Source organism: Variovorax sp. S12S4, assembly GCF_023195515.1.
GTDB lineage: Bacteria > Pseudomonadota > Gammaproteobacteria > Burkholderiales > Burkholderiaceae_C > Variovorax.
Genome location: NZ_JALPKR020000002.1, coordinates 2,846,693 through 2,900,791 on the forward strand (window position 1 = coordinate 2,846,693; position 54,099 = coordinate 2,900,791).

Annotated in this window: 61 protein-coding genes, 9 tRNA genes and 2 pseudogenes (2 of these 72 only partly in view); 38 read left to right on the plus strand and 34 right to left on the minus strand. The window is 65.0% G+C overall.

From position 1 onward, the window contains the following. From M0765_RS13995 to M0765_RS14020, 6 genes are all read right to left on the minus strand, one after another. Positions 1-835: the 5' portion of an extracellular catalytic domain type 1 short-chain-length polyhydroxyalkanoate depolymerase gene (locus M0765_RS13995; protein ID WP_258504209.1), read on the minus strand. The gene continues 263 nt to the left of window position 1, outside the view; 835 of the gene's 1,098 nt are visible here — the first part of the coding sequence; it begins with the start codon at positions 833-835; its stop codon lies off the left edge, out of view. 30 nt (positions 836-865) lie between these two features. After that, positions 866-1,291 (minus strand): CopG family transcriptional regulator, encoded by a 426-nt coding sequence (locus M0765_RS14000; protein ID WP_258504210.1) that lies wholly within the window; start codon positions 1,289-1,291, stop codon positions 866-868. Between the two features lie 13 nt (positions 1,292-1,304). Then, entirely contained in the window at positions 1,305-1,703 is a 399-nt protein-coding gene (locus tag M0765_RS14005) for a hypothetical protein (RefSeq protein WP_258504211.1), read from the minus strand. A gap of 168 nt (positions 1,704-1,871) precedes the next feature. Beyond that, positions 1,872-2,120, minus strand: a complete 249-nt coding sequence (locus tag M0765_RS14010; RefSeq protein WP_258504212.1) for a GlsB/YeaQ/YmgE family stress response membrane protein — start codon at positions 2,118-2,120, stop codon at positions 1,872-1,874. Positions 2,121-2,154: 34 nt separating this feature from the next. Beyond that, positions 2,155-2,640: a hemerythrin domain-containing protein gene (locus M0765_RS14015; RefSeq protein WP_258504213.1), complete on the minus strand. Its 486-nt coding sequence runs from the start codon at positions 2,638-2,640 to the stop codon at positions 2,155-2,157. 218 nt (positions 2,641-2,858) lie between these two features. Next, a complete protein-coding gene (locus M0765_RS14020; protein WP_258504214.1) occupies positions 2,859-3,773 on the minus strand; it encodes a manganese catalase family protein in 915 nt (304 codons plus the stop codon). A gap of 310 nt (positions 3,774-4,083) precedes the next feature. On the opposite strand from M0765_RS14020, the gene M0765_RS14025 reads away from it, so the two are divergent. The 4 genes from M0765_RS14025 to M0765_RS14040 all read left to right on the plus strand — a co-directional run bounded on the left by M0765_RS14025 (position 4,084) and on the right by M0765_RS14040 (position 6,481). After that, the gene (locus tag M0765_RS14025; RefSeq protein ID WP_258504215.1) at positions 4,084-4,236 is read left to right on the plus strand and encodes a hypothetical protein; all 153 of its coding nucleotides are present in this window, start codon (positions 4,084-4,086) and stop codon (positions 4,234-4,236) included. 352 nt (positions 4,237-4,588) lie between these two features. Next, positions 4,589-4,807, plus strand: coding sequence for a hypothetical protein (locus M0765_RS14030; protein WP_258504216.1), 219 nt, complete (start codon positions 4,589-4,591; stop codon positions 4,805-4,807). Positions 4,808-4,913: 106 nt separating this feature from the next. Further along, positions 4,914-5,117, plus strand: coding sequence for an amidohydrolase family protein (locus M0765_RS14035; RefSeq protein ID WP_258504217.1), 204 nt, complete (start codon positions 4,914-4,916; stop codon positions 5,115-5,117). A 608-nt stretch (positions 5,118-5,725) separates the two neighbouring features. Then, complete coding sequence (locus M0765_RS14040; RefSeq protein ID WP_258504218.1) at positions 5,726-6,481, plus strand: DUF1266 domain-containing protein; 756 nt, start codon at positions 5,726-5,728, stop codon at positions 6,479-6,481. Positions 6,482-6,876: 395 nt separating this feature from the next. Here the strand turns inward: M0765_RS14040 and M0765_RS14045 are convergent, their stop codons facing one another. The 6 genes from M0765_RS14045 to M0765_RS14070 form a co-directional block, all read right to left on the minus strand. Further along, the gene (locus M0765_RS14045; protein ID WP_124961808.1) at positions 6,877-7,197 is read right to left on the minus strand and encodes a hypothetical protein; all 321 of its coding nucleotides are present in this window, start codon (positions 7,195-7,197) and stop codon (positions 6,877-6,879) included. After that, a complete protein-coding gene (locus M0765_RS14050; RefSeq protein ID WP_258504219.1) occupies positions 7,194-7,670 on the minus strand; it encodes a hypothetical protein in 477 nt (158 codons plus the stop codon). Before M0765_RS14050 ends, M0765_RS14045 begins: the two co-directional genes overlap by 4 nt. Then, positions 7,667-8,488, minus strand: a complete 822-nt coding sequence (locus M0765_RS14055; protein WP_258504220.1) for a metallophosphoesterase — start codon at positions 8,486-8,488, stop codon at positions 7,667-7,669. Before M0765_RS14055 ends, M0765_RS14050 begins: the two co-directional genes overlap by 4 nt. After that, entirely contained in the window at positions 8,485-8,937 is a 453-nt protein-coding gene (locus M0765_RS14060; protein ID WP_258504221.1) for an HAD domain-containing protein, read from the minus strand. The genes M0765_RS14055 and M0765_RS14060 overlap by 4 nt, the downstream gene beginning before the upstream one ends. Continuing rightward, positions 8,934-9,680 carry a metallophosphoesterase family protein gene (locus M0765_RS14065; RefSeq protein WP_258504222.1) on the minus strand — a complete coding sequence of 249 codons (747 nt, stop codon included), beginning with the start codon at positions 9,678-9,680 and terminating at the stop codon, positions 8,934-8,936. The genes M0765_RS14060 and M0765_RS14065 overlap by 4 nt, the downstream gene beginning before the upstream one ends. Positions 9,681-9,855: 175 nt before the next feature. After that, a complete protein-coding gene (locus M0765_RS14070) occupies positions 9,856-10,242 on the minus strand; it encodes a hypothetical protein (RefSeq protein WP_258504223.1) in 387 nt (128 codons plus the stop codon). Between the two features lie 237 nt (positions 10,243-10,479). On the opposite strand from M0765_RS14070, the gene M0765_RS14075 reads away from it, so the two are divergent. Together M0765_RS14075 and M0765_RS14080 are read left to right on the plus strand one after the other, a co-directional pair. After that, positions 10,480-10,725 (plus strand): helix-turn-helix domain-containing protein, encoded by a 246-nt coding sequence (locus M0765_RS14075; protein ID WP_258504224.1) that lies wholly within the window; start codon positions 10,480-10,482, stop codon positions 10,723-10,725. Between the two features lie 98 nt (positions 10,726-10,823). Further along, positions 10,824-10,952, plus strand: a pseudogene (locus tag M0765_RS14080) (IS3 family transposase); the annotation flags it as partial. Between the two features lie 184 nt (positions 10,953-11,136). On the opposite strand, the gene M0765_RS14085 reads toward M0765_RS14080, so the two are convergent. The 11 genes from M0765_RS14085 to M0765_RS14135 form a co-directional block, all read right to left on the minus strand. Continuing rightward, the gene (locus tag M0765_RS14085) at positions 11,137-11,622 is read right to left on the minus strand and encodes an HNH endonuclease (RefSeq protein WP_258504225.1); all 486 of its coding nucleotides are present in this window, start codon (positions 11,620-11,622) and stop codon (positions 11,137-11,139) included. Positions 11,623-11,681: 59 nt separating this feature from the next. Beyond that, a tRNA-Asn gene (locus tag M0765_RS14090) sits at positions 11,682-11,758 on the minus strand. Positions 11,759-11,804: 46 nt separating this feature from the next. Beyond that, the gene (locus M0765_RS14095; protein ID WP_258504226.1) at positions 11,805-12,005 is read right to left on the minus strand and encodes a short-chain dehydrogenase; all 201 of its coding nucleotides are present in this window, start codon (positions 12,003-12,005) and stop codon (positions 11,805-11,807) included. A 96-nt stretch (positions 12,006-12,101) separates the two neighbouring features. Next, a tRNA-Arg gene (locus M0765_RS14100) sits at positions 12,102-12,179 on the minus strand. Between the two features lie 56 nt (positions 12,180-12,235). Further along, a tRNA-Asp gene (locus M0765_RS14105) sits at positions 12,236-12,311 on the minus strand. A gap of 31 nt (positions 12,312-12,342) precedes the next feature. Then, positions 12,343-12,419 (minus strand) — tRNA-Ser (locus tag M0765_RS14110). Between the two features lie 93 nt (positions 12,420-12,512). Continuing rightward, positions 12,513-12,588, minus strand: a tRNA-Pro gene (locus tag M0765_RS14115). Positions 12,589-12,605: 17 nt separating this feature from the next. Continuing rightward, positions 12,606-12,683 (minus strand) — tRNA-Gln (locus M0765_RS14120). A 17-nt stretch (positions 12,684-12,700) separates the two neighbouring features. Then, a tRNA-Glu gene (locus tag M0765_RS14125) sits at positions 12,701-12,777 on the minus strand. Positions 12,778-12,865: 88 nt separating this feature from the next. Continuing rightward, positions 12,866-12,950, minus strand: a tRNA-Leu gene (locus M0765_RS14130). A 147-nt stretch (positions 12,951-13,097) separates the two neighbouring features. Beyond that, positions 13,098-13,174: transfer RNA gene (locus M0765_RS14135), tRNA-Gly, on the minus strand. A gap of 608 nt (positions 13,175-13,782) precedes the next feature. Here M0765_RS14135 and M0765_RS14140 point away from each other — a divergent pair. Next, on the plus strand, positions 13,783-14,169 hold the full coding sequence (locus M0765_RS14140; protein WP_258504227.1) for a hypothetical protein: 387 nt from the start codon (positions 13,783-13,785) through the stop codon (positions 14,167-14,169). Between the two features lie 29 nt (positions 14,170-14,198). Here M0765_RS14140 and paoC read toward each other — a convergent pair whose 3' ends face one another. The 4 genes from paoC to M0765_RS14160 all read right to left on the minus strand — a co-directional run bounded on the left by paoC (position 14,199) and on the right by M0765_RS14160 (position 19,244). Beyond that, a complete protein-coding gene (gene paoC, locus M0765_RS14145; RefSeq protein ID WP_258504228.1) occupies positions 14,199-16,412 on the minus strand; it encodes an aldehyde oxidoreductase molybdenum-binding subunit PaoC in 2,214 nt (737 codons plus the stop codon). Positions 16,413-16,417: 5 nt separating this feature from the next. After that, positions 16,418-17,368, minus strand: a complete 951-nt coding sequence (locus M0765_RS14150) for an FAD binding domain-containing protein (RefSeq protein WP_258504229.1) — start codon at positions 17,366-17,368, stop codon at positions 16,418-16,420. Then, positions 17,365-18,015, minus strand: coding sequence for an aldehyde dehydrogenase iron-sulfur subunit PaoA (gene paoA, locus M0765_RS14155; protein WP_258504230.1), 651 nt, complete (start codon positions 18,013-18,015; stop codon positions 17,365-17,367). Before paoA ends, M0765_RS14150 begins: the two co-directional genes overlap by 4 nt. Before the next feature lie 245 nt (positions 18,016-18,260). After that, positions 18,261-19,244 carry an AraC family transcriptional regulator gene (locus M0765_RS14160; protein WP_258504231.1) on the minus strand — a complete coding sequence of 328 codons (984 nt, stop codon included), beginning with the start codon at positions 19,242-19,244 and terminating at the stop codon, positions 18,261-18,263. Positions 19,245-19,443: 199 nt separating this feature from the next. Between M0765_RS14160 and M0765_RS14165 the strand changes: the two genes are divergently transcribed. Further along, entirely contained in the window at positions 19,444-20,304 is an 861-nt protein-coding gene (locus M0765_RS14165; RefSeq protein WP_258504232.1) for an alpha/beta fold hydrolase, read from the plus strand. 6 nt (positions 20,305-20,310) lie between these two features. On the opposite strand, the gene M0765_RS14170 is transcribed toward M0765_RS14165, so the two are convergent. Then, positions 20,311-21,216, minus strand: coding sequence for a beta-1,6-N-acetylglucosaminyltransferase (locus tag M0765_RS14170; RefSeq protein ID WP_258504233.1), 906 nt, complete (start codon positions 21,214-21,216; stop codon positions 20,311-20,313). Positions 21,217-21,289: 73 nt separating this feature from the next. Further along, positions 21,290-22,189 (minus strand): LysR substrate-binding domain-containing protein, encoded by a 900-nt coding sequence (locus tag M0765_RS14175; RefSeq protein WP_258504234.1) that lies wholly within the window; start codon positions 22,187-22,189, stop codon positions 21,290-21,292. 122 nt (positions 22,190-22,311) lie between these two features. On the opposite strand from M0765_RS14175, the gene M0765_RS14180 reads away from it, so the two are divergent. The 5 genes from M0765_RS14180 to M0765_RS14200 all read left to right on the plus strand — a co-directional run bounded on the left by M0765_RS14180 (position 22,312) and on the right by M0765_RS14200 (position 27,314). Then, complete coding sequence (locus tag M0765_RS14180; RefSeq protein WP_258504235.1) at positions 22,312-23,472, plus strand: CaiB/BaiF CoA transferase family protein; 1,161 nt, start codon at positions 22,312-22,314, stop codon at positions 23,470-23,472. Positions 23,473-23,524: 52 nt separating this feature from the next. Next, complete coding sequence (locus tag M0765_RS14185) at positions 23,525-24,451, plus strand: dioxygenase family protein (RefSeq protein WP_258504236.1); 927 nt, start codon at positions 23,525-23,527, stop codon at positions 24,449-24,451. 12 nt (positions 24,452-24,463) lie between these two features. Beyond that, positions 24,464-25,270 (plus strand): citryl-CoA lyase, encoded by an 807-nt coding sequence (locus tag M0765_RS14190; protein WP_258504237.1) that lies wholly within the window; start codon positions 24,464-24,466, stop codon positions 25,268-25,270. Continuing rightward, positions 25,267-26,232 (plus strand): Bug family tripartite tricarboxylate transporter substrate binding protein, encoded by a 966-nt coding sequence (locus tag M0765_RS14195; protein ID WP_258504238.1) that lies wholly within the window; start codon positions 25,267-25,269, stop codon positions 26,230-26,232. Before M0765_RS14190 ends, M0765_RS14195 begins: the two co-directional genes overlap by 4 nt. A gap of 101 nt (positions 26,233-26,333) precedes the next feature. Beyond that, on the plus strand, positions 26,334-27,314 hold the full coding sequence (locus M0765_RS14200; RefSeq protein ID WP_258504239.1) for a Bug family tripartite tricarboxylate transporter substrate binding protein: 981 nt from the start codon (positions 26,334-26,336) through the stop codon (positions 27,312-27,314). A gap of 22 nt (positions 27,315-27,336) precedes the next feature. Here M0765_RS14200 and M0765_RS14205 read toward each other — a convergent pair whose 3' ends face one another. Next, the gene (locus M0765_RS14205) at positions 27,337-28,749 is read right to left on the minus strand and encodes an aminotransferase-like domain-containing protein (RefSeq protein ID WP_258504240.1); all 1,413 of its coding nucleotides are present in this window, start codon (positions 28,747-28,749) and stop codon (positions 27,337-27,339) included. 162 nt (positions 28,750-28,911) lie between these two features. Here M0765_RS14205 and gabT point away from each other — a divergent pair, with 162 nt between their 5' ends. From gabT to M0765_RS14240, 7 genes are all read left to right on the plus strand, one after another. Then, positions 28,912-30,204: a 4-aminobutyrate--2-oxoglutarate transaminase gene (gabT, locus tag M0765_RS14210; RefSeq protein WP_258504241.1), complete on the plus strand. Its 1,293-nt coding sequence runs from the start codon at positions 28,912-28,914 to the stop codon at positions 30,202-30,204. A gap of 29 nt (positions 30,205-30,233) precedes the next feature. After that, the gene (locus tag M0765_RS14215; RefSeq protein ID WP_258504242.1) at positions 30,234-31,328 is read left to right on the plus strand and encodes an ABC transporter ATP-binding protein; all 1,095 of its coding nucleotides are present in this window, start codon (positions 30,234-30,236) and stop codon (positions 31,326-31,328) included. A gap of 85 nt (positions 31,329-31,413) precedes the next feature. Beyond that, positions 31,414-32,442, plus strand: a complete 1,029-nt coding sequence (locus M0765_RS14220) for an ABC transporter substrate-binding protein (protein WP_258504243.1) — start codon at positions 31,414-31,416, stop codon at positions 32,440-32,442. A gap of 27 nt (positions 32,443-32,469) precedes the next feature. Then, complete coding sequence (locus tag M0765_RS14225) at positions 32,470-33,726, plus strand: ABC transporter permease (RefSeq protein ID WP_258504244.1); 1,257 nt, start codon at positions 32,470-32,472, stop codon at positions 33,724-33,726. Positions 33,727-33,748: 22 nt separating this feature from the next. Continuing rightward, positions 33,749-34,567 (plus strand): ABC transporter permease, encoded by an 819-nt coding sequence (locus tag M0765_RS14230; protein ID WP_258504245.1) that lies wholly within the window; start codon positions 33,749-33,751, stop codon positions 34,565-34,567. Between the two features lie 11 nt (positions 34,568-34,578). Beyond that, on the plus strand, positions 34,579-35,535 hold the full coding sequence (speB, locus tag M0765_RS14235; RefSeq protein ID WP_258504246.1) for an agmatinase: 957 nt from the start codon (positions 34,579-34,581) through the stop codon (positions 35,533-35,535). Positions 35,536-35,897: 362 nt separating this feature from the next. After that, positions 35,898-37,376, plus strand: coding sequence for an NAD-dependent succinate-semialdehyde dehydrogenase (locus tag M0765_RS14240; protein WP_274708788.1), 1,479 nt, complete (start codon positions 35,898-35,900; stop codon positions 37,374-37,376). A gap of 65 nt (positions 37,377-37,441) precedes the next feature. Here the strand turns inward: M0765_RS14240 and loiP are convergent, their stop codons facing one another. Further along, the gene (gene loiP, locus M0765_RS14245; RefSeq protein ID WP_258504248.1) at positions 37,442-38,215 is read right to left on the minus strand and encodes a metalloprotease LoiP; all 774 of its coding nucleotides are present in this window, start codon (positions 38,213-38,215) and stop codon (positions 37,442-37,444) included. A 226-nt stretch (positions 38,216-38,441) separates the two neighbouring features. Here loiP and M0765_RS14250 point away from each other — a divergent pair, with 226 nt between their 5' ends. The 9 genes and pseudogenes from M0765_RS14250 (at position 38,442) to M0765_RS14290 (ending at position 44,705) form a co-directional block, all read left to right on the plus strand. Beyond that, positions 38,442-38,849 carry a hypothetical protein gene (locus M0765_RS14250; protein ID WP_258504249.1) on the plus strand — a complete coding sequence of 136 codons (408 nt, stop codon included), beginning with the start codon at positions 38,442-38,444 and terminating at the stop codon, positions 38,847-38,849. 142 nt (positions 38,850-38,991) lie between these two features. After that, positions 38,992-39,339, plus strand: coding sequence for a hypothetical protein (locus M0765_RS14255; protein WP_258504250.1), 348 nt, complete (start codon positions 38,992-38,994; stop codon positions 39,337-39,339). Next, a pseudogene (locus M0765_RS14260) lies at positions 39,336-40,759 on the plus strand (TolC family protein). The gene M0765_RS14255 and the pseudogene M0765_RS14260 overlap by 4 nt, the downstream one beginning before the upstream one ends. Before the next feature lie 30 nt (positions 40,760-40,789). Beyond that, positions 40,790-42,214 carry a multicopper oxidase family protein gene (locus M0765_RS14265; RefSeq protein ID WP_258504251.1) on the plus strand — a complete coding sequence of 475 codons (1,425 nt, stop codon included), beginning with the start codon at positions 40,790-40,792 and terminating at the stop codon, positions 42,212-42,214. Between the two features lie 21 nt (positions 42,215-42,235). Next, entirely contained in the window at positions 42,236-42,736 is a 501-nt protein-coding gene (locus M0765_RS14270) for a cupredoxin domain-containing protein (RefSeq protein WP_258504252.1), read from the plus strand. A gap of 20 nt (positions 42,737-42,756) precedes the next feature. Further along, positions 42,757-43,050, plus strand: a complete 294-nt coding sequence (locus tag M0765_RS14275; RefSeq protein ID WP_258504253.1) for a copper-binding protein — start codon at positions 42,757-42,759, stop codon at positions 43,048-43,050. 117 nt (positions 43,051-43,167) lie between these two features. Further along, positions 43,168-43,326 (plus strand): hypothetical protein, encoded by a 159-nt coding sequence (locus M0765_RS29465; protein WP_446751554.1) that lies wholly within the window; start codon positions 43,168-43,170, stop codon positions 43,324-43,326. Between the two features lie 288 nt (positions 43,327-43,614). Continuing rightward, on the plus strand, positions 43,615-43,860 hold the full coding sequence (locus M0765_RS14285) for a DUF378 domain-containing protein (RefSeq protein WP_258504255.1): 246 nt from the start codon (positions 43,615-43,617) through the stop codon (positions 43,858-43,860). Then, positions 43,857-44,705, plus strand: a complete 849-nt coding sequence (locus tag M0765_RS14290) for an alpha/beta fold hydrolase (RefSeq protein WP_258504256.1) — start codon at positions 43,857-43,859, stop codon at positions 44,703-44,705. Before M0765_RS14285 ends, M0765_RS14290 begins: the two co-directional genes overlap by 4 nt. A gap of 4 nt (positions 44,706-44,709) precedes the next feature. Here the strand turns inward: M0765_RS14290 and M0765_RS14295 are convergent, their stop codons facing one another. Continuing rightward, positions 44,710-45,261, minus strand: a complete 552-nt coding sequence (locus M0765_RS14295) for a DUF4142 domain-containing protein (RefSeq protein ID WP_258504257.1) — start codon at positions 45,259-45,261, stop codon at positions 44,710-44,712. 302 nt (positions 45,262-45,563) lie between these two features. On the opposite strand from M0765_RS14295, the gene M0765_RS14300 reads away from it, so the two are divergent. The 3 genes from M0765_RS14300 to M0765_RS14310 are packed head-to-tail and all read left to right on the plus strand — an operon-like array spanning position 45,564 to position 46,596. Beyond that, positions 45,564-45,845, plus strand: coding sequence for a hypothetical protein (locus M0765_RS14300; protein ID WP_258504258.1), 282 nt, complete (start codon positions 45,564-45,566; stop codon positions 45,843-45,845). After that, positions 45,842-46,057 (plus strand): hypothetical protein, encoded by a 216-nt coding sequence (locus M0765_RS14305; protein ID WP_258504259.1) that lies wholly within the window; start codon positions 45,842-45,844, stop codon positions 46,055-46,057. The genes M0765_RS14300 and M0765_RS14305 overlap by 4 nt, the downstream gene beginning before the upstream one ends. Beyond that, positions 46,054-46,596 (plus strand): alpha/beta hydrolase family protein, encoded by a 543-nt coding sequence (locus M0765_RS14310; RefSeq protein ID WP_258504260.1) that lies wholly within the window; start codon positions 46,054-46,056, stop codon positions 46,594-46,596. Before M0765_RS14305 ends, M0765_RS14310 begins: the two co-directional genes overlap by 4 nt. Positions 46,597-46,640: 44 nt before the next feature. Here the strand turns inward: M0765_RS14310 and M0765_RS14315 are convergent, their stop codons facing one another. Next, positions 46,641-46,847: a hypothetical protein gene (locus tag M0765_RS14315; protein ID WP_258504261.1), complete on the minus strand. Its 207-nt coding sequence runs from the start codon at positions 46,845-46,847 to the stop codon at positions 46,641-46,643. 227 nt (positions 46,848-47,074) lie between these two features. On the opposite strand from M0765_RS14315, the gene M0765_RS14320 reads away from it, so the two are divergent. The 6 genes from M0765_RS14320 (at position 47,075) to M0765_RS14345 (ending at position 53,354) form a co-directional block, all read left to right on the plus strand. Next, positions 47,075-49,105 (plus strand): S9 family peptidase, encoded by a 2,031-nt coding sequence (locus M0765_RS14320; protein ID WP_258504262.1) that lies wholly within the window; start codon positions 47,075-47,077, stop codon positions 49,103-49,105. After that, entirely contained in the window at positions 49,102-49,509 is a 408-nt protein-coding gene (locus tag M0765_RS14325) for a response regulator (RefSeq protein WP_258504263.1), read from the plus strand. The genes M0765_RS14320 and M0765_RS14325 overlap by 4 nt, the downstream gene beginning before the upstream one ends. A gap of 142 nt (positions 49,510-49,651) precedes the next feature. Further along, positions 49,652-50,569: a manganese catalase family protein gene (locus M0765_RS14330; RefSeq protein ID WP_258504264.1), complete on the plus strand. Its 918-nt coding sequence runs from the start codon at positions 49,652-49,654 to the stop codon at positions 50,567-50,569. Between the two features lie 38 nt (positions 50,570-50,607). Further along, on the plus strand, positions 50,608-51,534 hold the full coding sequence (locus M0765_RS14335) for an NAD(P)/FAD-dependent oxidoreductase (RefSeq protein ID WP_258504265.1): 927 nt from the start codon (positions 50,608-50,610) through the stop codon (positions 51,532-51,534). Positions 51,535-51,633: 99 nt separating this feature from the next. Continuing rightward, on the plus strand, positions 51,634-52,815 hold the full coding sequence (locus M0765_RS14340) for a zinc-dependent alcohol dehydrogenase (protein ID WP_258504266.1): 1,182 nt from the start codon (positions 51,634-51,636) through the stop codon (positions 52,813-52,815). Positions 52,816-52,832: 17 nt separating this feature from the next. Then, positions 52,833-53,354, plus strand: a complete 522-nt coding sequence (locus M0765_RS14345) for a hypothetical protein (protein WP_258504267.1) — start codon at positions 52,833-52,835, stop codon at positions 53,352-53,354. Positions 53,355-53,374: 20 nt separating this feature from the next. On the opposite strand, the gene M0765_RS14350 is transcribed toward M0765_RS14345, so the two are convergent. Continuing rightward, positions 53,375-54,099, minus strand: partial view of an ABC transporter ATP-binding protein gene (locus tag M0765_RS14350; protein ID WP_258504268.1) — the end only. It continues 1,159 nt past the right edge of the window; the window shows 725 of its 1,884 coding nt (coding positions 1,160-1,884); its start codon lies off the right edge, out of view; its stop codon occupies positions 53,375-53,377.

Genomic DNA, 54,099 nt, shown 5'->3' on the forward strand with positions numbered 1-54,099 from the left:
TGGCCAGCCCGTTGTCGGCATGGACAGTCGTGTCGGCGTCGCCATGAAAAACAATGGTCGGCGGCCGCTTTGCCGTCGCATCGGCGGAAGCCCGCGCCGGGCCTGCTCGCATTGCGCTCAACGCCGACGCCATGTCGTGTGCGGCGCCATGCGGAAGACCGGAATGAACGCCCACGGCGGCATAGACATCGGGATAGCAATGGCCCAGGACATCGGCCATCGCGCCCCCTGCGGACAGGCCAGCCACGTAGACCCGGCGACGGTCTGCGTGCTGCTGCAGCGTGATGTGTCGGGTCAGGGCAGTCAAGAGAGCCGGTTCGCCACGGTCGCGTTGCTGATGCTGGGACTTGAACCAGTTCCAGCATTTCTGGCCATTGGCCCTTTGCGCCTGCTCCGGATAAAGCACCATCGCGCCGCAGGCTCTTGCGTGCTCGTTCATGCGCGTGCCAGCGGCGAAATCGGCAGCGTTCTGAGTGCACCCGTGAAGCATCACCACCAGTGGCGGCGGCGCCTCGCGCTGCTCCGCGGCTGATGCCGGGACGAACAGCATGTAGTCGATGGTGCGGCCCTGATGTGCGAATGTGGCTCTGATCCATTGTTCGGTGCCCTCCGTCGCCCGGGGCGGCTGCCTCTGGCGCTCCACATCGATCACTCGGGCCTCCACCTCGATGACGTCTGAGTCGGCCTTGGGCGAGTTCGATCCGTCGGGCGCTGCCGCTCGCGGCTCTGCCTCGCTACGCAGTGCGCGCTGAATGGCCTCCGTGGCTTCGGCCAAGCGCCCGTGGCGGGTGAGATGGGCGGCCTTGTCCATCAGGCTCGCGAAATGTGGATTCATTGATTGGTCCGAGAAGTTGGGTAGGAAAAACTAGCGGATGCGTCCTGCCAACGCCGCCTTGACTGCGGGCGACGCGTGAAGCGCACCCAGCACAGTCAGCGAGTCGATGGCCGCGCTGGCGAGCGCGGGACTGACATTCGGATCAATGACAGCAAGGCCGAGTACTCGAATCTGGAGCTTCTCGCCAGCGTCTCGTGCGGCTTCGAGATCCGCGACCGAAAAATTCTGCAAACCCAGCACCAGCATCTTGCGTGTCGCGGCCTGGCGAAGCACGTCAGCATGCGACGCCAGATGGGTACGGATGGCGGTGCGAATGAAGTCCGTACGGTTCGAATAGAAGCCTTCCGCCACAAGCAAGTCGATGTGGCCCAGGTCGACGAAGCCCATGTTGATGGTGATCTTCTCGGACTCCGGTGTCTTGACGGTGTTTAGGGCAATTGCAGGCTTTGGTGGCATGTCAACCATCCTATCACCATCCACTTGGATGGTGGCACCTAAGTATCCGGGTTTCGGTTCCCTGCGGCGTTTCTCCGGTGCTGGCGCCGGGTCGCCTTGTCGACCGCAGCTGGAGCAGCTTCAGCCGATACACCACCCGGCTGATGTCTCCGGCCAATCCGAACTCTTTCGGAAAACTGCGATTGCGCGACGCGACCGCAGGCAGGCTCAACGCGGTCTCATCTGCATTCGTCGATTCGGCAAATCTGGCAATGCTTCCGGCGATACCCTGTGCTGCAGCCTCGAGCGACTCCATTGCCAGCGCAACGTCCGCATCCCACTTCGTCATCTGCTCCTTCACCGAAGTGCAAGAGCTCGCCTTCGCGAAATCGCTTCTATGCCGGGGGCTGCGCTCATACGTGCCTTTGCCCATTGATATTTTTCGATGAAGATGAGTCGCGCCAGCTGGCCAAATCCGGCGAGAGCTCAGTTCAGTAGGACACCCTAGGCAAATCGATCGCCACTGGCCCTGTGTCGGCGAACTTCCTCAAGCCGAGACGCGGCCGTCGATCGGATGCTGGAGCGGCGTAGTCGCTGCGCCTCAGCGGCGGCGTACGACCATCCCGTAAATGACAAGCACGACGATGGCTCCCACGACAGAAGCGATGAAGCCGGCGCCGGCACCGGCCGTGTACCAGCCCATTGCCTGACCGAGATAAGTGGCGATCAGCGAGCCGACGATGCCCAGTGCAGCCGTCAAGATGAATCCCATGGCTTGTTTGCCCGGCAGCAGTGCACGAGCCACGAGCCCGGCGATGAAGCCGATGAGGATGGTCCAGATGATTCCCATGGTGGTGTTTCCTTCTAATTGGAGAGGGCGGCAATCAGACCGCCGCGAGTTCACCCATGAGTTCTTCCTTGCGGGCCATGAGTGCGTCCCGCATACCGACGAGATCCAGCTTTCGCGCGGCGCGTGCCTTCACGAAGATCTCGTTGCGCTCTTCTTTCACGTGGTGGTCGATGTACTCGCCCAGGACGGTAACCTTGGCGTCGAACATGTCGTCCACGTCGGCCGCTTCCTGGATCTGTGCGATCAGGTCCTTGGCGCCCGCGTGTTCGACTTCGGCTTCGTCGAGCAGGTCCGTGTCCTTGATTGCTTCGCGCAGAGCCGGATAGAAGATTTCTTCTTCGATCTGGGCATGGACCGTCAACTCCATGCAGATCTGGTTCGCAAGGTCGCGCTTCTTCTGGGGTGCGCTTGCGGCGCGCGACTTCGTCAAAGCTTCGTAGTCCTTGAACATGGCTTTGACCTTGCGATGGTCAGCGTCGAGAAGGGTGCAGGCGTCTGCAGGGGTGCGGGTCGTGGGCATATCGGCTCCTGTGAGTGGGAGCCTTACGGTGACGTGTTTCCATGAAGAAGCCGTAGGACGCGATCAGCGGGCGCCGAAAGGTTTTGCAACCTGTAATTGAAGTGGCTGCGGCTTTGCAATAAGCGCCTGCATTCGTTTCTCTGGCCTGAGCCGGTGGAGAAGTCCATCAGCGCCCGATGACACGCCTTCCGCTCCACGGCGCATCGTGTCTGCAGGCGTCAGGACCCCTTCTTCGGCTGCGCATTCAATTCGTCCGAGCCCGCAGCCCCCGACATGCCGAGTTCGGCGCCCGTCTGCGGGTCGCCCAACGGGTCGGATGCAGTCCGGGTTGCCATGGCCGCCACCGCAGCCTCTTCTTCGGCAGAAAGCTGCACACTGGCCTCTCCATCGCCGCCATCCACGGCGATCTGGTCTTCCGGAACCTCGACGAACTCCCAAAGGGGGCCCTGATTCCATGGGCCGCGCACATCGCCACCTTTGGACATGTCGAAGTAGACACTCGCGAATTCCGGCATGCCCGGCAGCTTGCCCGGAGGAAAGTTCGGTTCGATCGCGTAGAGCGCTTTCTCGAAGGACTTCTGGTGCGCAATCTCGCGCGTCATCAGAAATCCGAGTGCCTCTTTCACGCCGGGATCATCCGTCAGGTTGATCAGCCGCTCGTAGACGATCTTGGCGCGCGCTTCGGCCGCGATGTTGGAGCGCAGGTCCGCCGTGGGTTCGCCGATGCTGTCGATGTAAGCGGCGGTCCAAGGTACGCCAGCCGAGTTCACCAGCGCAGGGCCGCCGCCGTAGAGCACCTGTGTCAGATGGCTGTCGTTGCCTGCGCCCGTGATGCGACGGTACGCTTCGGCTTCCGAGTCGGTGCCTTCAGCGAGCCGCCCCTTTGCGCCTTTGTTGAGCATGGCGACCATCGTGCCGATCACCTCCAGGTGACTGAGTTCTTCTGTCGCGATGTCGAAGAGCATGTCTTTCCGACCGGGATCGTCCTCTGCGATGGCCTGGGTGAAGTAGCGGCAGGCGGCGGCCAATTCGCCCTGCGGCCCGCCGAACTGCTCCAGCATCAGGTTGGCGAGGCCGGGATTGGTTTCGTTCACCCGCAGGGTGTATTGAAGGCGCTTGTTGTGTGCAAACATGGAAATTTCCTTTTGCGGGGCAAGCCCGCATATGACGCAGAAGATGAGACGACGTGCTCGCGTCCGTGTATCGGCAGCTGGCGCTTAATTGCGGATGAGCGCTTGCTACGTTCAAGATCCACACGATGCGCTGGTGTAGTCATTCAGCGCTTGGCGCGGTGCGCGCCAGCCTTGTGTCTTCCAGTCTTTAAGGCGCTTCCCTTCCGAGAATCCACGCGTCGTGATTGGCACACCGAGCGAGAAGTCGCTGCGTCTTTGGCGCTGTTGTCGGTGATTCATCCTGCGTGCCGGGGCGGAAAGCGGCCGCAGCATGCAGAATCTCGACGACCAATTGATTGGTCTGGAACTGACACAGGTGCCACATCTGCCTATTGCACCAGCGGCGCCGCCTGATGAGGCGACCAACAACTGGCTGCAGCCGATCAACGAGAACGTCGATATCGCTGCCGGGCCGGTGTCTTGAATATCTGCGCAAACTGGCGGTCGGCCACGGCGCGGGTGCGCTTGGCCAATGAGTAGTCTTCGGGCTCAGGGGCCGGAGACAAGCCTCGGAAGTAGGCGATGAACTTCTTGTTCAAGCTCGCCTCGGCATCGCGCGCAAGGCGTTCCAACTCTTTCCATAGCTGCAGCGAGGCCACAGATTCATACTCTCCAGTCGACATGGCTGATCCCGCAGCTTACAAGCCGGTTGAATGATGGAAGGGCGCTGCGCCTATGGTGCAGGAAGAGTCTGGCATGGTTGACGGAATAGTCCGACGATGCGTGTTACTTCGCATCATCCGAATCATTGTCCCGCGGCGAACTGGAGAGAAGCCATGCCAATGAATTTCCTGCGCCGCATTGAGCACGCCTCGTTCCCCTTGGCCATCCATGAAGAGGCAGACACTCAGTGCGCCGCTGTGCTGGCCGCGGCCGGGCTTGTGGAGGCGAACCTCCCCGATCCCAACAACATCGAGGACCGCGGGGGCGTGATCTTGCGCATCACCCCTGAGGGGCGCGCGGAGCTCAACCGGACGCGAGATGCGCAACTCTAAAAACTGTAATCGAGGGAGGTTTGCGCGATGCGCTTCTTTCCTTCCGCGTGCAGGCTTCATGAGTCTTTTCTTTGACCGAGCGCCGTTCGTCCCAGCCAGGTGATCCGTGCCACCTGGGCCTGCTGCATTGGTCGAACGCTTCGCGGATCATTGCGTCTGGGGGTCGGACTGGCCCCACCCCAATCACACTCACATTCCTGACGACGGTGTACTGATCGATGCCCTCAAGGAGATTGCGCCGAACGCCGAGCTGCTTGAAAAGCTACTTGTTCGAACCCCCAAAACGCTTTACAAATTTCTGGATGCTTAGGGCGGCCTTTCATTGCGTCGTGGAAGCGCTTACAAGAAAACGTCGTCGCTAGCACAGCCTCCGCTCCTCCAGCCACTCAATATTGCGGCCAGAAGCGAGCCTTCGAGTAGATCTTGCAGCAGCAAATCTGCGCAACTCCAATCTCAGTAGTCAAGGGACATCGCAATGTATCGTGTAGCTGTCCGCAATGACCACCCATATGAGCCCTCCCGAGTGCCGGTCGCGCTTGTTTACCGACCCGCGTCGGCCAGTGATCCGGTGATAAAGCTGCTGCACGCCGTTGTTCACGAACTCACGGGTTTAGCAGGCTGAACTGGACGCTGATATCAACGACTGTGCCGGGGCCGCGCGAGGCGTTGTGCCCAGCCTGCAATGAAGAGCGAAGCCAAGAAGCTCGACATCGAGCGACATGGCCACGAGCTTACGTTCAAGTAAGTTGGCATCTACAAGCTACGTACGGGTTGGCCGATCTCAAGCAACTGAAGTGCGCGTGTCAGTGCGAGCCGACAGTTCGGGCGACACCATCGCGGTTTAAGATCGTTTCCGCCGCTGGATCGACCAGCATCGATCCGGGGCAAATACCTTTAGAAAACCTGGGAGGGAAATCGATGGGCATCAGGGACACCCTCGGGCACGCGCTGCTCGACAACGAAAAGCTTAACTTCGGCAGCGAAGAATCACTCACCGCCGAAGAGCAGTGGCTGGTCACGCTGAGCGCACCTCTGTCGGCGTTTAACGGCGACCACGTAAATGCGCTCGCCACCGGTAAGGACAATGAGGCGCTGCGCGAGGGGATCTCGGAAGTCTGGAACGTGCACGACCGCGAGAGTTTCGAACAAATGGCCCGCTGGCTCGCAGAGGAGGGACAGCGTTCAAGCTACCTTTCCACATGGCAGGCCGTTGCCGCGATCGATGCAGCAACCCAAAGCACGCCGGCCATGCTGCGGCTGGTCATGGAGGCGTGCTTTCCGGCGTTCTTCCAGATCAAGGCGCGCAAGAGCCTGGACTACCGCGCACTCTCGGCGGAGAGTGGGCGACCAGTATCGGAACTTAGCCAATTGACGATGGGCAGCCAGAGCTGGGTCAATGCGCTGCGCAAGCACTTCAACGTTTCGCCGCCCCAGCTCTCGGACCTGGTCGCCTGGGATGCCGTGCGATTGGCCAGTCTGTCGCGATGGGCAGTGCAACTGGGCTTCATCGAACGCGGGGAATTCGCAGGCTTCGCAGGCGCACTGGCCTCACAAGTGCGCGAGGCCTATGCGGACTGGTCGCAAGTGAGTGCCGCCTACATTGCCGCGGGCCTAATTTGGCGCTATTCCGACGCGCGCGAGGAGCACCTTTGCGCACGAATCGCATGCTGTTGAGCGACTCCCGCAGCCCGTATCGCAGCGTTCCCTTCCGCTGAGCGGCGACAGGCACAAACGAAAACAGCACCTGGAGGTGCGGTGTCCGCCGGAGTCGTCCGCGATGGGGATGCAGCTCGCAGCCCTTACTCTCGGTTGCGGCGTGCCGCCATTGCTCATCATCATGTCGAGGCGATACGTCGTCGGGACGTTGACGCCTAACGCCTGCTCCGCAGCTTGCAGGTAGCGATCATCCAAATCGAACGGCTTCAAATCCCTTTCATTGAGAACTTGGATCTAAGGTTGGCTTCTCGCCGGACTGATACCGTTGATTCAGCTGGAACTTCGCGGTTCACGGCCGCTACGTGAGGTGGCCAGTCCGTCCAAGTGTCGCTGTATGCTACGGTGCAGCCGTTCTAGATTGGCGTGAGGCGCACCGTCGCGCCGACACCGCCGGGCTTGCCATAGAGCCGCTGGCGCACCACGCGCGCCGAGAACTTCGTGCCTGCGATCACGGCAACCACAGACCATGCCGGCGGGGCGTAGGGGCCGGTTTCATCTTCGAAAGCGACAACCTCTGGGTGCCGCAAGATCATGTCCGCAAAGGCTGCGCTGTCGAAGTCACAGGCCGTGATCGTGAGGACCTTGGCTTCGTGGTCGAAATGTTCTGCGAAGAGGAAGTCGGGCACTCTGCTGCCCGTGTGCTTGTAGCGTCTGGTCGCGTCGTCGATGGTCATGCTTTTTTGCGCTCCAGGCCTTGAGACGCGAAGGTGTCGGCTTTGGGAATATTGCGAAGCCGCCGGTTCAGCCGAATGGCCTGAACCGCCGGCGTGGCCGCCAGTTCGCGGATCTGTGCGGCCGTGGCCTCGACCACATAGGCGCCAGCGAGATCATTCCGACGAGCCAGGCCATCCAGACCGAGGCGTTTCAAGGCCTGCCCGATCTCCTCCATGGCCACCGGCGCGACACCGTCGCCCTCTGAAACACGCCGCTTGCGCAAGGCCACCGCGGGCGGAGGCAGCATCTCCCGCGGATATGTGATCGCTTTCTCTCCAGCACGCGAAGGGGCACTCACCGGGGGCCGTGCGGACTCGATGATGACCGACCGTGTCTCGCCGCCTCGGCTTTCGTGCAGGAAAGCGATGAGTCCGGCCCCGCTGATCGCGGCGATCGGGCTCTCACCCTTTGCAGAAGAGGTAGCGTCGCTCACAGGTCGACCACCATGCCAGGATCGAACGCCTGGTTCTCGATCTGGCCGCTCATGCGGCGCACGTACCCTCGCGGGTTGCACACCACCCGGCAGGCACGGGCCCGGTAGTCGAAGCTCTGGTGGGTGTGGCCATGCACCCAGAGCACGGGCACCTCGAAGAATGGATCCGGAAGCTCGCTCACGAACGCGCCCGATACCCAATCGTCGGCATACTGCGCCGAAAGCGAACCGCGGTGCGGCGCATGGTGCGTCACCACCACCGTTCGACCGTCGAACGGTTCAGCGAGCTTCGCCTGCAGCCATGCCCGCTGGATCTGATGGACCCGCAGCGTGTCGGCCGCCTGGAGCTTCCGGCCTTGTTGGCACCGCAAGCTGCCGGGTTCGGCCGTCTCGTCGAACGTATGGATCAGCGCGTAGTCGTTCAGCACGCTGTTCGCCTGCTTCATCGCCCATGGGACGTCGCTGACCCGCCCTTCGGGTGCCTCGATGGCGAGCGCGAAATCGGTCCACAAGGTCGCGCCCAGGAAGCGCACGCCGTCGATGACCAGTTCGTCGCCATCGAGCAGGTGCACATGGCTGCCTTCGGCCGCGCGGCGCGCCTCGGCCAGGGTCTTGTCCAGGTGGCCGTCGTAGTACTCGTGGTTGCCGGGGACATAGACGACCGGCTTGTCCGGGAAGCGCTCCATCGCCCACTGGATGGCGCTCTTCGCGGGAGAATCGATGTCGCCTGCAAGGATGGCGACATCGAACACCAGATCGGCCGCCGGCTCGAAGGGGGCGAACTCCAGGTGCAGGTCGGACAGGATCAGCAGCTTCACGAGCGGGTTCTCTCGAAGTGGACCCCCAAGGCGGCGCAGGCCTCGGCGTCGAAGCCGATGAAGGATCCGCAGACCACCAGCCGGGCCTTGTGCCGGTCGAATTGCCACTCGGCATCGTCAAGCGGCACCCAGGGTTCGTCGGCCCTGCCGCGGGCCCGCTGCCAGGCGAGGATCTCGCCTTCGCGGTGCGCGAACGAATGTGGAGCGCCGGATCCGCGCGGGGGCGTGACGCCAAGGATCCGGGCCCGGATGTCTTGGGAAAACGACGCCAGCAGGGACTCGAACGTCAGCTGCTCGCGCCAGCTCGAGCTGATGACGATGCGCACGTGCGCGAACTCGCGCAGCAGCGCTTCGAGGCTCGGCAGGAAGCAGAAGTCCGTACCGTCGTTGGGCAAGTGTCCTTCCCCTTCCAGGTGCAGCACGCCGTCGAAATCGAGGAATAGGATCACGAGGTCCCTCCTTCGCAGAGTGGCCAGGCGAGGTACGATCCCTTGTCGACGCCGAAGGCGCGGAATGGCGCGCTGGCATCCATCAGGCCCTGTTCGACATAGTCGATGTTCTCGTGGTGGTGACCGTGGACCAGCAACCGCGCACCGAGCATCTTCGCGAGATCGTCGATCGCCTGCCAGCCATGCGGGTGGGCCGCCGGTGCCTCGTGCGTCACCAGGATGTCGGCGGATTGGCGTCCGAATAGCTGTTGGTAGTCGTCCGGGAAGATGGAGGATCGGTGGCGCCGGGAGATGCCGTCGCGCCACCGCGCCTCGGGGCGCATGGATTGACGCATGGTCTCGCCCGACACGAACGCGGCCTCCTCGATCGGGCGCCGCGGGTCCCAGATCTTGCTGCGGAAGACGCCGCCCAGTCCGGCCACCCGGTAGCCTGCGATGGAAACGATGCGGCCATGCAGATTGCGGCCCGCGAGCTCCGATCCCCACAGGTGGTCGTAGTCGGCATCCGATTCGGTGTCGTGGTTGCCGTGGATAAACCAGACTCCAGTGCGATCCAAGATCGGCTGCAGCTCGATGTGCAGCGGCTGACGAGGCTGCAGATCGCCGAGCAGCACGATCGCCTCGGGCCGGTAGCGCTCGACCGCGGCGATCACCGGCTCGAAGTCGCCATGCGGGTCGCCGAAGAACATCAGCTTGGGAGCCGATGGCTTGGGCACCTGATCGCTACGTGCGGTGTGGTTCATAGGTGAACGATCAGCCCGAGGCTGCCCATCCCACAAAACCGGCCTAGTAGGACGCTAGGACCGAGTACGTCGGCGGCTCGCCCTTCACTCACCAAGCGTCGGGAGATCGAATTCGCCTGTCTCAATAAAGGAAGTGCACCTACTTGTAGCGCCAGGGCCGATGCGACCGCGAGCGTCATGTGGGGATTAGCGGCCAGATCTGATGTTGAAGGTTAAAAGGGGAGCGAACGCCGAAGTGTGTGAATAGCGCGCCGCTTTCGTCTTCAAGGACCAAGTGATTGGTTTGATCTGCATCGGCGCTGATGGCTGACCAGATTTTTCGGACGTCCCGAATCTGCCAGCGATCAGGATCGCTCTCAGTCGGCTCCAGATACTGAACGTGCCGCAGCGACTGCGGTCCCACGCTCTCGAAGAGATCGAGAAAATCGCTCTCATAGATCAATAGCGCACGCTCTGAGATCTCGAGGTCGTCCTCTCGCACCACCCAGGTCGGAAAAAAAGCAGGAATCGTCAAATTCAACTGGACTGCTCTCCAGCATTTCACACCGGGACCCGCCAGCATGGAAGAGATCCTCACCTCGTGTGAATCCATCGTCATAAACATAAGAATGAACCCTATCGGTTGCAGCCCAATGTGGAGCTTGGTCTCGGATGCCTTATCGACCGATGCTCAAGCAACTCAGCAAGCCATACAAACATTGCTCGTTGCGCCCCACGAAGTTGATGTTGCTACTCAAATGCATCCAATAGATATCTTAGCGCTGTCGATAAAAAATGCCAGACAGGGAATTCTTGGTGGATGGGACAACCTCAACCAAGAACGCAAAGTGCAAGGCAAAGGGTGGCCTTCCATCTACGGGTCATCCGCGCAGAACGCCGCATCTCCCAGGAACAGCTTGCGGAAGCTGCAGGGCTTCATAGGACCTTCGTGGGATCAGTCGAGAGAGAAGAGAGGAATATCTCCATCGACAACCTTGAGCGCCTTGCGTACGCCTTGGACGTTGACGTCTCGTTTCTGGTTTCGCCGGTGATCACTCGCTCGTAGCGATCTTCATTCCCTCGGTGATCGTGATACCGCCACAACCTCGCGAATAGGGACGGAGTTCCGCGCTCAAACGGTCGCACACATGCAGATCGGGGACTACCACGATCAAGCAGTTCATCAAAGAAGTTGATTTCTGCATCCACTGGTACAACGAGAAGCGGATCAAGATCTCCCTTGGCTCCCTTAGTCCCATCGAATATCGAGAAAGTCTTGGACTTGCGACATAAAACCAGTCCAAGTTTCTATCCGCACCCCTAGGGCCGCGAAATTCAACGTTTTGAGTGCACGCTCGATAACATGGCGTGTGAACGCACGGAGCGGATTGTGCAGGTCGCGTGAGCGCTCCGACCGCCGCAAAGAGTTAGGAACACCAGCTGACTCGCCTACCGAGGGAAAAAACCGTTCTAACCGTTAGGATGGGCCCAGAAGACTGGGGACGTACGGCAGGTAGACCAGCTTCATGCCGGCTTCCTCGGGCAGGCGGTCTGCTTTTTCCGAGTTGCAGGCGCGGCAGGCCGCGACCAGGTTCATCCAGTCCCAGCCGCCGCCGCGGCTGATGGGAAGAATGTGCTCGCACGTGAGGTCTTGTTCGCGAAAGTGCTGCGCGCAGTAGGCGCAGGTGAAACGGTCGCGCACGAAGAGCTTGCGCCGGCTGAAGGCCGGCGTCTGGTCGAACAGGTTCACCTTCGCGCAGCCCTTGAGCGCGATGATCGGCGAAATCTCGAGCCGCGACTCCACGCCGCGCGCCACGTTGAAGCCCCCACGCATCGTCGCCAGCGGACCAGCGCCGTCTTCCCATACAACGGAGTCCGTCGCATAGTGAGCAGCGGCGTGCTCAAGCGAGATCCAGGCCTGCGGCGTTCCCTGGATGTCGAGCTGAAGAACTTGGGGTTTCATGATGACGGCCTCCTTTCATGGCCGAGCTTTTTTGAGTGGGATCTCCTGTTTGTTGGTTGTGGCTCCTCGACCCGGGTTCGAACCAGGGACCTTCGCATTAACAGTGCGACGCTGCTACCAGCTGAGCTACCGAGGAAAAAAGAATGTGTTCGATCGAGTAGGCGGCGGCCATTGCCGCGGCTTTACCACTCGCCGATTTCGCGCACGCGCTGGTCGAAGTCGAGCTTCTCGAAGCGCTCGCGTGCGCGCTCGGCCTCCCGCTGGCGCTGCCCGGTCATCGCACCGAAGCTGCGGGTGACCGCCTGCACAAGCGCGTTGCGAGGCCTGGGCTCGGACACCAAGATGCTGTTCGCCGGCCGGCGGTGGCTGGTGGTGAGTCGCATGGATGTCCTCCTGTGGGTCGCGCTGGGCGGTGGTGAATGATCTGTATATCGGCGGGTGCCGTGAAATGTTGAGCGGCTGCTCGCACTCCAGGTGTATGGCCCCACGCACACGATTCGAACGTGCAACCCCCGGCTTCGTAGGCCGGTGCTCTGATCCAGTTGAGCTAACGCGGGAAGAAAAATGGATGGATGATGTCGCCCGACGCGAGGCGAGTCGAGCGCTGAGAAGATGGCGATCCGTAGGGGAGTCGAACCCCTGGCTTCCTCCTAGACAGGGAGGCACTCTGGCCACTGAGTTAACGAATCAAAGTAGTAATAAATGTGCTGGGCATGGACCTGGCGAGGGCTTCTTACGAGCCGCTTGCGTGGCCACGGCTTAGCAAGCCGCTGCCTTGGACCTCTCGGCCAATGCTCCAATGGTGTCCGGTTACGAGTTCCGGCGCCTCCCAATCGTTGAGGCCGGTTTCCACGAGAGGACGACGCGAATCGTCCGGTCTCGCTCTTGTGTGGTCGGGGCGGCAGAAATCGAATCTGCGACCTGATGCTCCCAAAGCAACCGCGCTGCCAACTGCGCTACGCCCCGAATTTCTGGTTGTGAATTGGCACGCCGTGGTCGATTCGAACGACCGATTGCCTGAGTCAAAGTCAGGTGCCTTGGTCCAGCTAGGCGAACGGCGCGTAAGGTTGTCGAACGATGGAGTCGTATGCGGGATTCGAACCCGCGTCTACAAGGATGAAAACCTTGTGTCCTAAGCCACTAGACGAATACGACGTGAATCTGCGAAGGAAGCCTGCACTCCGGATCGAACGAAGAAGCTCTCTTTAAAGGTGGGCTGATCTATGCGGGCGAACTGACTGGTTGGTGCCCCAAGAGAGCCTCGAACTCTCATGACTTTCGTCCCCGGCTTCTGAGGCCGGTGCGTCTTCCAATTCCGCCATCGGGGCATTCCATTTCGGTTGTGTCTTCACGCGATTCGAGCGCTTGCGCGCCCACGTCGGCATCGCTGCACATGGTTGGGTCCAGACCGTGCACATCCCTCCAGGCCGCCGGCGCGGTTGCCCTCTGGAGGTGCTGCAAAGGCACACCCGAAATGGAGCAGCAGGAGGGCTTCGATCCCTCGGCCTCAACGTTGGCGACGTTGCGCTCTACCTGGCTGAGCTACGGCTGCATGTTCTTGCGGATCGTCGGCCCACCAGTGAGGGGCGCGACCCGCGGCAAATTTTTAAAGAGCATTCGCCCGCGCAGTTCAGCGGGTGAGTTCACGGCAGCGCGATCACTGCAATGGCGGCGGGCAACGGGTGCCGTTCGCGGCTTGCGTTGCGAATCGGAGTCCGCAACATGAGGTGAGTAAAAAAACAAAAGGCCCGGATCCATTTCGGAATCCGGGCCTCTGATGAGAGAGCTTGGAAGGTATGCGCCTACGCGCTACCTCCACCCGGGTGCGGCTGATCCTCGTACTGCTGTCCGAGCCACAAGGTGGCCGGCGCTGCGGGACGGGAGTTCAGCTGCGAATGCACGTTGGGCGCCGCCAGACCGCGACCGCCGCGAAACGAGACGCGCACGAACGTCCGGCCCGATGCCGGTCGGTTGTTCAATGAGGTCATGTTTGCTTTCACGATGGTTTCCAGTGCTTGGCGAAGAAGTTCTCGATGATTCGAAGTTGGTTGTTGCGGATGAAACGGGGACGAAGCATTTCGTCGATGGGATGTACTGTAAACTCGGTTTACTAATTCGCGCAACACTTTTTTTGAGTGTTGTGTTTTTTTCTCACCAAGCATGTCTCTTCCAGCCATTCGCCGCAACAACGTCCTGCTTCTGTTCGGTGAGTTCGTTGCGGAGCATGCGGCCAACGGGGCGGAGCCACTCGGCCTGGCGGCCAGGTTTGCACAGAAGCTGCAAATCTCGGCGAGCATGTGGAGCCAGATCAAGAAGGGCCGGGTGATCTCCGACAAGCTGGCTCGGCAGATCGAGTCCCACTGCGGTAAGGCTCCACTCTGGCTTGATGCGCCGCAAGCCGCCGAGCCTTTGCCCGACCTGGGTGAAGAGCGGTTCGTGGAACTGGCGCGCCAGGCCTACAGGGCGCAGAACGCGCGTGGCAAGCGCGCACTGCGCACCATCTTGCTGGAGCATGCGAACCCACCACAAGCCCAAAGCCCGCGGTAGGTTGGCAGTAGGTAATAACCCCGCTTGGCTCAGGCCACCGGCGGCAAGCGGTCCAGCAGCTTGTCGAGCGTGATCGGGTAGTTGCGCACCCGGACGCCGGTCGCGTTGTAGACGGCATTGGCCACCGCGGCCGCCACGCCGCACATGCCGAGCTCGCCCACACCCTTGGCCTTCATCGGCGACGAGATCGGGTCCGTCTCATCGAGAAAGATCACTTCCTGGTGCGGAATGTCGGCGTGCACCGGCACCTCGTAGCCCGCCAGGTCGTGGTTGACGAAGAAGCCATGCCGCTTGTCGAGCGCCAGTTCTTCCATCAATGCGCCTCCAACGCCCATCGTCATGGCGCCGATCACCTGGCTGCGCGCCGATTTGGGATTGAGAATGCGGCCCGCCGCGCACACCGCGAGCATGCGCCTGACGCGTATCTCGCCCGTGGCTGCATCGACGCCCACCTCCACGAAATGCGCGCCGAAGGTGGACTGCTGGTATTTCTTGTCGAGGTCGCCGTACTCGATGCCGTCTTCGGCCACCAGGCCGTTCGCGCCTGCCGCTTCCGCGATGGGCACCACGCGCTCGCCGGACCGCACCATGCCGTCCGAAAATTCCACGCCCGCCGCAGCAGCAAAGCCCAGCTTGCTTGCGATGGCTTCGCGCAGCTTCATGCAGGCCGCGTAGACGCCGGACGTCGAGTTGTTGGCACCCCACTGGCCGCCGGAGCCGGCCGAGACGGGGTAGGCCGAGTCGCCCAGGCGCACCAGAACCTTGTCGAGCGGCACGCCCATGGTTTCCGCAGCGGTCTGCGCAATGATGGTGTACGAACCGGTGCCGATATCGGTCATGTCGGTTTCGACCGTGACCATGCCGCGGTTGTCCAGGCGCACACGCGCGGCCGACTTGGCCAGCAGGTTGTTGCGGAACGCCGCGGCAACGCCCATGCCGACGAGCCAACGCCCGTCGCGCTGGCGCCCGGGCGACGCGTTGCGCTTGCTCCAGCCGAAGCGCTCGGCGCCGGTGCGCATGCACTCGATCAGCTTGCGCTGGGAGTAGGGGCGTTCGGGCTTTTCAGGGTCGACCTGCGTGTCGTTGAGCACGCGAAACTCGATTGGATCAAGCCCGAGCTTCTCGGCCATTTCGTCCATGGCGATCTCCAGCGCCATCATGCCGGGCGCTTCGCCGGGCGCGCGCATGGCGTTGCCCTCGGGCAGGTCGAGCACCGCGAGCCGCGTGGTCGTCAGGCGGTTGGCGCCCGCATAGAGCAGCCGGGTCTGGTTAACCGCCGTCTCCGCCTGGCCGCCCGGCAGGTCGCCGGACCAGCCTTCATGCGCAATGGCCGTGATCTTGCCGTCCCTCGCGGCGCCGATGCGGATGCGCTGGATGGTCGCCGGCCGATGCGTGGTGTTGTTCATCATCAGCGGCCGCTGCAGGGCCACCTTCACGGGGCGCTTTGCCGCCCGCGCACCCAATGCGGCAAGCAATGCATCCGAGCGCACGAACAGCTTGCCGCCGAAGCCGCCGCCGATGAAGGGCGACACCAGGCGCACATTCGCTTTCGGAATGCCGAGCGTCTTGGCGACATCGCCGACGCCCCAGGCGATCATCTGGTTCGATGTCCAGATGGTGAGCTTGTCGCCCTTCCACTGCGCGATGGAAGCGTGCGGTTCCATCATGGCGTGCGACTCGTCGGGCGTGGTGTAGGTGGCATCGAGCTGCACGGGGGCTGCGGCAAACGCACCCGGGAAGTCCCCGGTCTTGGTTTCCGGCTGGCCCGAAAACGGATTGGGTTCGGGTAGCTGCGCCGCACCCATCTCGGCCGACAGGTCGAAGCGTCCCTGTGTTCGCGTGTACTCGATGCGCACCAGCTGCGCCGCGGCACGCGCCTGCTCGAAGGTGTTGGCCACAACCACCGCGACTGCCTGGTGGTAATGATCGATCTCGGGCCCGCCCAGGAGCTTGGCCGTATTGAAGTCGCCCTTGCCGAGCTTGCCTGCGTTGCGCGCCGTGACGATCGCCAGCACGCCCGGCGCCGCGCGTGCGGCGTTCAGGTCCATCGAGGCGATGCGGCCTTTTGCGATGCCGGCACCCACCACGTAGCCATAGGCGGCATTGGGTACTTCGGAGTTGCGTTCATAGGCATAGCGTGCGGAGCCCGTGGTCTTGACCGGGCCGTCGATCCGGTCGGTCGGCTTGCCGATGATCTTGAGCTGGTCGATCGGGTTGGTGGTGGCGGGTGTGTCGAATTTCATGATGGTCAGCTCCTCGCTTGCACCAGCGCCGCGGCCAGCGCGCGCTCGGCCAATGGCAACTTGAATGCGTTCTCGTGGGTCGGCTGCGCGCCGGCCAGCAGCTGTGCAGTCACGGCCTTGGCGCCCTGCGGCATGGCGGCCTCCGCGGCCTCAAGGCGCCACGGCTTGTGCGCCACGCCGCCCAGGGCCACGCGGCCGGAGCCGTCGCGCTGCACGATGGCCGCAACGGACACGAGCGCAAAGGCATAGGAGGCCCGGTCACGTACCTTGCGGTACACCTGCGTGCCGCCAATCGGCTTGGGCAGCGTGACGCTGGTGATCAGCTCGTCCTGCTCCAGCGCCGTTTCGATGTGCGGCGTGTCGCCGGGCAGGCGGTGAAAGTCGGCAATCGGAATCACGCGGGTGCGGCCATCGGGGCGCACCGTTTCCACGGTCGCGTCGAGCACGCGCATGGCCACCGCCATGTCGCTGGGGTGCGTCGCAATACAGGCCTTGCTGGTGCCGACCACCGCATGCTGGCGGGTAACGCCGCCGATGGCGCTGCAACCGCTCCCGGGCTGGCGCTTGTTGCACGGCTGGTCGGTGTCGTAGAAGTACGGGCAGCGCGTGCGCTGCAGCAGGTTGCCCGCCGTCGTTGCCTTGTTGCGCAACTGGCCGGAGGCACCGGCCAGCAGCGCACGCGACAGCACGCCGTAGTCGCGGCGCACGCGCTCGTCGGCCGCCAGGTCGGTGTTGCGCACCAGTGCGCCCACACGCAAGCCGCCGTCGGCCGTGGGTTCGATCTTGTCCAGTGCAAGGCCGTTCACGTCGACCAGGTGCGGCGGCGCTTCGATCTGCAGCTTCATCAGGTCCAGCAGGTTGGTGCCGCCCGCGATGAACTTTGCGCCCGGATTGCGGGCGATGGCTGCGGCAGCCTGTGCCGGCGACTGCGCCTTCTCGTAGGTGAACGGCTTCATGCTCTGCTCCCCGCCACTTCGGTGATGGCTTCGACGATGTTGGAATAGGCGCCGCAGCGGCAGATGTTGCCGCTCATGCGCTCGCGCAGTTCTTCGGCCGAAAGCATCGGGCGCGCAGTGAGGTCGGCGCTCACGTGGCTCGGCACGCCGCGCTTCACCTCGTCGATCACGCCGACCGCCGAGCAGATCTGGCCCGGCGTGCAGTAGCCGCACTGGTAGCCGTCGTGCTTCACGAATGCCGCCTGCAGCGGATGCATGTTCTGCGGAGTGCCCAATCCTTCGATGGTGGTGACCTGCCCGCCGTCGTGCATGACGGCGAGCGTCAGGCAGGAGTTGATGCGCCTTCCGTCGGCAATGACGGTGCAGGCGCCGCACTGGCCGTGGTCGCAGCCCTTCTTGGTGCCGGTCAGGTGCAGGTGTTCGCGCAATGCATCGAGCAGGGTCGTGCGCGTATCGAGATCGAGCGAGTGAGATTTGCCGTTGACGGTGAGCGACAGCTTCGCACGGGGCACCGCACCTGCCGCGGAAGCAGCGGGCGCAGCGGCAGCAGGGGCGGAAGACGAAACCGCGGCGGCAGTGGCCGCGGTCGCGGCACCGACGATGAGCGCGTCGCGTCGCGAGATCAAGTGGGTCGTGGGACTGTCCATATCAGCTCCTGTTGTTCGAGGTTCGTGGGTTCGTGGGCGATCACCGCTGATATCGCGAGCCATCAGCGATGGCAATAGGAGGCGGGCCCTTTGTTGCCGGATGAGTTCCCCGACAGCAAAAAGTCCTCAGCCCCCAAGGCAAGGCCGAATCACCATTTTTAGAAGACGCGCGCGGGATTGATAGAGCAATCCGCTTCATTTCTTGCCTGATCCTCTGTGCTCGGCATGTGCCGCGCCGCAAAGCGTCAATCGTTCAGGGCAGGGCGTCGTCGCACGAAGTCTTTTGCATGCGTTTGCACGTTGGCGCCGCGCGCGCCGTCCCGCAGCACCTCGATGTCTCGCTTGGGCGGTGCTCCGAACAGCCGGCTGTATTCGCGGCTGAACTGCGAGGGGCTTTCGTAGCCGACCTTGAAGGCGGCGCTCGCCGCGTCGGAGTGCTCGCTCAGCATCAACCGCTTCGCTTCGTTCAGCCGCAGCCACTTCTGGTACTGCAGCGGGCTCATGGCGGTGAGCTGGCGAAAGTGGTGATGGAACGTGGGCGTGCTCATCTGCACGCGCGCCGCGAGCTCGTCGACGCGCAGCGGCGAGGCGTAGTTCAGCTTCAGCCAATCGATGGCTCTCGCAATCCGGTAGCCCTGCCCGTCCACGGAGGCAATCTGCCGCAGCTTCGGCGCCTGGTCGCTCATCAGCAGCCGGTAGTGAATCTCGCGGTGGATCAGGGGCGCAAGAACAGGAATGGCCGCGGGCTCGTCGAGTAGCTCGAGCAGCCGGCCGAACGGCGCCAGCAGCGCGGGCGTGGCCGCGCCGATTCCCACGCCCACACCGGGCGAGCGATCGCGATGCGGCGGCAAGCCGCCCTGCGCGACCAGCTCGGCCAGCACCCGCACGTCCAGCTTCAGCACCAAGCCGAGGCAGGGCCGCTCAGGGCTTGCCGCCAGCACTTCGGAATTGGCGGGCACATCCAGCGAGGTGACCAGAAAGCGCGACGTGTCGTAGGGATAGGCGTCACCGCCCACCCACATCTGCTTTGCGCCTTGGGCGACAAGAACGATGCTCGGCTCCACCATGCACACGACAGGCGACGCCGGGGCGTCGCGCCTAAAGAAGGCCAGGCCGGCAATGGGCGTTTCGAAGTCGCCCGAACCCGACGTTCGCGCGCCGATGATGCGGACCATGGCCTCTTGCGGCGGAATGGGCTGGGCGGCCGTGTCGTGGGGTTTGGGTGCCATGTTGCTGGAGCCTCCGCGAAGCACTCTAATGCGCGGGCCGATCTTGATCCGCAAAATAGCGGCAACGCCAGAGGATCAGGCAAGAAATCGAGCGGAATGCGCAAACGATTGGTGGGGCGGCTCTCCAGAACGTGCACTTGCCCAGCTTGCCGCGGCGAGCGTACCCTTTGATTCAAGCTGATGAAAGGAGAGCCGCGAAATGAAAGCCGATCCAGCACGCCGCGAAAGCTTCGATATCGCAGGCTGCAAACTTTCCGCCGTGGTGGGCGGAAACCGGAACCACCCGGCTGTCTTGCTCCTGCATGGGTTCCCGAGTTCGTCGCGTACCTTCAGGAACGTCATTCCGCGCTTGTCTGAAGCATGCTTCGTGATCGCGCCTGATCTTCCAGGCTCGGGCGAGTCCGATCTCATTCCGAACGCGACCTTTGCCCGCTTCGCTGACTTGGTCGAAGGGCTGCTGCAAGAGCTTGGCATCGCCAAGGTCCATCTCTATCTGCATGATTTCGGCGCGCCTGTTGCCCTCGAGCTGGCAATGCGCGATCCGCGTCGTGTGCTGGGCCTGATCATCCAGAACGCGAATGCGCATCGCAGCGGTATGGGGCCGCAATGGCGCGGCACGATTGACTATTGGAACGCGCCCACAAAAGAAAATGAACGGGCCGCCACGGCGCATCTGACCTTCGAAGGTGTGCGCGCCGAATATGTCGGCGGCGTGCCGGACGACATTGCCTCGCGCATCTCCGCCGACAGCTGGATCGAAGACTGGCGCACGATGAGTCGGCCCGGCCATCTGGAACTTCAACGCGCCCTGGTGAAGGACTACGGAAACTACGTGGCCCGCTTCGACGACATCGCACGTTATCTGCGCGATCATCAGCCGCACGCACTCATGCTGTGGGGACGGCATGACAGCTACTTCGATTGCGCCGAAATCCTCTCCTGGCTGCAGGATCTGCCGCGCATGGAAGCGCATGTTCTGGACGGCCCCCACATGCTGCTCGAAACCCACGCCGAGTACTGCGCGGAACGGATTGCCGATTTCGTGCGGCGCCACGGCTGAGCCGCGCTACGCAGTCTTCCTGTCTTGCTCCGAGGCCAAGTCGTCGTCCATATCGTCCAGCATGTCGCACAGCTCGCCCGAGACGCCGCTCCCCACCTTGCGAACGAACCATCTGCCCGACGCGACGATCTCCTCGTAGTCCGCCGCGTGAAACCAGCGCGACAGCGAAGGGTCGATCAGGTGCAGGTTGGCCGCGTCCCACACGCCGGAGCCGGAGACGCGCTTCACGCTGTGCCGAAGCGGGGAGTGTGCGAGCAGGGTATGAAAGTAGATTTCGTCCGGCGCCTTGGAGAACCGCAGAAAGCGCTTCACGGGCTCTTCGAGCGGATGCGAAACGAGGTACTCCACCGCTTCGGGGTTGAGCGCCCACCATTGCGAGCCGAAGTGCCATTGCGGAAGAAGCGAAAGCGAGCGGCGGCCGAGCTTGCCGGCCAATTGCGAAAGGCCGCGCGCCAGGCGCACCAGCGTGAACTTGCGTCCATCGACCGGCAGGTCTTCGTAGAACCAGAAATGGCGAATGCGCTCATGCAGCTTGCGCGAGCTTGCCAGGGGAATCATCTTGATGAAGTTCATGCCGGCATGCGAGCGCGAGTAGGCACGGAACTCTTCCAACGACCGCACGGGGTAGCAGTTGCCGGAGAGCAGCACGAAATGGCTCACCTGCGACACCTCGCATCCTGCAAGCGCAGCCCGCATGAGCCTCAAAGTGGCGTCGACCTGAGAGATGGCGCCCCAGCGCACGTCGACCCGGTCTTGCACGTAGCTCACGCGCGGGTCTTCGATGCGGAACGCCGAGAGATCGGACTTCGCGTCGACATGAACAAAGCAGCGGCCTACGGAAACGAGCCGCTGCAGCAGCCGTTTGGCCTGCTGTGGATCCGTATGGACAAGCAATAGGAATACCGGGCTCATGTCGCGGCGTGCTCAGTGTTTGGGGTTCTTTCGATCATGCAAGAAGAATGCCCCGGAAACCAGCGCGACCCCGCTACTGGGTACCCTGCAGGCTGCTTCGCAGCGCCAGTTTGCGCACGATGGTCGAGAACGCGCGCGTGGCTGCCGCGTCGCGCGCCACGGGCGACCACAGCATGCCGGGCGTGCGCACCGGCGTGGGGCTTTCGAGCCGAACGACCACGAGGCCCGACTGAGCAGTAACGACATTGGCGGCCATGATGGAAGCCAGCTGCGTCTTGGCGACCAGGTCCATCATGGGCGCCAGCGTGTTGATCTCCGCCACCACGTGCGGCTGCGCACCGCAGGAGCGAAAGCATTCGTCCAGCATCTGGCGGGTGGCAAAGCTGCCCGGCAGCAGCACCATGGGCAGGCGATGCAGCTCCACCATGCGCACGCGCTTGCGCCGCGCAAGAGGGTGCTTCTTCGCCACCACCAGCACCATCTCCTCGTTGTAGAGCGGCTCGAACTGCAGCGGGCCGGGCGCATTCGGCCGATAGGCAATGCCCAGGTCGAGCGTGCCCTGCTGCAGCCGCGCGGCAATCTGGTCGGCCGAGAGTTCTTCGACCACCACCTTCACCTGCGGGTGCTTTCCGTGAAAGCTCGCAATGCAGTCGGGAATGAAGCCCAGGTTGAAGGTGTGCGTGGAGCCCACGCGCAATTCGCCCGCTATGTCGGAGCTGCTCTGGCGCAGCGCGCCCAGGCCCAGGTCGATCTCGTGCAGGGCCTTGGTGCAGTAGTGCAGAAACTCGTCACCGGCCTCGGTCAGGCTCACGCGCTTGCCGATGCGGTCGAACAGCGGCTGCCCGATTTCTTCTTCGAGTTGCTTGATCTGGTGCGACAGCGTCGACTGCGTCACGTGCAGGCGCTCGGCCGCACGGGTGAAGTTGAGCGAGCCTGAAAGGGCGATGAAGTAGCGCAGGTGCCGGAGTTCCATGGCGGTTTTGGGTGCCGATGATCGATGGCATCGATGCTAACGATGAAAAACAATCATTTTCAGGAACTGCCCGCCCCGCCTACAGTTTCTTCCAGTCCTTACAACTATCAGGAGACGCCTCGGTGCAAAAAGTCCTCAGCGGCATCAAGGTGCTGGAACAAGGCACGTTCATCACAGGGCCGGCCGCGGGCATGTTTCTCGCGGACCTGGGCGCCGAGGTGGTGAAGATCGAGCAGCCCGGCGCGGGCGACCCGTTCCGCGCCTTTCGCGGCGGGCTCTACAGCCCTCACTTCCAGACCTACAACCGCAACAAGCGCAGCATCACGCTCAACCCCAAGCTGCCCGAAGACGCGGCCGTGTTCGACGAGCTCGTCAAGGACGCGGACGTCTACATCCAGAATTTCCGTCCCGGCGCGGCCGACCGACTCGGGGCCGGCGAAGCCCGGTTGCGCGCGCTCAACTCGCGGCTGGTGTATTGCGCCATCAGCGGCTTCGGGCAAACGGGCCCCGCCGCCGGGCGGCCCGCCTACGACACTGTGGCGCAGGCCGCGAGTGCCTTCCTCAAGCTGCTGGTGAACCCCGCCAACCCACGCGTGGTGGGCCCCGCGCTGGCCGACGCCATGACCGGTTTCTACGCCGCGTACGGCGTGCTCGGCGCGCTGGTCGAACGGGGCCGCACCGGCGTTGGCCGCGCGGTGGAAGTGTCGATGCTGGAGGCCATGTGCCACTTCAACCTCGACGCATTCACGCACTACTTTTCAGAGAGCGAGGTCATGGGCCCGTTCAGCCGGCCGAGCGTGTCGCAGTCCTACGTGCTGGAGTGCGCGGACGGCCTGTGGATTGCGCTGCACATGTCGTCGCCCGAAAAGTTCTGGCAGGGCCTGGCCAATGCGATCGAGCGACCGCAGCTTTTTGCCGACCCGCGCTTTGCCTCGCGCGAGGCGCGCATTGCCCATCAGGAAGACCTGATCACGCTGCTCGGCGAGCTGTTCCGCCAGCAGCCGCGCGCCACCTGGTGCGCCCGGCTCGAGGCGGAAGACGTGCCGCACGCCCCCATGTACGACACCCGTGAGGCGATGGAAGACCCGCAGGCGCGGCACCTGCAATTGGAGGTGAGCGCGCCACATCCGGAGGGCGGCGAATGGCGCACCATCCGCTCGCCCGTGAGCTTCGACGGCGAGCGCGCGCTTGAAGTGACGGCGCCGCCCACGCTCGGCGCCGACAACGCATCCATCGTCGATCCGATCCGCAAGCGCCTGGGGCAGCCGCCGGGCGCAAGCTGAATCTCTCTCGACACAGCCCTTGAATCAAAACAGAGCCAGGAGACAAAAGAACATGACCCCATCGAACGAAAGCGAGCTGACGCAGGCCGTGCTGCAGCGGCTGGAAGGCGCCGGCGATGCGCGCTTTGCAGAGATCATGCAGTCGCTCATCACGCACCTGCATGCCTTCATCCGCGAGGTGGACCTGAAGCCCGATGAATGGATGAAAGGCATCGAGTTTCTGACCGCGGTGGGCCAGACCTGCACCGACAGGCGCCAGGAGTTCATCCTGCTGTCGGACACGCTGGGCGCGTCGATGATGGTGGTCATGCTCGATCAGCTGCGTGCCGCCGCCGGCAAGCGCAGCCGCGGGGGCAGCGGTGCGACCGAAGCCACAGAAGCCACGGAGCTGGGCGAGGCCACGCACGCCACGGTGCAGGGCCCCTTCTATTGGGAAGGCGCACCCGATCTGCCGCTGGGCGCCGACGTGGCGCAGGGCGCGCGCGGTGAGCCGACCTTCTACAGCGGCCGCGTGACCGACACCCACGGGCAGCCGCTGCAGGGTGCGCTGCTCGACATCTGGTCGGGCGACGGCGAAGGCGTGTACGACATGCAGATCGAAGGCGCCGCCATGGCCGCGCGCGGGCGCATTCGTACCGACCATGAAGGCCGCTACTGGTTCTGGTCGATTCGCCCGACCTTCTATCCGATTCCGGTCGATGGACCCGTGGGCCGCATGCTCGATGCGATGGGACGCCACCCGAACCGCCCCGGCCACATCCACATGATGGTTTCGGCGCCGGGCCATGTGCCGGTGACCACGCACCTGTTCGTGGCGGGCAGCCCGTACATCGAATCCGACGCGGTGTTCGGCGTGCGGCCCAGCCTGATCGTCGATTTCGAATCGCACCCCGCGGGCCGCGCGCCCGACGGCAAGACGCTGGAAACGCCGTATTGGTCCGCGCACTACGACTTCCGCCTCGAACCCCAACACGCCTGAAAGACGCTACCCATGAAGATCGGAAAGTCCACCGTCCCGAGCACCGCGATCTGCACCTCGGACGAACACACCATCGTCGTGCGCGGGCAGGACCTGTGCCAGGAGCTGATCGGGCACCTCTCGTTTGCCGACTATTTCTTCCTGCTGCTCACCGGGCGGCGCCCCGATGCGGCGTGCAGTGCCGTGCTCAATGCCACGCTGGTCGCCATCGCGGAGCACGGCCTGGTGCCGAGCGTGCAGGCCAGCCGCATGACCTTTGCGGCAGCGCCCGATGCGCTGCAGGGCGCGGTGGCGGCGGGCATCCTCGGCTGCGGTTCGGTGATCCTCGGCGCCTCTGAAACGGCCGGCCGCCTGTTCATGGACGTGGCGGCGCGCGTGGATGCGGGGGCCGCGCTGCCAGACGCCGCCACGGCAGCCATCACCGAGCTGAAGGCCGCGCGCGCGGCCATTCCGGGCTACGGCCATCCGCTGCACAAGGAGCGCGATCCGCGCGTCGACCGCCTGATCGAAGTGGCCACGCAGGCGGGTGCAGACCTGCGCTACGTGCGCATCGCGCAAGCGCTCGAAGAAGTGATTCCGGGCATCGTCGGCAAGGACCTGCGCATGAACGTGTCCGCTGCCATTCCGGCGGTGCTGCTGGGGGTGGGCTTTCCGGTGGCGTCGCTGCGCGGCGTGCCGATCCTCGCGCGCACGGCGGGGCTCATCGCGCACCTGGCGGAAGAAGCCGAAACGCCGAGCGGCTTTGCGCTGTCTTACCAGGCGACGCGCGAGCTTCAGTACAACGGCACCGTGCCTGCGGGCTTCGGAAAACCGGCATGAAGCGCCGCGCAGTCCTGGCCGCGGCGGCCCTGGCCGCCATGCTGCTTCCCCAGGCGGGCGCATGGGCGCAGGCCGGCGACAGCAGGCCCATCAAACTGGTCGTGCCCTTCGCCGCCGGCACCTCGACCGACATCGTGGGGCGCGTGCTGGGCGAAGCGCTGGCGCGCCAACTCTCGCAGCCGGTCATCGTCGACAACAGGCCCGGCGCGGGCGGCGCCATCGGCAGCGAGCTGGTGGCCCGTTCGGGTGCGGACGGGCACACCGTGCTGCTGGGCACCGTGGGCACGCACGCCATCAACGCTTCGCTCTACAAGCGGCTTTCCTACCAGCCGCAGCGCGACTTCGTGCCGCTGGGTTTCGTCGGAGCCACGCCCACGCTGCTGGTGGTGCCCGCCGCGGCACCGTGGAAGACGGTGGCGGACATGCGCCAGGCCAGCGGCAAGTCGGTGAGCTTTGCGTCCGCCGGCAACGGCACCTCGGGCCACCTTGCGGGCGAACTGCTCAACCTGCGGCTGGGCAAGGACTTCGTGCACGTGCCGTACCGCGACGGCGCGCAGGCGCTCACCGAGGTGATGGCGGGCAACGTGCAGTTCATGTTCTATCACCCTGCCGCGGTGCTGCCGCAGGTGCGCGCCGGCAAGCTGCGCGCCCTCGGCGCATCGAGCGCCCGGCGGAGCATGGCCGCACCCGATGTGCCCACGCTGGCCGAGCAGGGCATCGCCGAATTCGACCTGGTCGCCTGGTTCATGCTGTATGCCCCGGCCGACATGCCCACTGCCCAGCGCGATCGGCTGCGGGAAGCAACGCAGGCCGTACTGGCCCAACCCGCGGTGCGCGACAAGCTGGCCGCCCAAGGCATCGAGCCCATGGCCATGAAGGCCGCGGAAATGGCGGCCTTCGGCACAGCCGAGATCGCGAAATGGGGCGAGGCCGTGCGCCGTTCGGGCGCACAGGTCGACTGAAGAAAAAGACAACAACAAGAGCGGACGCCCGGCCGCACCGGGCGCGACAAGAAGCGGAATGACCAAAACACGGGCACGCAGCGGCCCAAGGAGACAAAGAAATGCGTTCGACAACTTTCAAGAAGATGCTCGGCCTGGTGCTGGGCATTGCCGGCAGCGTGGCCTCGGGCCTTGCAGGCGCCCAGACACCGGAATGGCCGAGCAAGCCGATCAAGATCGTGGTGGGCTTTGCCCCCGGCACGCCACCCGACATCTTTGCGCGCATGTACGGCGACTACGCGAGCCGCAAGCTCGGCGTGCCGGTGCTCATCGACAACAAGCCGGGCACGGCCGGCAACCTTGCCTCGGACACCGTAGCCAAGGCGCCGGCCGACGGCTACACCTTTCTCTACAACCTCTCGACCGCGTTCACGATCAACCCGTACATCTACAGCAAGCTGCCGTTCGATCCCGACAAGGACCTCGTGCCTGTTGCGACGACGATGCGCCAGGGCCTTGTGCTGATCGCCAACGCCAAGTTCCCGGCCAAGACCATCAAGGAGCTGGTGGCCGCGGCCAAGGAGAAGCCGGGCACCTACTCGCATGCCTCCTACGGCGCGGGGAGCCCGTCGCAGCTGATCGTCGAGTCGCTGAAAGACGAGGTGGGCATCAACATGCTGCACGTGCCCTATCGCGCGAGCCCCATCGCCGACCTTGTCGGCGGTCAGGTCGACACGCTGATGGAGCCGATTGCCACGGGGTATCCGCTCATCAGCAGCGGCCGTGTCCAGGCCCTGGCTTACTCGGGCTCCACGCGCCACCCGGCCTTGCCCGACGTACCTACGCTGTCAGAGGTGATGCCGGGCTTTTCGATGATGTCGTGGCACGGCATCTGGGCGCCTGCTGCAACGCCTGCCGCGGTGCTCAACCGCTTCAATGCGGTGTTCGTGGAGGCCAGCAAGGACCCGGACTTGGCCAAACGCATCAAGGACCTCAACAGCGAACCGCTGGGTGTCACGCGCGGCGAGATGAGCGCCATGGTGCGGCGCGACGCGGAAATCTACAGCAAGGTGGTGAAGGCCCGCAACATCAGGGTGGACTGAGGCAGGCAGACGCCGGCGCGCCTCAATCCACCTTGCGCTCTTCGATGCTGCGCGCCAGGAAGCGCCAGATTCGTTCGTCTTCGCTGAACGCCACGTTAAAGCGCAGCCAACCGGTGGGGCGCGGGTTCACCAGAAACAGCTGTCCCGGGCCGAGCATGATGCCTTCCGCTGCCGCCAGCCGGGACAGCTCGGCGGTGTCGGTCAGGTCGGGGTGGCGCGCCCACAGGTACAGGCCCGCCGCGGGCTCGTGAAAAAGCTCGAAGCCCTGGGCTTCCAGCCGCCTGGCCACGTTCGAATGCGCCTCGGCCAACCGCTCGCGCAGCGACTTCAGGTGCTTGCGCCAGCGCCCGTCGGTCACGGCGCCGAAGACCAGCCGCTCGGTAATGTCCGAAGAGGTGAGCCCCGAGACCATCTTCAGCTGGGCCAGGTCTTCCATCAGCTCGGGCTGCGCCACCGCGTAGCCGACCCGCAGGTTCGGCGAAATGGTCTTGGAAAAGCTGCCGACGTACACCACCTGGCGCAGCTGGCTCAGGCTGGCCAGCGAGGGCCTCGACGAGGCGTCCATGTCGGCGTAGATGTCGTTCTCGACCAGCGTGAACTGGTGCTCCTGCGCGAGCTGCAGCAGCCGCACGAGCTGCGGCATCGACGCCAGCGAGCAGGTGGGGCTTTGCAGCCGCGGCTGCGTGAAGAAGGCCTTGGGCCGGTGCAGCGCCAGCAGCGCCTCCAGCGCCGGCAGGTCGTAGCCGGTGGGCGTGCGCGGCACGCCGATGATGTTCACGCCCAGGAAGCGCAGCATGAACATCAGGTTGGGATATCCGGGGTCGTCCACCAGCACCTCGTCGCCCGGCTTCAGCAGCTGGCGCGCCACGAGGTCGAGCGCCTGGCTCGAGCCCTGGGTGAGCAGCACCTGGCCCGCCTCCACTGCAATCTGCCGCTCGCACAGCGAATCGGCCACCGCCATGCGCAGCGCCATGTGGCCGAACGGCAGGCCGTAGCCGCCGATGTCGGTGCCGCCGGCCGCAAGGCTGCGCAGGCTGCGGCGCATGCCGTCCTCGAACAGCCAGTCGTGCGGCAGCCATCCGCAGCCCGGCTTGAGCGGCAGGTTGCGGTTCTCGAAGATCTGCCGCAGGTACCAGCGCGCGTCGAAGCGCGGGTCGGGCTGGGCCGCGGTGGGCCCGCTGCCGGCGGGGTTGTCGTCGCTTCGCCGCTTGACGAAGAAGCCCGCGTTGGCGCGCGACACCAGGAGCCCCTGCGCCACCAGCCGGTCGTAGGCCTCCACCACCGTGAAAACACTGACGCCATGGGCCGCCGCAAAGGCGCGGATCGAAGGCAGCTTGCTGTCCGCCTTGAGTTTCTGGGCGCCGATCAGCCCGCGGAGCCCTTCCACGATCTGGCTCACCAGCGGAGTCGGCTGTTCGGGGTGAAGAATGAGCATCAAAAGGGGTCCCGGCAGGCCGAATCTGCACCATATTGAGGAAAGTATGTACAGGATACAAGACCAGCACAGTCCGCCGATCCACGGCTCGGGGTGTACATGGTCAGGCCCGGACGTGAAACCTAAAGTGCCAGCATCTTCTTTCAGGCACAGGTCGTATCCATGCAGCGCGAACCCCATCTCAGCAACGCCGCCCTCATGGCCCGCCGCGGCGCGGCCGTGGCCCGCGGCGTTGGCCAGGCCCATGAAATCTTCGTCAGCCGGGCCGCCAACGCCGAGGTCTGGGACGTCGAGGGGCGCCGCTACATCGACTTTGCCGGCGGCATCGCGGTGCTCAACACCGGCCACTGCCACCCCGAAATCAGCGCGGCGGTCAAGGCGCAGGTCGACCTGTATTCGCACACCTGCTTCCAGGTGCTGGCCTACGAACCCTATGTGGAGCTGGCCGAGCGGCTGAACGCGCTGGCACCGGGCAACTTTGCGAAGAAGTCGATCTTCCTGAGCACCGGCGCCGAGGCGGTCGAAAACGCGGTGAAGATCGCCCGCGCCTACACCCGGCGGCCGGGCGTCATCGCCTTTACCGGCGGCTACCACGGCCGCACCATGATGACGCTGGGACTCACCGGCAAGGTGGCGCCCTACAAGGTCGGCTTCGGCCCGTTTCCGGGCGAGGTGTTCCACGCGCTCTACCCCAATGCGCTGCACGGCGTGAGCGTGGACGACGCCCTGCACTCGGTCGAGCTGCTGTTCAAGAACGACATCGAGCCCGAGCGCGTGGCGGCCTTCATCCTGGAGCCGGTGCAGGGGGAGGGCGGCTTCTACGTCGCGCCCAACGACTTCGTCGAAGGCCTGCGCGCCCTGGCGGACCGCCACGGCATCCTGGTCATTGCCGACGAAGTGCAGACCGGCGCCGGCCGCACCGGCACCTGGTTTGCCAGCGAGCAGTGGCCCGTGGCGCCCGACCTGATCACCACCGCCAAGTCGATGGCGGGCGGCTTCCCGATCTCCGGCGTGGTGGGCCGCGCCGAGGTGATGGACGCCCCCGCGCCCGGTGGCCTGGGCGGCACCTATGCCGGCAGCCCCATCGGCTGCGCCGCGGCGCTGGCGGTGCTCAAGGTGTTCGACGACGAGCAGCTGCTGGCGCGCAGCAGGGCGCTGGGCGAACGGCTCACGGCCGGCCTGCGACGAATGGCGGCCGAGGTGCCGGCCATTGGCGACGTGCGGGGCCTTGGCGCCATGGTGGCGATCGAGCTGTTCGAAGAGGGCGATACGGCGCGCCCGGACGCGGCATTGACCCGCCGGGTGGTGGCCGAAGCGGCGCGGCGCGGGTTAATCCTGCTGTCATGCGGCACCTACGGCAATGTAATTCGCGTGCTGGTGCCGTTGACGGCATCCGACTTGCTTGTGGATGAAGGCCTGTCGCTTCTCGCGGACAGCTTCGCCGCACTGCGCTGACCGGTCCACTTTTTCTCTTGAACACCTCCATGACAGCAGAACCCCTGGTGCGTTTCCAGCGCGTTCAGAAAACCTACGACGGCGAGCACCTGGTGGTGCGCCAGCTCGACCTGGACATTCACCGCGGCGAGTTCCTGAGCCTGCTCGGTCCGTCGGGCTCGGGCAAGACCACCACGCTGATGATGCTGGCGGGCTTCGAGTCGCCGACCTCCGGGGAGATCTTGCTGAACGGCAAGCCGATCACCGGCACGCCGCCGCACAAGCGGCACTTCGGCATGGTGTTCCAGAACTACGCGCTGTTTCCGCACCTGAGCGTGGGGCAGAACGTGGCCTATCCGCTCACCGTGCGCAAGGTGCCTAAGGACGAGCAGCAGCGCCGCGTGCAGCGCGCGCTCGAGATGGTGCAGCTGCGCGGCATGACCGACCGGCTCCCGGGCCAGCTTTCGGGTGGCCAGCAGCAGCGCGTGGCGCTGGCGCGCGCGCTGGTGTTCGAACCCCAGCTGGTGCTGATGGACGAGCCGCTGGGCGCGCTCGACAAGCAGCTGCGTGAGCACATGCAGATCGAGCTGAAAGACCTGCACCGCCAACTGGGCGTGACCTTCGTCTACGTAACGCACGACCAGAGCGAGGCGCTCACCATGAGCGACCGCGTCGCGGTATTCAATGAAGGCGTGATCCAGCAGCTGGACACGGTCGACCGGCTGTACGAGAAGCCGTCGAACCGTTTCGTGGCCGGCTTCGTCGGCGACAACACCGTGCTCAAGGGGCAACTGAGCCGCGCCGGCGAACACGCCGAAATGACGCTGCCCGACGGCCGTGTGCTGAGCGGACTCAACGTCGGCGGTGCCGCCGCCGGCAGCGCCGTGGAGGCATGCATCCGTCCCGAGCGCGTGGTACTACACCGCGGCGCCGAGGCCCAGGGCCCCAACATGCTCCAGGCCGAAGTGGCGCGCGTCATCTACTTCGGCGACCACCTGCGGCTGCTCTGCAACGTGGGCGGCGGCCAGGCCGAAGCCACCGTGAAGCTGCCGCTCACCGGCCTGAACGGCGCCGCCGCACCGCAGGGCGGCGAATCGGTGTCGCTCGAATTTCCGGTTGCGCATGCACGCATGTATGCATCGTAACGCGCGCTCCGACATGCGCATTGAATCCCGTCCCGTTTCTCGCTCCCGTTCCCGCTTCCGTACATCACCCAGGACTACCACCACCATGAAAAAGACACTCCTCGCCTGCACCGTCGTTGCCAGCTTCGCGCTGCCGGCGCTTGCCCAGCAGCAGCTCACCGTCGTCAACTTCGGTGGCGCTAACGCCAACGCGCAGAAGAAGGCCTATTACGAGCCCTACGAGAAGACCGGCACCAAGATCATTCCGGTCGAATACAACGGCGAGCAGGCCAAGATCAAGGCCATGGTCGAAACCAAGAAGGTCACCTGGGACGTGGTCGAAGTCGAATCGCCCGACGCGGCGCGCGGCTGCGACGAAGGCCTGTTCGAGAAGCTCGACTATTCGAAGATCGGCAACAAGGCCGACTTCCTGCCGGCCGCAGTGACCGATTGCGGCGTGGGCCTTTTCGTGTGGTCGACCGTGATGGCCTACAACGGCGAAAAGCTCAAGACCGCGCCCACCAGCTGGGCAGACTTCTGGGACGTGAAGAAGATCCCGGGCAAGCGCGGCATGCGCAAGGGCGCGCGCTACAACCTGGAGTTCGCGCTCATGGCCGACGGCGTGAAGCCGGCCGACGTGTACAAGGTGCTGGCCACCAAGGATGGCGCCGAGCGCGCGTTCAAGAAGCTCACCGAACTCAAGCCGAACATCCAGTGGTGGGAAGCCGGCGCGCAGCCCCCGCAGTTCCTGGTGGCTGGCGACGTGGTGCTCACCACCGTGTACAACGGCCGCATCGACGCGGCCAACCGCGAAGGCCGCGACCTCAAGATCTACTGGCCGGGCGGCATCTACGACCTGGACTACCTGGTGATTCCGAAGGGCGCACCCAACAAGGAAGCCTCGCTGAAGTACATCCAGTTCGCGATGCAGCCGGCCAACCAGTCGGTCTACGCGCAGAACATTGCCTACGGCCCCACCAACACCAAGGCACTGGCTTCGCTCAGCCCCAAGGTGCTGGCCGACCTGCCGACCTCGGCGACCAACGCCAAGGATGCGCTGCAGTTCAACGTCGCCTTCTGGGCCGACCAGGGCGAGGCGCTCGAGAAGCGCTTCGCATCCTGGGCCACCCAGTAACCGGCGCGCGAACGAACGAAAGAGGCCATGCACGCGGCAACGACTGTTCCCCTGGTTCCGGCGGAGGCAGCCCCCGTTTCGCTGCGGCGTGCGCTGGCCCGCGCCGAAGCGCGCCGCAAGTGGCGGGCGTTTGCGCTCACGGCGCCGCTGCTGGTGTTTCTGTTGTTGACGCTGCTGGTGCCCATCGTCGCGCTGCTGCAGCGCGCGGTCGAGAACCCGGAGGTCGCCAACGCGCTGCCGCGCACCGTGCGCGCCCTCGACGACTGGAACCGCAAGGAGACGCCCGCACCCGCGGCCTACGCCGCCATGGCGGCCGACCTGGCGCAGCTGCCAGACAGCTCCGACGCGGGCGCCTTGGCGCGCCGCCTCAACACTGAAATTGCCGGCGCCCGTTCGCTGGTGATGAGCACCTTTCGGGCGCTTCCGATTGCCGGCACGCCCGAAGAGGTGAAGGCGCGCATGCTGGAACTCGACCCGCGCTGGGGCGAGGCGCCGTATTGGCAGGCCATTGCCAAGAACGGCTCGCGCTGGACGCCTGACTACCTGCTGGCTTCGCTCGACCTGCGCCGCAACGTGGCGGGAGAGGTGGAGCGCATGCCCGACGACCAGCGCGCCTTTGCGAACATCCTGTTGCGCACCTTCAACATCAGTGCCGTGGTCACCTTCTTTTGCCTGCTGCTGGCGTATCCGCTGGCGTGGTGGCTGTCGACCCTGCCCGCGCGCAAGGCCAACGTGCTGATGATCCTGGTGCTGGTGCCGTTCTGGACGTCCATCCTGGTGCGCGTGGCGGCGTGGATCGTGCTGCTGCAATCCGAAGGGCTGGTCAACCGCGGCCTCATGGGCATCGGGTTGATCGACCATCCGCTGGCGCTGCTGTTCAACCGCACCGGCGTGATCATCGCCATGGTGCACATCCTGCTGCCGTTCATGATCCTGCCGCTCTACAGCGTCATGAAGAGCGTTCCGCCCACCTACCTGCGCGCAGCCGTCTCGCTGGGCAGTTCTCCACTGGCCGCGTTCTTTCGCGTGTATGTGCCGCAGACCTACCCCGGCATCGGCGCGGGCGCGCTGCTGGTTTTCATCCTGGCCATCGGTTACTACGTAACGCCGGCGCTGCTCGGCGGGGCCGACGACCAGATGCTGAGCTACTACATCGCGCGTTACACGAATGTGGAAATCAACTGGGGCATGGCCTGTGCGCTGGGCGCCGTGCTGCTGGTCGCCACGCTGGTGCTGTATGCCGTGTACCGCCGCATCGGCAAGGCCGAGCTGAGCCTCGGCTGAGCGGCACGAAGGACACACACGCATGTTCAAGCTCCCTCAATTCCCGGCCTACGCCACCTTCGCCGACAAGCTCGGCTGGTGGCTGGTGCGCGCCGGCTGTGTCGCGGTGCTGGCCTTTCTGCTGGCGCCGATCCTGGTGGTGATTCCGCTGTCTTTCTCCGACAGCTCCTTTCTGGCCTACCCGATCCGGGGCTGGTCGCTGCAGTGGTACCGCCACCTGTTCGAATCGCCCGAGTGGGCACGCGCGGCGCGCAACAGCTTCATCGTCGCGCCGGCCGCCACGGCGCTGGCCACCGTGCTCGGCACCCTGGCGGCGGTGGGGTTGTCGCGCACCAACTTCGCGTTCAAGGGCCTGCTCATGAGCGTGCTGATCTCGCCGATGGTGGTGCCCATCGTGGTGGTGGGCGTGGCCGCGTACCTGTACTTCGCGCCGCTCGGCCTGGCCGACACTTACTTCGGGCTGATCGTGGTGCATGCGGCGCTTGGCGCGCCTTTTGTGCTGACCACCGTGCTTGCCACGCTGGCGGGCTTCAACCACAACCTGGTGCGTGCATCGCTGAGCCTGGGCGAGACACCGTTCAGGACTTTCATGCGCATCACGCTGCCGGTGATTGCGCCGGGCGTGATCTCGGGCGCGCTGTTCGCCTTTGCCACGTCGTTCGACGAGGTGGTGGTCACGCTGTTTCTCGCGGGGCCGGACCAGGTCACGCTGCCGCGGCAGATGTTCACGGGCATCCGCGAGAACATCTCGCCCACCATTGCCGCGGTGGCGACGCTGCTCATCATCTTCACCACCACGTTGCTGCTGGCGCTCGAGTGGCTGCGCGGCCGGCGGCGCTGAAACCGCACACCATGCCCACGACCACACCGAACCAGCCGCTGGGCGGCAACACGATGCCGCGCTTCGCCGGCCCTGGCACGATGATGCGGCTGCCGGCTGCAACGTCCGCGCAAGGGCTGGACGCGGCGTTCATCGGCGTGCCGCTGGACATCGGCACTTCCAACCGCCCGGGCGCACGCTTCGGGCCGCGCCAGATACGCGCCGAATCGGCGCTGCTGCGGCCCTACAACATGGCGACCGGCGCAGCGCCGTTCGACAAGCTGAACGTGGCCGACCTGGGCGATGTGCCCATCAACACCTATTCACTCGAAAAATCGGTCGACATCATCTCGACGTTCTACGACACGGTGCTGGCGGCCGGCTGCGCACCGCTCACGCTCGGCGGCGACCACACGATTGCGCTGCCCATCCTGCGTGCAGTGGCACGCAAGCACGGCCCGGTCGCGCTGGTGCATGTCGATGCGCATGCGGACGTGAACGACGACATGTTCGGCGAGCGCATCGCCCACGGCACGCCGTTCCGCCGCGCGGTGGAAGAGGGGCTGCTGGCATGCGACAAGGTCTGGCAAATTGGCCTGCGCGGCACCGGCTATGCGGCCGATGATTTCGACTGGCCCCGCGAGCAGGGCTTTACCGTGGTGCAGGCGCACGAGGTCTGGTACCAGTCGCTCGCCCCGCTGATGGCGCAGGTGCGCGAGCGCATCGGGCCGACGCATCCGGTCTACATCAGCTTCGACATCGACGGCATCGACCCTTCGTTTGCTGGCGGTACGGGCACGCCGGAGATCGGCGGCCTTACGGTGCCGCAGGCGCTGGAGATCGTGCGCGGTTGCCGTGGGCTGAACGTGGTGGGCGCCGATCTGGTGGAGGTGAGTCCGCCTTACGACGTCAGCGGTAACACCGCGCTGCTGGGTGCAAATCTTCTCTACGAAATGTTGTGCGTGCTTCCGGGCGTGCCTTTTCGCTGAGAGACTGGGTCGCGTGTTCTTTTTTGGGGCGATGCAGTTGTGTGTTGTTCAGGGCGCGTGCAAAGGCCACCGGGTACTCCCCTCCGCGAATGTCCCCCGCCTTCGGCTCCTCCTTTATTTCGCTGCGGGGAGCACCCGATGCCCTGTGCACATGGGCACGCTGCTGGTGTGCAGCCGATCAACGACCGGCGCGCATGACGCTCACGTCGATGGGGTGCCTTGCGCAGCGAAATAAAGGAGGAGGCCGCAGGCCGGGGGACATTCGCGGAGCAAGGTACCCCGTCGGCGGGTGCGCGCCCTGAATGGCAGCTAGAAGCGCCCGAGCAAGACCCCTCAACAGATCACAACAAACCCGAGACCCATTGACCATGAAAACCTCCCCCCTCGCACTGCTCAACGACCCGACCCTGCTCAAGACCGACGCGCTGATCGCCGGCGAATGGACAAAGGGCAAGAGTCGCTTCGACGTGAACGACCCGGCCACTGGTCAGAAGCTGGTCGACGTCGCCAACCTCACGCGCGCGGACGCCGTCCTCGCCATCGCCGCTGCGAATATGGCGCTCGCAGCCTGGCGCCGCAAGACCGGCAAGGAGCGCAGCATCGTGCTGCGCAAGTGGTTCGACCTGCTGATCGCCAACACCGAAGACCTGGGCCGCCTCATGACCGCCGAGCAGGGCAAGCCCTTTGCCGAAGCCAAGGGCGAGGTGGCCTACGGCGCGAGTTTTATCGAGTGGTTTGCCGAGGAAGCCAAGCGCGTCAACGGCGAGGTGCTGCCGCAGTTCGACAACAACCGGCGCTTGCTGGTCATGAAGCAGGCCATCGGCGTTTGCGCCGCCATCACGCCATGGAACTTTCCGCTGGCCATGATCACGCGCAAGGTGGCACCGGCGTTGGCCGCGGGCTGCACGGTCGTCATCAAGCCGGCGGAGCTCACGCCGCTTACTGCACTGGCCGCGGCCGAGCTGGCGGTGCGCGCGGGCATTCCGGCGGGTGTGCTCAACGTGCTTACGGCAGACAGCCAGAACAGCATCGCCGTCGGCAAGGAACTTTGCGAGAGCGACATCGTGCGGCACCTGAGCTTCACCGGCTCCACCGAAGTCGGCCGCATCCTCATGAGCCAGTGCGCGCCGACGGTCAAGAAGCTGTCGCTCGAGCTCGGCGGCAACGCGCCTTTCCTGGTGTTCGACGATGCCGATGTCGATTCGGCGGTCGAGGGTGCCATGGCCAGCAAGTACCGCAATGCCGGCCAGACCTGCGTGTGTGCGAACCGGCTGTATGTGCAAGACGGCATCTACGACAGCTTCGTCGAGAAGTTCGCGACCAAGGTCAAGGCGCTCAAGGTCGGCAACGGCTTTGAAGAGGGCGTGGTGCAGGGGCCGCTTATCGAGGATGCGGCCGTTGAAAAAGTGCAGCGACACGTCGACGACGCGGTGGCCAAGGGCGGCAAGCTGCTGGCGGGCGGCCACAAGATCGAGGGGCAGTTCTTCGAGCCGACGGTCATTGCCGAGGCCACGCCGGACATGCTGTGTGCGAAGGAAGAAACCTTTGGCCCCTTTGCGCCGGTGTTTCGCTTCAAGACCGAGCAGGACGCCATCGATGCCGCCAACAACACCGAGTTCGGCTTGGCGAGCTACTTCTATACGCGCGACGTGGGCCGCATCTTCCGAGTGGCGGAGGCGCTGGAGTACGGCATGGTCGGCATCAATGCCGGCGTGATCGCCACGGAGCACGTGCCCTTCGGCGGCGTGAAGCAGTCAGGCCTTGGGCGCGAAGGTTCGCACCATGGCATGGACGACTACGTCGAGATCAAGTATCTCTGCCTGGGCGACATCCAGAAATAAGAGAGAAGTAGGCCCAGGCGACCGGCTACGCGCGCAGGCGGCGCGTGCCGGTCGGGAGGCCGGCCTTACTTGGCCTTGGTGTCGAGGCGCTTCTGCATTGCTGCAGCGCGCTCGCTCGACGGCGGGTGCGAGCTCAGGATCGAGCTGCCCGAACTGCCGCTGCTCAGCGCGGCGAGTTTCTGGAAGCTGCTCACCAGGCCCTTGCGCTCCAGCTTGCGTTCCGTCAGCAGGTCGAACGAGTAGTTGTCGGCCGCGCTCTCTTGCGTTTGGGAGAACTGGGCGTTGATGAACTTCTCGCCGAGGTCGCCCGCTTGCGATTGCGACAGCTGGCCCACGACACCACCGGCGGCGCTGGCAAGGCCGCGGACAGCCGAGGCTGCGTACGCGGTTTGCATGCGCGACTTGGAATGGCCCAGTGCCACGTGGCCGATTTCATGGCCGATGACGCCGCGCAGCTCGTCGTCGTTCATCAGGTCCATCAGCCCGCTGTACACGCGGATGCAGCCGTTGGCCATGGCCCAGGCGTTCACGTCCTTGGTGAGATAGACCTTGTAGTTGGCCGTCTTGCCGTTCACGCTGGTGGGCATGGCGCGCACCACCTGGTTCAGCCGCGTGGTGTAGCGGCTGTTGGCGGGTGCGACTTCGTTCTTCTGGTCCATTGCGGCGCAAGACTGGTCGGACATCGTTGCAATGTCCGCGTCGGTCAGCGACATGGCCTTGTAGGCCGAGCCGCCGACTTGCGCGAGAGCGCCGGTGTCTGCGCCCTTCATGGCTCCACAGCCCGCGAGGGCGGCAGCCATGATGACGGAGACGGCGATAGGTAGTTTGAGATGGTGCATTGGAGCTCCCCTTCTTATGAATATTAAAAGTCAGTGCATCAAGCTGGCCGCGCTCCGACTTTGCATCGGTGCGCTGCGCGTCAGCGGGCGCCATCATAGGTGAGCAAAAGCGACTGGAGCCATTGCTTTTTAACTGCGTCGCTTCTTGTAATTCTTTCGTTGGACGGCTGTGGACTAATTCCCGCATCGGTCTTGTTGCTGTTCTCCCGGCCGATACAATTCCCGCATGTATCGGGTCCGCCTGTTCGTTCTTTGGGTCATGATGATCGCCGTGCCGTTCCAGGGGTACGCGGCGGTAGCCATGGCCTTTTGCACACCGGAGCACGGCGGTAGCCATGCGGCTGCAACGGCCTCGGCCGAACACTCGCACGGCGGCAATGGGCATGCGGACCATCACGCCAAGGCCCAAGACAAAGCAAAGCAATCCGCGGATGACAGCGCCGGCAACACCGCCAGCGCCGAGCCCGACGCAATGCACAAGTGCGGCACCTGCGGCGCATGCCACGGCACCGCCCTGATCAGCACGCCGCAATTCGCGGTACTCCACGGCCTGCCTCGCGCAGACCTGGTGGAGCCTCCCCTCGCGATGGCCACGCTCGAGCCTCGCGTTCTCGACAAACCTCCTCGCGCCTAACGCGTTCGCGTTTGTGCATGCGCGCCTGTGACCTGGTCACGGGCCGCCGCTGCCCTGCCGCGAACGCTCATGCATCGCTGCGCCGCGCCCGTTCCCGGGCCGCATTGGCGCACTCCGTTCATGAACACGTTGCGAGGACTCCATGTTCCATCCATTGCCGGCCCGTTGGCTGGCTGTATTTCCCGCCATGGCGGCGGTGGCTGCCATGGCGCAGCCCGCGCCGGGCGAAGCGCCGGCGGCTGCGCCCCCAGCCCTGACCTACAAGTCCGCGCTCGAGGACTACCGGCCTTTCACTGACGAAAAGCCCATTCCTTGGAAGGAGGCCAACGAGACCGTGCGCCAGCGCGGCGGTTGGCAGGCCTATGCCAAGGAGGCGGCGGGCGGCAATTCGGCAGGGGCCGAACAACCGGCCAAGGGCAAGACGGAAGACCCTGCCGCGCACCGGGGCCACACGATGCCCATGCCGCCCAAGAAGGAGCAGCAGCCATGAAGCCCGCCCTTCGCCTGGGCGCCGCTGCATTCGCGGCCACGCTGCTGGCAGGCTGCGCCTCGGTCGGTATCGACGACGCGCTGCAGGACACGAACACCAGTGCCCGGCAGTTCACAGGCGGCAAGCTCGAACTCAGCCGCACGCAAGAGCAGCGGGACCGCCGCTCGGCGCTCGCGCAGGAGCTGCTCTCAAGCCGCTGTCGCAGACCGATGCGGTGCAGCTCGCGCTGGCCAACAGCCCCTCGGTGCAGGCCCTGGTCGCGCAGAGCTGGGGCGACATTGCCGCGGCCAACCAGTCGAGCCGGTTGCCGAATCCGGTCTTCACCTTCGAGCGCATGCGCCTGAACAGCGAACTCGAGCTTGGCCGGCTGCTGTCGTTCGGGCTGGTGGATCTCATCCTGCTGCCGCAGCGCCTGTCCATCTCGCGAAGCCAGGCCAGCCAGGCCAAGGTGCAGCTCACCGGCGCCGTGGTCGACCAGGTCACGCAGGTGCGGCAGGCCTGGGTCCGCGCCGTGGCGGCGCAGCAGACGCTGAAGTACGCCGAGCAGGTCAACCGCTCGGCCCAGGCCAGCGCGGAACTCGCTCGGCGCATGCAGCAGATCGGCAACTTCAGCAAGCTGCAGCGCGCGCGCCAGCAGGTCTTCTATGCCGATGCGACCACGCAACTGGCTTCGGCGCAGCACGCCGCCACGGCCGCGCGCGAGGAACTGGTTCGCGCCTTGGGGCTCGACGACGCGCAGGCCGCCAGGCTGGCCTTGCCGGATCGGTTGCCCGACTTGCCCAAGACACCGCGCGAGCCGAAGGAAGTGGCCGCCACCGCGACCGAGCAGCGGCTCGACGTGCAGCTCGCACGTGCCCAGCTCGATGTGGCGGGCAAGTCGCAGGGCATCAACCTGCTGTCGACCTTCGTCGACGTGGAGGTCGGTGGCCGGCGCGACACGGTATTCGACAACGCCGAAGGCACGAAGAGCACGCGGCGCGGCTTCGAGCTCGACATCCGGCTGCCGTTGTTCGACTGGGGCTCGGCGCAACGCGATGCGCTGAACGCGCGATCGCTGGCCGCGGCCAACCGCTATGACGGCGCGGTGCGCGGTGCCTCGTCGCAGTTGCGCGATGGCTACTCGGCCTACCGCACAGCCTACGACATCGCGCGGCACTACCGCGACGAGATCGTTCCGCTGCGCCAGGCCATGGCCGACGAAAACGTGCTTCGCTACAACGGCATGCTGATCGGCGTGTTCGAGCTGCTGGCCGAAGCGCGCGACCAGATCGCGAGCGTGAGCAACGCCATCAACGCCCAGCAGCAGTTCTGGCTGGCCGACGCCGCCCTGGCGGCCTCGGTGATCGGAAAGCCGACAGCCACGGGCGCCCCCGTAGCCGGTTCGGGCGGCGAGGCCGCCACTGCAAGTGCCGCCCACTGAGCGCGCACGCCCACCAACGATTTGAACGACATGACCAACAGACGCAATTTTCTGGGCGGCGCGGGTGCCATCACCGGTGCCATCGCCGCCGCAAGCGTGAGCAAGGTGGCGATGGCCGCATTGCCCGAGCCCGTGACCCGCACCACGCCCGACACCATGCCGCCGCTCGCGCCTTCGAGCGGGCGGCCCTACAACCCCGTGGTCACGCTCAACGGCTGGACCCTGCCCTGGCGCATGAACAACGGCGTGAAGGAGTTTCACCTCGTGGCCGAGCCCGTGGTGCGCGAAATGGCGCCCGGCTTCAAGGCCAACCTGTGGGGCTACAACGGCCAGTCGCCCGGCCCGACCATCGAGGTGGTCGAAGGGGACAGGGTGCGGATCTTCGTGACCAACAAGCTGCCCGAGCACACCAGCGTGCACTGGCACGGCCAGCGCCTGCCCAACGGCATGGACGGCGTCTCCGGCCTGACGCAGCCGCCGATTCGCCCGGGCAAGACCTTCGTCTACGAGTTCGTCGCGCGCCGGCCCGGCACCTTCATGTACCACCCGCATGCGGACGAAATGACGCAGATGGCCATGGGCATGATGGGCTTCTGGGTCACGCACCCGAAGGCCGAGCACCCGCTGATCGAAAAGGTCGACCGCGACTTCGTGTTCTTGCTCAACGCCTACGACGTGGAGCCCGGCAGCGCGACGCCCAAGATCATGACGATGCTGGACTTCAACCTGTGGTCCTGGAACAGCCGCATCTTTCCGGGCATCGATTCGCTCAACGTGAGGCTGAACGACAAGGTGCGCATCCGCATCGGCAACCTGACGATGACCAACCACCCGATGCACCTGCACGGGCATGAGTTTCTCGTCACCGGCACTGACGGCGGCCCGACCCCCAAGAGCACGCGCCAGTACGAGGTGACCACCGACGTGGCGGTCGGCCAGATGCGCCAGATCGAGTTCCTGGCCGACGAGGAAGGCGATTGGGCCTTCCACTGCCACAAGAGCCACCACACCATGAACGCCATGGGCCACGACGTGCCCACGATGATCGGCCTGGACCACAAGGACGTGGCCAGGCAGATCACCAATCTTGTGCCCGACTACATGGTGATGGGCGAGCGCGGCATGGCCGACATGGCGGAAATGGAGATGCCGATTCCCGACAACACGGCGCCCATGATGACGGGCCAAGGTCCGTTTGGCTCCGTGGAGATGGGCGGCATGTTCAGCATGGTGAAGGTGCGCAAGAACCAGAAGCCGGGCGACTACAGCAACCCCGGCTGGTTCAAGCATCCCAAGGGCACGGTGGCCTACGAGCTGGACGGCCCGTCGCCCGAGCCCGCGCGCCAGCGCGGCGCAGGTGCGGCCGCCATGCCCGCGCGGAACATGCCCGCCAACAACATCGAAGTGCAGGTCCGCAAGCCGGGCAAGGCCACTTCCGGCCATGCCGGCCATTGATTTTTTATTGGAAGGAAAACCATGAAACACACGCTTCGCCATATCGCGTTCACCGCTTTCTCCGCCTTCGCCGCGCTGGTGGCCACAGGCGCCTCGGCCGCCGGCAACCACGCCGGTGGCCATGGGCACGATGCCGATGCCGCCATCGGCAAACCCGGCGTTGCCGCCAAGGCCACGCGCACCGTCAACGTCGACATGACCGACTCGATGCGCTTCACGCCGGCCGACATCTCCGTGAAGCAGGGCGAGACCGTCCGCTTCGTCGTCAAGAACTCCGGCCAGCTGAAGCACGAGCTCGTGCTCGGAACCGAGAAGGAACTCAAGGAGCACTACGAAGCCATGAAGAAGAACCCCGAAATGGAGCATGCCGATCCGAACATGGTGACGCTGGCCGCGGGCAAGACCGGCGAGATCGTTTGGCAGTTCACCAAGGCGGGCAAGGTCGATTTCGGCTGCCTGCAGCCGGGCCACTACGACGCGGGCATGAAGGGCGCCGTGAAGGTTGCCAAGGCTGCCAAGTAAACAAGGAAAGGAAATCGAAGATGCCGAACATCCGTATCGCACTCGCGGCCTTGGTCGCCGCACTTTCATTCACTGGCGCCGTGGCCGCCGCGGAACTCGCCGACGGCGAGGTCCGCAAGGTGGACAAGGACAACAAGAAACTCACCATCAAGCACGGCCCGCTGACGGACCTGGACATGCCCGGCATGACCATGGTTTTCGGCGTCAAGGAAGACGCCTTGCTCGACAAGGTGAAGACCGGCGAGAAGGTGCGCTTCCAGGCCGAGAAGATCGACGGCAAGTTCGTCGTGACCGCAATCGAACCCGCGCAGTGAACGGCGGTTCAACCGGCCATTGAGCGGCACGCTGCCGCGCACTCCCGGCATGCCTTGGCGCATGCCTGGCAGTGCCCGGCCTTGTGTTTGACGCATTCTTCGCCGCAGGCCTGGCAGATGTCCGCGCACAGGGCGCAGATGGACCTGGCATGTTCGCTGCCGCGCGCCATCGCGGCGGCGGCAAACTGGCAGGCGGCCGCGCAGTCGATGTCCAGCGCGATGCACCTGGCCATCATGGCGACATCGCTTTCCTTCAGGCAAGAGGCCGCGCAGTGATTGCACGCCGTGGCGCAGCCGTTGCACGCTTCAATGCATGCGGCATAGGTTTCATGTGGCATTGCTGACTCCTTCGGGCGTTCCAGAAAATGCTCTTCCCCCGATCAGTTGCATGTGTAGGAAGACGGCCCACCGGCTCGTGAGGCGGCGGCGATGCATGGCTGCCTCCGCGGCGTGCAACTGCTGGCGGCGCCGACGCTCTCACCGGCGGTTTTCCTACGCGGCGGCCCACTGCGCAGAAGAGCATCCCGCCTTGATTCGGTTTCTCTCAACGCAGGAGCATTTCGCATGAGCACTACCCTTCGCAACGACGCGGCACTCGCCAAACACTCTCTCGGCATCGCGGACTGGATCGCGCTGGTCCTGATGATCGTCGGGGCCATCAACTGGGGCCTTGTCGGCGCGTTCAACTTCGATCTGGTCGCGGCCATCTTCGGCGAGATGTCGATGGCCAGCCGCATCGTCTATGTGCTGGTTGGACTGGCGGGCCTCTACGGCCTGACCATGCCGATGCGCCTGGTGCCGCGCAGTTGATCCGCCATCAGCGCGTTGCCGCGAACGGCATCGGCTTTCACCTGGCGACCTGCGGGCCGGAGGACGGGCCCGCGGTGGTCTTGCTGCACGGCTTTCCGGAGTTCTGGTACGGCTGGCGGCACCAGATCGAGCCGCTTGCCGCTGCCGGCCTGCGCGTGATCGTGCCGGACCAGCGCGGGTATGGCGAATCGGACAAGCCCGGCGGCATCGGCGCCTATGCGCTCGATACGCTGGCCGACGATGTGTGCGGCATATGCAGTGAGCTGGGGCACGAGCGTTTTGCGGTCGTGGGGCATGACTGGGGCGGCATCGTTGCATGGCATCTCGCCGCACGGGAGCCGGCCCGGCTGAGCCGCCTTGCGATCCTGAACGCGCCGCATCCGGCCACGTTGGCAAGCTATGCGCTCACCCATCCGCTGCAGGCCGTGCGCAGCGCCTACGTCGGCTTCTTCCAGATGCCGTGGCTGCCCGAGATGGCGCTGAGCGCAAACGACCATGCGCTGCTTGCGCTGGCGCTCACCAGCCGAAGCCCGCCCGGAACCTTCGACGAGGCAGCGCTGGCCAAGTACCGCGAGGCGTGGTCGCGCGAAGGCGCACTCAGCGCCATGCTCAACTGGTACAGGGCAATGCCGCTGGCGCGGCCGCTCAGCCGGCAGATCGAAATTCCGGCAATGGTCTTGTGGGGTGACGAAGATCCAGCGCTATCGAGCGGCCTGGCCGAAGCGGGCGCGGCATTCTGCGGCACATGCGAAGTGCTTCACCTGCCGGGCGCCACGCACTGGCTGCACCACGAGATACCCGAGGAAGTGAATGCGTTGCTGCTCGCGTTCCTTGCCGAGGCCTGAACGATCACCGCATTGCCGAACCGAGCGATTGCGCCGCGTCCAGATGCGAGCGCAGCGCGGGCAAGGTCTTGCCCGCCCAGGCCCGCAGTTCGGGGTCGCGAAGCTCGCGGCTCGCGCGCTCGAACAGCGCAATGTCCGCCTGGTGGTCTTCGATGCCCACGATGCGGATGTACATGCGGTCGAACTCGCCGCCCGAGGCCGACGCCAGGCGGTCCAGCTTCGCGCGCTTGTCGCGTGGGAGCACGCCGGGCAGCCGCATGCCGCGGGCACGCACCAGGTCCATGAGTTCGTTGTTGGCCCGCGTGTGGTGGTCGACGAGCATCTGCGCGTAGCTTCGCACCTGGGGGCTAGCGGCGCGGTACATGGCCAGGCGCGACGCCTGGACTTCGTAGCGGCCGTTGCCTGTTGCCGCGGTGATGAACTGCGGGTCTTGAAGGCCGCCCGCCCGGGCTGTGGCCGGCCTCGATGCGGGGTCTTCCGGAGCCGCGCACCCGGCGGCAAGCGCAGCAGCGCAGACGAGCATCAGGGCACGCGTAAAGGGTCGGAGCGTTTTCATCGTTTTCCTTGCAGCCCGGCAAGGGCCGGACCTCCACCTCGGCGAGGTTGGCCCAATCTATAAGTCGCGCCCGAGGCGGCCCGTGTCGGACGCTACCTGCATCTGCGGCCTCCCAATCCCTTGTCATTCGGGCCTTTGGCAGAGCGGTTTGGAGGCTTTTTCACCCGCGCCAGCGCATCCCCGAATCGGCTGCAACTCATCAATTCCACCGCGTGTACAGTGACATCCCGTGAAATTTTTCACACAAAGTAAGCAGTGCGAACTTTGCACTGCATTTGGATCCGCAGAGCACAGGGGCAGCGATGGAGCTCATTCCGCAGGGGCAGTACTTTCACAAAGGATGGGAGATCGCCTTCTTCTCCGAAAAGACGGCGAGCGGTGGCCAAAGTTCTGGCGTGGCCGAAGTACGCAAGGAAGGCGAGCTCCGCTGTTCGCTGCTTTCCACGGGACATTTCGAGGACCGGAACAACCTGTTCGAAAGCCTTAGAGCGCGTGGCATCCGGTGGATCGACGAGCACGAAGCCAGGAAAACCGTTGTCGCCTATTGGGATGAATCGGAGCGATCGGAGGGATCCCGCTCATGAGCAAAGACCTGGGTTCGTTGTCGCCATTGACGCCCGACGTCTTGCAGCGCCGCGTGGCGCAGAAGCCTGCGGTGCTTCTTGTGCCCGGATGGGACGACAGCAAGCACGAGCAGTACGACCGCATCAGCGCCGCGCTGGAAGAGCAAGGCTGGCTCATGCGCCGCGTCGATTTTCCGGGGACCGAAGCCAGGACGGCACGCGCAATGAAATGAGCCGCGACCAGCACCTGAAAGAACTCGTTGCGGCATACGACGGCCTGGTGGCGCAGCAGGTGGTCGAGGGCAGGGCCGTGGCCTTCATCGGCTTCAGCTATGGCGGCTATCTTGGCGCGCTGCTGAGCGCCCAAAGGCCACTTCAGTGGATGGCGCTGCGCTCACCCGCGCTGTATCGCGACGAGGACTGGTTCGTTCCCAAGCAAGAGCTGGACAAGGACGAGCTCGACCGCTACCGCCGCAGCGTTCGAAGCCCTGAAGAAAACGCGGCGCTTGCCGCATGCGAAGCGTTTTCGGGCGACGTTCTGCTGATCGAATCCGAAGACGACGAGACAGTGCCTCACCCTGCAGTGAAGAGCTACAAGGCGGCGTTCAGGAATGCGCGGTCCTTCGACTACCGCATTCTCGAAGGGGCGGACCATGAGCTGTCGAGCAAGGCGGCGCAGAGCCGGTTCATCGAAGAGCTGTTGCGGTGGATGGACCAGGTCACCGGCGGGGCCTCAGCCGCGGTAAGCGAAAAGGCTGGCGGCGCGGTGTGAGCTTGCATCGGGCTGCAAGGCGCCCGAGCGCTTCGCTGGTCGCGTCAGGGTTTCCGGCGCTTTAGAAAACCCGGCGCGTTCTCGCCCTTGCCGGGTTGCGCCTCATCGTCGCCCATGTCTCCCGCCTCTTCCGGCGTCGTCGATTCATCCAGCTCGAGGTCGTTTGCGCGTACCTCGGCCTCGAGCGGCAGCTTGCCCTGCGTGAGAGGCGCGGGTTCCGCCGGCGTGGCGGACGTTTGCTTCCGATTCATGACTGGTGCTCCTGTTGTTCGCCAACCGCCATCCTCCTTCGACCGGCCGAACGGGCAGTCGGACGGAAAGAGCACGCGGTGCAGGACGATTCCCATCGCCCGCCCGCATCCGCCAAACCGTTTTTGACGGCACGTCTTACATGCCGCGACCGGCTGGTGCGCGGGGCACGGGCATCGGCCTCGGGCACGCGGGTTGCCTCCTCTTCTTTGCATGCGGAGACATCGACATGACACAACCCTTCAGCGTTGAAGACCTCTACCTCCACCAGAAAGTCCTGGACCTTCACTGCGCGCCCGGCCTCCAGCTCGCTGCTTGCGCGGTGTCGTCGGTCGATCGGGAGAACGACAGCTACATCTCCTGCATCTGGACCTTTGCGCTGGATGGCTCGGCGGCCTTGCAGCTCACGCGCGGTCCGGGGCGGGACGAGTCGCCGCGCTGGTCTCCGGACGGCACCCGGCTTGCATTCCTGTCGAACCGCGGCGGCTCGCCGCAGGTCCATCTCATCCGGCGCGACGGCGGAGAGGCATGGCAGCTTGGCGGCTTTCCGCAAAGCGTGTCCAACCTCCGGTGGGCGCCTGACGGCAAGTCGCTGGTGGTCGCAGTGGCCGTGAAGACCGATCCCGACCTGCGCGGTGCGCGCGCCAACGGCAAACCACCCGAAACGCGCAAATGCATGCCCGAGGTGGCATGGCGGCTTCCCTACAAGGAAGACGGCGTGGGCTATCTGCTGCAGCGCGAGTTCCACCTGTTCCGGCTCGATGCCGCCAGCGGGCGGCACACGCAACTGACCGACGGCGCTTTCGACGTGCTCGCCTTCGACGTGTCGCCGGACGGGCAACACATCGCCTTTTCACGCACGCGGGAGGGGCGGTTTGCGCATTGCAACGATCTCTGGGTGTGCGATGCGGATGGCCGCAATGCGCGGCGCCTGACGCATGAGCACGCCATCGTGATGCAGCCTTGCTGGTCGCCCGACGGGCGCCACATTGCCTTCACCGGTGCGCGCGAGGAAGGCGATGCCGAGCCACGGCTGTGGATTGCCGAAGCGGCCTCGGGAAAGGTGCGGGCCCTCTGCGAGGACACGGTGGACGTGGCCGACCCCGGCTCGGTTCAATGGACGCCCGACGGCAATTGCCTGGTGTTCACGCGCGCCCATCGCGGGCGGCACCAGATCGTCGCGCTCGATGTGGCGCGCGAGTCGCTGCGGGTGCTCGCCGGCGGGGACCGGCAGCTGGGTGTCTTCGGCTGCACGGAGCGGCATTTCGTCTACAGCGTGGACCATCCTTCTCTGCCCAGCGAGCTATGGTCGCGGCCGCGCGGCGAAGAAGAAAGCGGCACCGGCGAGCCCGGCCGGGAGCGCCAGCTGAGCCGCTTGAACCCCTGGTGGCACGACCGCCCGGGCATCGAGGTGCGCGCAATGGAGTTCGAGGTGCCGGACGGCCGGGGCGGCACGGAACGCATCGAGGGCTGGCTGCTACGCGCACCTGGCAGCACGCAGCCCCAGCCGCTGCTGAACGATGTGCACGGCGGGCCTGCGAGCTACGCGTTGCTCGACTTCGACACCAACGTCTTCTGGCAGGTGCTGTGCGCCAGGGGCTGGGCGGTGCTTGCACTGAACGCCGTGGGCTCGGCCAGTTATGGCCGCGAATTCTGCCGGCGGCTTGCGGGCCACTGGGGCACGCACGACCTGCCGCAGCACCTCGCGGCGATCAGGCAACTGCGCGCCGATGGTGTGTCGGACGGGCGGGTCGCCATCTCGGGCAAGTCGTATGGCGGCTACCTGAGCGGCTTTGCGACGGGCAACTCGGATGCGTTCGCCGCCGCGGTGGTGATGGCGCCCGTCGGCAACATCGAGACCCACTACGGCACCTCGGACGGCGGTTACTACGCCGACCCGTTCTACATGGCCAGTTCTCCGGTGTTCGACCGCAAGCTGGCCGCCAGGCTTTCCCCGCTGCAGCACATCGAGAAATCGTCGACCCCGACGCTCTTCATGCAAGGCAAGGACGATGAACGCTGCCCCAAGTGCCAGTCGGAAGAGCTGTTCGTGTCTCTTGCGCGTGCGGGCGACACGCCGGCTGAGCTGGTGCTCTACCCGGGCGAGACGCACGGCTTCCTGGGCAGCGGTGCGCCCTCGTGCCGGGAAGACGCGGCAAGGCGGATCATCGAATGGGTCGTTCGCCACACCGAGCCCTTCGACGCACCGCCGCTCGACGAAGAAAGGGCGGAAGAGCCGGAGGGAGAGAGCCTTCGATGAGAGTTTTCCTGGCGGAAGACGATGCCGCCATGCGCGAGCATCTCGGGCAGGTCTTGCGGGCGATCCCGCGGATGGAGATCGTGTTCGCCGCGGCCACCGAAGAAGAGGCGATCGACTGGCTCGAAGCGCATCCGCAGGATTGGGACCTGGCATTGATCGACCTTTTTCTGGAGCGCGGCCACGGCTTCAATATCTTGCGGCGCTGCGCCGTGCGCTCGCCTCGTCAGCAGGTCGCGCTGATGTCGAACTACGCGCGCGAGCCGGTGCGGGAACGCGCCGCCGAAGTGGGGGCCGACGCGTTCTTCGACAAAACCACGGAGATGGATTCGCTCATCGACTTCTGTATTGCGGCAAACAGATCGCTGGGCGGGGACGCCGGAAGGAAAGACACACACACGCGGTAACGCACAGGTGGATTCGCACAGGCGGATTCAACCTACATCAGCGTGGCGCACATGCCGAGTCCGGAGCGTACGGGGCTCTGCAACATGGAAGTCGTTTTCCGTTCTTTCCTACCAACTTTCTTCCCTTGAAGGAGCCCCACGCATGTTCTCTCACAACAAGCGACTGCAATACACCGTGCGCGTCAGCGAGACCAATCCCGGCCTTGCCAATCTCATGCTCGAACAGTTCGGCGGCCCGCAGGGCGAGCTCGCTGCCGCCTGCCGCTATTTCACGCAGGCCGTCGGCGAGGACGACCCCGGCCGCAAGGACATGCTGTTCGACATTGCCACTGAAGAGTTGAGCCACCTGGAAGTCATCGGCACCATCGTCGCCATGCTCAACAAGGGGGCCAAGGGCCGCCTCGCCGAAGGAGTGGATGCCGAGGCGGAAGCTTTCCGCAGCATCACAGGTGCGGGCAACGACAGCCACATCACACAGGTGCTCTATGGCGGCGGCCCTGCGCTGGTCAACTCGGCGGGCGTACCGTGGACCGCCGCCTACATCGACACCATCGGCGAGCCCACGGCTGACTTGCGCTCCAACATCGCGGCGGAGGCGCGCGCCAAGATCGTGTACGAGCGGCTCATCAACCTGACGGACGATCCCGGCGTGAAGGAGGCGCTGGGCTTTCTGATGACGCGCGAGATCGCGCACCAGAAGTCTTTCGAGAAGGCGCTCTACGCAATCCAGCCCAACTTTCCGCCGGGCAAGCTGCCCGGCATGCCTGAATTCACGAAGGTCTACTTCGACATGTCCAAGGGCGGCGAGGTGCGCGGGCCCTGGAACCAGGGCGAAAAATGGGAGTTCGTCAGCAAGCCCGAAGAGCAGATGGCGGTGGACGGCGGCTCCGGCGAACCGACCGTGCAGCTCACCGCCGAAGACCAGGCAGCGGTGGAAGCCATGGCCACTCGCACGGCTTCAGACCCGACCAGCAACCCGCCTACGGGCGCGGAGCTGGGCATGTCGGACGACGCCATCCTCGACGAGCTGGCAACCGAACTGGGCAAGCCGAAGGTCTGACCGCAAGGCCGCAGCCAGCGCGCAACGCGAGCTTCATCGTGCAGGCTCGGTCCGAACCCATCGCCGATACGGTCGTTGTCGGCGGTGGTCCGGCCGGGCTCATGGCGGCGATCTACCTGGCCCGCTTCCGCCGCTCGGTGGTGCTCGTCGATGCGGGCCAAAGCCGGGTCGAGAAGATTCCGCGCTCGCACAACTATCCCGGCTTTGCCGACGGAATCTCGGGTGCGAAGGTGCGCGACATGCTGCGTGCGCAGTTGCGCGGCTACCCGGTCCGCATCGTCGAAACCTTTGTCGAGCGGGCAGAGCGCACGCCGGACGGCTTTCGCCTGGCAACCCAGGAGGGACCCATCGCGGGCAGGCGGCTGCTGCTTGCCACCGGCGTGACGGACATTCCACCCGCCATGCCGCACGTGCGCGCCGCACTGGACGCCGGCGTGCTGCGCTATTGCCCGGTATGCGATGCCTACGAGGTGATCGGCAAGACCGTCGGCGTGTATGCCAACGGCCCGGCCGGCGTGGCGGAAGCGATCTACCTGCGTCACTTCAGCGCCGACATCACGCTGTTCATGGCGCAGGGCGGACCCGGCCTTGCTGCGGAAGAGCGGCGCCGCCTGGCTGATGCCGGCATCCGCTGGAACGATGCACCGGTCGAATCCATACGAAGGAACGGCGAACGCGTCGAGCTGACGCATGCAGGCACCCACACGCTGTGCGACACGCTCTACTGCGCGCTGGGCCTGACCGTGCACTCGCAGATTGCAGTGGCGCTTGGCGCATCGGTCGACGACACGGGGTACGTCCAGGTCGATGCCCACCATGCGACGACCGTGCCCCGCTTGTATGCGGCGGGCGATGTGTCCACCGGCCTCAACCAGATTGCTGTGGCCATGGGCGGCGCGGCCATTGCGGCTTCGGCCATTCACCGCGAACTCGGACCCGACTGGCCGGCGCGTGCCGGCACTTGACGCAATGTGGGCGCTGTCCGACGAGTCCTGTGGGTCTCAGCTTGCGCGGCGTACTCACCCGGCGCAGATGCTGGCGCCGTATTCAAGAAGGAGCAACCGATGCTGGCAATGAACTACCGCGGCCCCTACCGGATTCGCGCGGTGCACAAGCCCGAGCCCGAGATCGAACACCCCGGCGACGCCATCGTGCGGGTGACGCGCTCATGCATTTGCGGGTCCGATCTGCACCTGTACCACGGCCTGGTGCCCGACACGCGCATCGGCTCCACCTTCGGGCATGAGTTCACGGGCGTGGTCGAGGAGGTGGGCTCGGCGGTGCAGCACCTGAAGCCGGGCGACCACGTGCTGGTGCCTTTCAACATCTTCTGCGGCAGCTGCTACTTCTGCCAGAAGGAGCTCTACAGCAACTGCCATTCGACCAACCCGGAGGCCACGGCGGTGGGCGGCATTTTCGGCTACTCGCACACGGCGGGCGGCTACGACGGAGGGCAGGCCGAATACGTGCGCGTGCCTATGGCGGACGTGGGGCCCACGGTGATTCCGGCCGACATAGACCTGGACGATGCCGTGCTGCTGACCGACGCACTGCCCACCGGCTACCAGGCCGCCGAAATGGGCGACATTCGCGAAGGCGACACGGTGGTGATCTTCGGCGCGGGGCCGGTCGGCATCTTCGCGGCCAAGTCGGCCTGGCTGCTGGGCGCGGGCCGCGTGATCGTGGTGGACCATGTCGACTACAGGCTGGAGTTCGTGCGCTCGTATGCGCAGTGCGAGGTGATCGACTTCAAGCAGGTGGGCGACATGGCGATCCACATCAAGAAGATGACCGACGGCCTTGGTGCCGATGTGTGCATCGACTGCGTGGGCTGCGAGGCGGCCGGTAACTTTGCGCAGACTCTGCTGGGCGTCAAGCTCAAGCTGCAGGGCGGCGCAGCCACGGTGCTGCACTGGTGCATCAACTCGGTTCGCAAGGGCGGAACCGTATCGATCGTCGGCGTGTACGGGCCTACCTTCAACGCGGTGCCCATCGGCAATGCGGTGAACAAGGGCCTCACGCTGCGCATGAACCAGGCCAGCGTGAAGCGGCATCTGCCGCGCCTTATCGAACACATCCAGGCTGGCCGGCTGGAGCCGCGCCGCGTGATCTCGCACCGCATCGACCTGCGCGACGTGGCCGACGCGTATCACATCTTCTCGAGCAAGCTCGACAACTGCATCAAGACCGTGCTGGTGCCGCCAGGCATGGTGCGGGAAACGACCACCGCCGCCGCGAGCCTTTGATTGACGGGAGCGCACCAATGAACATGCCAGATCCTTCGAACACCCGTTCGCCGTCGCCCAGCCATGCGCACATCATCGGCTGGGGCGCCGACCTCGACCCCGCCATGCGCCCGGCCTACCCCAAGGAGCGCACGCCGCCGCGGCTGCCGCACCCGGTGGAGCCGCCGGAGCAGCAGCACTCGCATGCCGAGGTGCTTCACTCGACCGAGCGCCCCGGCATCACGCCCATCTTCGGGAGCACCTTGCCGCCTTCGGGCCTGAGCGGCCGCTTGCGGCGCGTGGCGTTCCGGCATTCGGAAAACGACCTCCGGCACTGGCTCATGCTGCTGCTGGCCGACCGGGTGCAGATGGGCGAGGGCCTGATCGAGGACATCTCGCGCGGGCACGTACCGAACGTGTATGCCGAGATGGGCGGCCGCGCCGAGCTCAGGCACAACCCGATGGGCGCCGCGCGCAAGGCCGCCATCGGCGTAGCGGTGCTGGCGCTCGTAGCCATGGCGTTCAAGGGGCGCAGGCGGACTCGCCGGCTGCGGGGCTAGGCGGCTGCTTCAGGAGGCAATCAGGGCGTTTCCTGCCCTTCGGCCTGCAGCCTCCAGAGCTCGGCATACACGCCGCCGAGCGCGACGAGCTCGTCAGGCGTGCCGTCTTCGACGATGCAGCCGTTGACCAGCACGATGATCCGGTCGAAGTTGGCCACGGTCGAGAGCCTGTGCGCCACGGCCACCACCGTGCGTCCATGCATCAGCCGCCCCAGCGCCGCTTGTATTTCGGCCTCGGATCGACTGTCGAGTGCCGAGGTGGCTTCGTCCAGCAGCAGCACCGGCGCGTTCTTCAGCATGGCGCGCGCAATGCTGATGCGCTGGCGCTGCCCGCCCGACAAGCGCGCGCCGCGCTCGCCCACGACGGTGTCGTAGCCGTGCGGCAGGGCGCGTATGAAGTCGTCGCACAAGGCATGGCGCGCGGCGGCCACCACCTGCGCGTTGGTTGCATCGGGGTTGCCGTAGCGCAGGTTCTCCATGACGCTGCGGTGAAAGAGCGACACGTCCTGCGGAACCACGCCGATCGCGTCGCGCAGGCTGTCTTGCCGCACCTGTGAAATGTCGACGCCGTCGACCATGATGCGGCCGTAGGTCGGGTCCATGATGCGTCCGATCAGCCGGATGAAGGTCGACTTGCCCGCGCCCGACGGGCCCACCACGCCGAGCCGCTGCCCCGCAGGAATGACGAGGTCCAGATGCTCGAAGATCGGCCGCTCGTCGTTGTAGGCAAAGCCCACGTCGTCGA

Coding starts and splice junctions, on each gene's coding strand:
- M0765_RS14000 (WP_258504210.1), bottom strand. CDS start 1,291: ATGCCACCAAAGCCTGCAATTGCCCTAAACACCGTCAAGACACCGGAG.
- M0765_RS14005 (WP_258504211.1), bottom strand. CDS start 1,703: ATGGGCAAAGGCACGTATGAGCGCAGCCCCCGGCATAGAAGCGATTTC.
- M0765_RS14010 (WP_258504212.1), bottom strand. CDS start 2,120: ATGGGAATCATCTGGACCATCCTCATCGGCTTCATCGCCGGGCTCGTG.
- M0765_RS14015 (WP_258504213.1), bottom strand. CDS start 2,640: ATGCCCACGACCCGCACCCCTGCAGACGCCTGCACCCTTCTCGACGCT.
- M0765_RS14020 (WP_258504214.1), bottom strand. CDS start 3,773: ATGTTTGCACACAACAAGCGCCTTCAATACACCCTGCGGGTGAACGAA.
- M0765_RS14025 (WP_258504215.1), top strand. CDS start 4,084: ATGCAGAATCTCGACGACCAATTGATTGGTCTGGAACTGACACAGGTG.
- M0765_RS14030 (WP_258504216.1), top strand. CDS start 4,589: ATGCCAATGAATTTCCTGCGCCGCATTGAGCACGCCTCGTTCCCCTTG.
- M0765_RS14040 (WP_258504218.1), top strand. CDS start 5,726: ATGGGCATCAGGGACACCCTCGGGCACGCGCTGCTCGACAACGAAAAG.
- M0765_RS14045 (WP_124961808.1), bottom strand. CDS start 7,197: ATGACCATCGACGACGCGACCAGACGCTACAAGCACACGGGCAGCAGA.
- M0765_RS14065 (WP_258504222.1), bottom strand. CDS start 9,680: ATGAACCACACCGCACGTAGCGATCAGGTGCCCAAGCCATCGGCTCCC.
- M0765_RS14070 (WP_258504223.1), bottom strand. CDS start 10,242: ATGCTGGCGGGTCCCGGTGTGAAATGCTGGAGAGCAGTCCAGTTGAAT.
- M0765_RS14075 (WP_258504224.1), top strand. CDS start 10,480: ATGGGACAACCTCAACCAAGAACGCAAAGTGCAAGGCAAAGGGTGGCC.
- M0765_RS14085 (WP_258504225.1), bottom strand. CDS start 11,622: ATGAAACCCCAAGTTCTTCAGCTCGACATCCAGGGAACGCCGCAGGCC.
- M0765_RS14095 (WP_258504226.1), bottom strand. CDS start 12,005: ATGCGACTCACCACCAGCCACCGCCGGCCGGCGAACAGCATCTTGGTG.
- M0765_RS14140 (WP_258504227.1), top strand. CDS start 13,783: ATGTCTCTTCCAGCCATTCGCCGCAACAACGTCCTGCTTCTGTTCGGT.
- paoC (WP_258504228.1), bottom strand. CDS start 16,412: ATGAAATTCGACACACCCGCCACCACCAACCCGATCGACCAGCTCAAG.
- M0765_RS14150 (WP_258504229.1), bottom strand. CDS start 17,368: ATGAAGCCGTTCACCTACGAGAAGGCGCAGTCGCCGGCACAGGCTGCC.
- paoA (WP_258504230.1), bottom strand. CDS start 18,015: ATGGACAGTCCCACGACCCACTTGATCTCGCGACGCGACGCGCTCATC.
- M0765_RS14160 (WP_258504231.1), bottom strand. CDS start 19,244: ATGGCACCCAAACCCCACGACACGGCCGCCCAGCCCATTCCGCCGCAA.
- M0765_RS14165 (WP_258504232.1), top strand. CDS start 19,444: ATGAAAGCCGATCCAGCACGCCGCGAAAGCTTCGATATCGCAGGCTGC.
- M0765_RS14170 (WP_258504233.1), bottom strand. CDS start 21,216: ATGAGCCCGGTATTCCTATTGCTTGTCCATACGGATCCACAGCAGGCC.
- M0765_RS14175 (WP_258504234.1), bottom strand. CDS start 22,189: ATGGAACTCCGGCACCTGCGCTACTTCATCGCCCTTTCAGGCTCGCTC.
- M0765_RS14185 (WP_258504236.1), top strand. CDS start 23,525: ATGACCCCATCGAACGAAAGCGAGCTGACGCAGGCCGTGCTGCAGCGG.
- M0765_RS14190 (WP_258504237.1), top strand. CDS start 24,464: ATGAAGATCGGAAAGTCCACCGTCCCGAGCACCGCGATCTGCACCTCG.
- M0765_RS14195 (WP_258504238.1), top strand. CDS start 25,267: ATGAAGCGCCGCGCAGTCCTGGCCGCGGCGGCCCTGGCCGCCATGCTG.
- M0765_RS14200 (WP_258504239.1), top strand. CDS start 26,334: ATGCGTTCGACAACTTTCAAGAAGATGCTCGGCCTGGTGCTGGGCATT.
- M0765_RS14205 (WP_258504240.1), bottom strand. CDS start 28,749: ATGCTCATTCTTCACCCCGAACAGCCGACTCCGCTGGTGAGCCAGATC.
- gabT (WP_258504241.1), top strand. CDS start 28,912: ATGCAGCGCGAACCCCATCTCAGCAACGCCGCCCTCATGGCCCGCCGC.
- M0765_RS14215 (WP_258504242.1), top strand. CDS start 30,234: ATGACAGCAGAACCCCTGGTGCGTTTCCAGCGCGTTCAGAAAACCTAC.
- M0765_RS14220 (WP_258504243.1), top strand. CDS start 31,414: ATGAAAAAGACACTCCTCGCCTGCACCGTCGTTGCCAGCTTCGCGCTG.
- M0765_RS14225 (WP_258504244.1), top strand. CDS start 32,470: ATGCACGCGGCAACGACTGTTCCCCTGGTTCCGGCGGAGGCAGCCCCC.
- M0765_RS14230 (WP_258504245.1), top strand. CDS start 33,749: ATGTTCAAGCTCCCTCAATTCCCGGCCTACGCCACCTTCGCCGACAAG.
- speB (WP_258504246.1), top strand. CDS start 34,579: ATGCCCACGACCACACCGAACCAGCCGCTGGGCGGCAACACGATGCCG.
- loiP (WP_258504248.1), bottom strand. CDS start 38,215: ATGCACCATCTCAAACTACCTATCGCCGTCTCCGTCATCATGGCTGCC.
- M0765_RS14250 (WP_258504249.1), top strand. CDS start 38,442: ATGTATCGGGTCCGCCTGTTCGTTCTTTGGGTCATGATGATCGCCGTG.
- M0765_RS14255 (WP_258504250.1), top strand. CDS start 38,992: ATGTTCCATCCATTGCCGGCCCGTTGGCTGGCTGTATTTCCCGCCATG.
- M0765_RS14265 (WP_258504251.1), top strand. CDS start 40,790: ATGACCAACAGACGCAATTTTCTGGGCGGCGCGGGTGCCATCACCGGT.
- M0765_RS14270 (WP_258504252.1), top strand. CDS start 42,236: ATGAAACACACGCTTCGCCATATCGCGTTCACCGCTTTCTCCGCCTTC.
- M0765_RS14275 (WP_258504253.1), top strand. CDS start 42,757: ATGCCGAACATCCGTATCGCACTCGCGGCCTTGGTCGCCGCACTTTCA.
- M0765_RS29465 (WP_446751554.1), top strand. CDS start 43,168: ATGTCCGCGCACAGGGCGCAGATGGACCTGGCATGTTCGCTGCCGCGC.
- M0765_RS14285 (WP_258504255.1), top strand. CDS start 43,615: ATGAGCACTACCCTTCGCAACGACGCGGCACTCGCCAAACACTCTCTC.
- M0765_RS14295 (WP_258504257.1), bottom strand. CDS start 45,261: ATGAAAACGCTCCGACCCTTTACGCGTGCCCTGATGCTCGTCTGCGCT.
- M0765_RS14300 (WP_258504258.1), top strand. CDS start 45,564: ATGGAGCTCATTCCGCAGGGGCAGTACTTTCACAAAGGATGGGAGATC.
- M0765_RS14305 (WP_258504259.1), top strand. CDS start 45,842: ATGAGCAAAGACCTGGGTTCGTTGTCGCCATTGACGCCCGACGTCTTG.
- M0765_RS14310 (WP_258504260.1), top strand. CDS start 46,054: ATGAGCCGCGACCAGCACCTGAAAGAACTCGTTGCGGCATACGACGGC.
- M0765_RS14315 (WP_258504261.1), bottom strand. CDS start 46,847: ATGAATCGGAAGCAAACGTCCGCCACGCCGGCGGAACCCGCGCCTCTC.
- M0765_RS14320 (WP_258504262.1), top strand. CDS start 47,075: ATGACACAACCCTTCAGCGTTGAAGACCTCTACCTCCACCAGAAAGTC.
- M0765_RS14325 (WP_258504263.1), top strand. CDS start 49,102: ATGAGAGTTTTCCTGGCGGAAGACGATGCCGCCATGCGCGAGCATCTC.
- M0765_RS14330 (WP_258504264.1), top strand. CDS start 49,652: ATGTTCTCTCACAACAAGCGACTGCAATACACCGTGCGCGTCAGCGAG.
- M0765_RS14340 (WP_258504266.1), top strand. CDS start 51,634: ATGCTGGCAATGAACTACCGCGGCCCCTACCGGATTCGCGCGGTGCAC.
- M0765_RS14345 (WP_258504267.1), top strand. CDS start 52,833: ATGAACATGCCAGATCCTTCGAACACCCGTTCGCCGTCGCCCAGCCAT.